Below are 57,671 nucleotides of genomic sequence, written 5' to 3'. Positions count from 1 at the left end.
TGCGGCTAATTGCGGGCTTATATCAACCGAGCGCTGGGCAACTGAAAGTGTTGGACATCGATGTGGCGCAAGATCCTCAATCCGTTCAGGACCGGATTAGCTATATGCCACAGCGCTTTGGCCTGTATGAAGATTTAAGCGTGCAAGAAAATCTGGATCTGTATGCAGACTTGCATGCTGTACCACAAGACATCCGGCAACAACGCTTTGAGCGGCTGCTGGCGATTACCGATCTGACGTATTTTACCCAGCGGCCGGCAGGTCAACTTTCGGGCGGAATGAAACAAAAGCTGGGCTTGGCATGTGCCTTGATGCGTACTCCGGACCTGCTGATACTGGATGAACCCAGTGTCGGGGTCGATCCCTTATCACGCCGTGATTTATGGGGCGTGATTGAACAGCTGGTTCATGAAGAGCATTTAACGGTCATGATCAGTACCGCTTATATGGATGAGGCTGAGCGTTGTGACCAGGTCTATATCATGTACGAAGGTAAAATTTTGAAACAGGGCAGTCCGCAGCAGCTCTGTGAAGATGTAAAGGGGCTGACCTGGGAGCTAAAACCTCCACAAGAGATGAAAGCCCGGGTTCTACAGGCACATTTACTCAGAAATACTGCGTATATTACCGACGCCGTGCCCAAAGGAAACACGGTGCGCTTTATGACCACGCCGCAGCAACCAGTTTTACCAGCGACTGAACTTCCTGAAGGTGTGAGCGCACAATCGCGTGAGGCCGAACTGGAAGATGCTTTTATGTTGATCTTGCATCAAATCCAAAACCAGCAGGATCAAACAGCTATCGATCATGATGCACATTTGCCCAGTGATAAGAATGCGTTAAAGAGTGAACCTGATCAGGCACCGGTAATTCTAGTCAAAGACGTGGTGCGCAAGTTCGGCGATTTTACCGCGGTGGCCAGTACTTCCTTTCAGGTACAGCGCGGGGAAATTTTTGGCTTACTGGGTCCCAATGGTGCAGGAAAGACCACAACTTTCCGGATGCTGTGCGGCTTATTGCCGGCCACCAGTGGAGCGCTTGAAGTTGCAGGCATGAATCTGCGTTATGCGCGCGCTCAGGCACGTGCCCGGATTGGTTATGTCTCACAAAAATTTGCCCTGTACAGTAATTTAACCGTACTGGATAACCTGCAGTTTTTTGGTGGTGCCTATGGTTTAAGCGGCAACAAGCTTAAAACCCGCATTGATCAAGCCCTGACACAATTTCATTTAGACCTGCATGCAAAAAGTGGTGACTTGCCCGAAGGCCACAAAAAGCATTTAGCGATGGCGGCCGCCTTGCTGCATGAACCGGAAATTATCTTTCTGGATGAGCCCACCAGTGGCATCGACCCAATTGCACGGCGAGCGTTCTGGTCGATTATTGGTGAACTGGCTGACCAAGGCATCACCGTGATTATTACTACCCACTTTATGGAAGAAGCCGAATATTGTGACCGCATTGCAATTCAAGATGCCGGAGAATTACTGGCTTTAGGTTCACCGCAACAGGTGCGCCAATTTGCAGGTAGCGATATTTTAGACATGAACAGTGCCTTTATTGCTATTGTAGAAAAAGCACGTGCAGCCCAGAAAACTTAAAGGAGAACAGGATATGAAGCCATCTTTGTTTTTTGTTCGTCTGCGGGCTTTGCTCAAAAAGGAAAGCAAACAGTTACTGCGTGACAAAAGCAGTCTGGCGATTGGCTTACTGTTGCCGATTATCTTGATTCTTTTATTTGGCTACGGCCTGTCCTTTGACTTGAGTCATGGTCGGGTGGGCGTTGTAATTGAGCAATCTTCTCCACAAAGCAATCAGCTGATTGCAGGCTTAAATGGCTCCAAATACCTCAGCACCCAGCAATATACAAATTATCCCGAAGCGGAAAATGCGATTCAAAATGCTGAAATAGATGCCATCTTGCGTGTACCTGCGACCTTTGCAGAAGATATTGCCCATGGCCAGGCGAAGTTGCAATTATTGCTGAATGGACGATCCACCAATATTGCTTCGTCCTTACAGGGCTATGTCAGCGGGGCAATCAATACTGCATTTGCCATTAATGCCGACCGGCAAAATATCGTTGGCTCATCTGCAATGGTCACGGTGGAACAACGGATGTGGTTTAACGAATCTGGCAATAGTAGCTGGTTTTTGGTTCCCGGGCTGATTGTGCTGATTCTGACGTTAATCGGGGCGTTTTTAACGGCCTTGCTGATTGCCCGTGAACGTGAGCGCGGGACTCTAGAAGCCTTATTTGTCACTCCTGTACGCCCTCTGGAAATGGTCATTGCCAAACTTATCCCTTATTTCGTTATTGGCATGGTCGATATAGTGGTGTGTCTGCTCGCTTCACACTACCTGTTTGAAGTTCCCATGCGTGGTTCATTGCTTGCCATTATGGGCGCATCATTGATGTACCTGCTGGTTTCACTGTTGCTGGGACTGGCTATTTCAGGTCTGGCGCAAAGCCAGTTTCAGGCCAGTCAAATTGCCTTATTGGCCAGTTTTATGCCAGCGCTGATGTTGTCCGGTTTTGTCTTTGATATCCAGAATTTACCGGTATTGGTACAGATCATCAGCCAGATTTTACCTGCGACACATTTTATGTCACTGATTAAAACTTTATTTTTGGCAGGAGATGACTGGATGCTGTGGTTAAAAGAATGCGGAATCTTAATGCTGTATGTGGTGGTCCTGACCATAGTGGCCTACAAATCACTTAAAAAACAGCTGAGATAAGATCATGCTCACTCATCTAGTCGCCTGGTTAAACCACTTAAGCTGTCTGGTGAAAAAGGAATTTCTCAGTATTTTTAGTGATCCAGCCAACCGCATTATTCTGTTTGCACCTGCACTCATGCAGGCGCTGATTTTTGGTTATGCTGCAAGTTATGATGTCAATCATGTTAATTATGCGGTGCTGGATCAAAGTAAAGGGCAGGTTGCTACGGCATTATTGTCTAAACTGGATGGTTCCGGCATTTTTATCCGTACAGCCACCTTGGAAAATAATCAGCAAATTGAGCAGGTGGTGAATGACCGGACGGCCTTGGCAGTGATTAGCATTCCACAAGATTTTGAAACTAAACTGAATCAGGGACAAAGCTCTGCCATTCAACTGATTCTGGATGGGCGAAATTCTTCCACCGCCGCAGCTGCGGGAGCTTATATCAATGCGGTCGTAAATCAATTTAATCAGCAACAACTGGGTTCTATCTCACCGGTTAATATTGAAACCAGAACCTGGTATAACCCGAATCAGCAGTCACGCTGGGGTCTGATGCCTTCACTGATTGCCGCTTTAAGCATGATTCAAACCTTGTTGCTTTCGGCCTTATCGGTTGCACGTGAACGTGAACAGGGCACCTTTGACCAGTTGCTTGTCACGCCATATACACCGTTACATATTATGATTGGCAAGGCTTTACCGCCAATTTTTGTTGGCATGATGCAATCCACCATTATTCTGCTGATTATATTGTTCTGGTTTCAGATTCCCATGAATGGTTCACTGGGATTATTGTATTTTGGCTTGGCGGTTTTTAATATTGCCGTGGTCGGAATTGGCTTATCTATATCGGCGCTTTCAATGAATATGCAACAAGCCATGCTGTTTACCTTCTTGTTGATTATGCCGCTGATGTTGCTATCAGGGCTGCTTACTCCCGTGCAAAACATGCCGCAATTTTTACAGATAGCAACCTATGTGAATCCTTTACGCTTCGGTATTGATCTGGTACAACGCGTATATTTGGAAGGAGCACAGTTTAGTCAGGTGAAAAGGGATTTTATTCCCATGCTGATGATGGCGATAGTGAGCTTGCCTTTAGCGGCATGGCTGTTTAGAAATCGTTTATAAAGGACAAATAAGCCGGATAGAGTCATTAACTAGATTGACTAAAATCCATAGTGAAGTTTTATATCAAGCCTGAATTGAGCAGCCATATATAGATACATTATGCGACCTTCTTCGAGGTGAGTGATAATTTATCTTCCGCAATCGCTTCACTGGACAGTATTGCTTTGTATAAAAATACGGGTATCCCATCTTCCGAGTCTTTGACTTTGAATTCTTTGCTTCCATTTTTTGCCCGCTGTCTTTCGTTATAGCTTAAATATACATTTCTGGTTTGGGATACTTTGGCTTTGGGTGTGTCTTTTTTATGTTGAGTATCTTTAAATAAGTAGCCCACAATAAAACCCAAAATCAGACAGAAAATAGCAATTCCCATGGGGCATCTTTTTCCAATATTTGTTTATCTATTATTGACTTATAACACATTGATTTATATTAAGTAAAATTAAAAATTCAAGTGGTTTTATTTAACTTATGTGTCTAGCGATAATTGAATCTGAAAATTAAATTTAAATAAATTTATATATTTTAATTATTTAATATAAATATGAGTAAGTATAACGAAAATCTCAAGTATCAAGGGATACAGCTACTGAAACATTCACAGTAGATAGAATGCTTTGAAATTCTTGATTTGATACAGTCTCAACCAAGTTCTCTTTGCATCAGCATTTCTCATAAATCGGTGAGAAACACAGACAAAAGTTATCAATCAGGCAAAATCACTCTATAATACCGTCCATCTTTCTAGGGTCAGTCGTTCGTAACGCTGCACGAATGGCACTAGTCACACTATTGCTTAAGTCAATTTCTCATCCCTGATTCGGCTTATATTTTATTTTTTTGATTTTTATGTGTTGCACTGACACATAAGAATATTTAGGTGCCAGCATGGAAATTAAGGTCAATTATCTTGACAACCTTCGACAAGAAGCCAAGTTCGATGATTTCACGGTAATCGCCGATCAACCCATTCGCTACAAAGGCGACGGTTCAGCGCCGGGTCCATTCGACTACTTTCTCGCGTCCTCTGCATTATGTGCTGCCTACTTTGTAAAGGTGTACTGTGCAGCGCGTGATATCCCGACCGATAACATCCGTTTGTCGCAAAACAATATTGTAGACCCTGAAAACCGTTACAAGCAGATTTTTAAAATTCAGGTTGAGCTACCAGCCGATATTTCCGAAAAAGACCGCCAGGGCATTTTGCGTTCAATTGATCGCTGTACGGTAAAAAAAGTGATCCAGACCGGTCCGGAATTTATAATCGAAGAAGTAGAAAGCATTGATGCCGATGCACAAGCCTTGCTAATGCCTAGTTTGGCGACAGAAAGCAGTACCTATATTCCGGGTAAAGACCTGCCATTAGAACAAACCATTGCCAATATGTCCGGCATTATGGCGAACTTGGGTATGAAGATTGAAATCGCTTCATGGCGCAACATCGTACCGAATGTATGGTCTTTGCATATTCGCGATGCGCAATCTCCAATGTGTTTTACCAATGGTAAAGGTGCGACTAAAGAAAGTGCTTTGGCTTCGGCCCTGGGTGAATTCATTGAACGCTTAAACTGTAACTTCTTCTATAACGACCAGTTCTGGGGTGAAGACATTGCCAATGCAGAATTTGTGCATTTCCCGGATGAAAAATGGTTCAAGCCAGGTCCGAACGGTGAACTGCCAAAAGAAATTCTGGATGAATACACCTTAGATATTTATAACCCTGAAGATGAACTGCTAGGCACACATTTGTATGATACCAACTCAGGCAATACTGAGCGCGGCATCTGTTCACTGCCATTTGTCCGTCAGTCCGATGGTGAGACGGTTTATTTCCCATCCAACCTGATTGAAAACCTGTATCTTTCGAATGGTATGAGTGCAGGGAATACCCTAGCTGAAGCACAAGTCCAGTGCTTATCTGAGATTTTTGAACGCGCGGTGAAACGCGAAATTCTGGAAGGTGAAATTGCACTGCCAGATGTGCCTGAAGAAGTGTTAGCCAAATATCCTGGCATTGTGGCAGGGATTCAAGGTCTGGAGGAGCAAGGTTTCCCGGTACTGGTTAAAGATGCTTCTTTAGGCGGCCAGTATCCGGTAATGTGTGTAACCTTGATGAACCCACGTACTGGCGGTGTATTTGCCTCTTTCGGCGCACACCCTAAACTTGAAGTGGCGTTAGAGCGTAGCCTGACTGAATTGCTGCAAGGTCGCAGCTTTGAAGGTTTGAACGATTTGCCTAAACCAACCTTTAGCAGCAATGCCGTAACTGAACCGAATAACTTTGTTGAACACTTTATCGATTCTAGCGGTGTCGTGTCATGGCGTTTCTTTAGCTCCAAGTCTGACTACGAGTTTGTGGAATGGGACTTTACCAGCGAAGGTCAAAACAGCAATGCTGAAGAAGCCGCTACCATGTTTGGCATTTTGGAAGACATGGGCAAAGAAGTATACATGGCGGTGTATGAGCATTTAGGTGCAACCGCTTGCCGTATTTTGGTGCCTGATTATTCGGAAATTTATCTGGTTGAAGATTTAATTTGGGATAATACCAACAAAGCCTTATTGTTCCGTGAAGATATCTTGAACTTGCACCGTTTGGATGATGAACAGCTGGTGGCTTTAGTTGAGCGTCTGGAAGAAGTAGAAGTGGATGATTATACCGACATCACCACTTTGATCGGGATTGAGTTTGACGACAACACCGTTTGGGGTCAGCTCACCATTCTCGAGTTAAAGCTGCTGATTTATATTGCTTTACAAGAATTTGAAGAAGCCAAAGAGCTAGTGGAAACCTTCCTTCAGTACAACACCAACACAGTTGAGCGCGGCTTGTTCTATCAATGCATGGATGTGGTTCTGGAAGTAGAACTTGATGATGACATGGACTTGAATGATTACGAAGCCAATTTCCGCCGTATGTTTGGTGATGAGCGTATGGATGCGGTGATCGGTTCTATGGAAGGCAGTATCCGTTTCTATGGTTTAACTGAAACCAGCATGCAACTGGAAGGCTTGGACCGGCATTTACGTCTGATTGACAGTTACAAGAAATTGCATATGGCACGTGGTAAAGTGCTATCAAAGTAAAATTATTGAGAATGACTCAGGTTTTCTTCTAATGTAGATCCAAGAAACGGTTTATTCGTGATGAATAAGCCGTTTTCTTTAAATGGTTCAATTTCAATTATTGCTGTAAAAACATTCAGTTAGCAAATTTGGCTTGGTCAGAAAATAATTAGACTTATTCAAGTAATCCTTAAATAGATCTTATTAAAAAATTGAACCGTGGTTTCAACCCAAGATTTATTGACCTTGATCCGACTTTTTATCAAATAAACCCAGTACAAAAACAAAAAATACCGGCACCAGGAAGATCGCAAGGATGGTTGCACTGATCATTCCACCAAATACGCCGGTACCAATGGCATGTCGCGTTTCCGAACTTGCACCGCTGGCCATGACCAAGGGAAGTACACCAAAGGTAAATGCGAAAGAGGTCATTAAAATGGGGCGTAAACGTAATTTCGCTGCGGCAACTGCTGCTTCAGCCAAGCTTAAGCCTTCTTTTTTCAATTCTTTGGCGAATTCCACAATCAAAATGGCATTTTTTGCAGATAGCCCAATAATGGTAATCAGGCCAACTTTAAAGAAAATATCGTTGGGAATGCCGCGTAATAATACGGCGACGATTGCACCAATGATCCCTAAAGGGACAACCAATAGTACCGCTAGGGGAATTGACCAACTTTCATACAGTGCTGCCAAGACCAAAAATACCACTAACAATGACAATCCCAGCAGGAAAATCGTCTGAGCTTCAGATTGCTTTTCTTGCAAAGATTGGCCGGTCCACTCATAGCCAATCCCTTTTGGCAGCTGAGTTATAAGCTGTTCCATTTCTGCCATGGCCTCGCCTGAAGAAACGCCCGGTGCGGCACTTCCCCCAATGCTCAGCGATGAACGTCCATTGTAACGATTATATTGTTGCGGTAATTTCTGCCACTTTGGTGTGACAATCTCGCTCAGCGTCACTAATTGACCGTTGGATCCCTGAACTTTTAAAGTCAGGATATCTGGCACGGTCATCCGGGAGTGTGCATCCACCTGTACAATGACTTGCTGCATACGGCCCTGGTTTGGAAAATCATTCACATAGGCTGAACCCATGGAGGTCGAGATAATGTCATTAACATCACTGAAATTTACGCCAAACGCTTCAGCTTTGGTACGGTCAATCTCCAGACTCACCGTGCTGCCAGGCGGCAAGCCTTCAGGATACACAGCTGCCAGTTTTTTGTTTCCAGCCGCCATACCCAAAAGCTGACCCTGTGCGGCTAAAAGCTTGCTGATGCCCAAATTAGCGCGGTCTTGCAGACGCAGACTAAACCCCGAAGATGTACCTAACTCATCAATTGCAGGAGGAAGTACCGACATAATCATGCCTTCATTACTGTTCCTCATGGCCATATTGACTGCATCAGCTTCAGCCTGCGCTGTTGCACCGGCACTGCGGTCTTTAAAATCTTTGAGCATGGTAAAGGCCAAAGCCATATTTTGACCGGAACCACTAAAGCTAAAGCCTAAAATCGACATATTGACTTTAATATCAGGACGCTGTTTTAAATGCTGTTCAAATTGACGAATAACATGTTGGGTGCGTTGTTGTGAGGCTTCTGACGGTAACTGGAAAGACGTCATAAACCAGCCCTGATCTTCCTCAGGCAAAAATGCGTTAGGTACAGCACGGAAAGCAAAAACCATGGCTGTGGTAATCGCTACAAATACCAGCATTGCTGGATAAACATGTTTGACGATCTTTAATAAAACGCTTTCATATTTATGTGTTACCCCCTCAAAAAAGTGGTCAAACCAAGCAGAGAAACCCCGCTTTTGATGATTTGCATCAATCGGTTTTAATAGGGTTGCACAGAGTGCAGGGGTTAAGGTCAGTGCAAGGAAGGCTGAAAACAGGATCGAAACGGACATGGTGACGGTAAACTGTCGGTAAATGATCCCGACCGATCCGCCTGCAAATGCCATTGGTAAAAATACTGCGGTCAGGACCAGGGTAATCCCAATGATGGGTCGGGTGATTTCCGTCATGGCTTTAGATGTGGCTTCTTTCGGCGCTAAACCTTCTTTGGCCATAATCCGTGCCACGTTTTCAATGACGACAATCGCATCATCGACAATAATCCCAATGGCCAGCACCATACCGAACATCGTCAGTACGTTAAGGGAGAATCCTGCGAGCAGCATCACTGCACAGGTACCTAACAAGGCTATCGGGGCAACAATGGCAGGGATGAGGGTATAGCGAATGTTATGCAGGAAAATAAACATCACGATAAACACCAGCAGCATGGCTTCGATTAAGGTATGAATCACTTTTTCAATCGAAGTTTTTACAAACGGTGCGGTGTCGTAGGGAACGGTAAATTCCATGCCACTAGGAAGTGTTTGCGACAGTTCGGCAATTTTGCTGTGAATACCCTCAGCAGTTTTAACGGCATTTGCACCTGGACTTAACTGAACGGCAACCGCTGTGGTGGCTTTGCCATTTTCGAAAATCGCAAAATTATGATTCTGTGCACCCAGTTCTACACGCGCCACATCCTCTAAACGTACACTGGCACCTGAAGTGCTACCGCGCAAACTGATCTGCTTGAATTGCTCAATGGTTTCCAGTTGACCTTTTGCCGTTAAAGGCACACTAATCATTTGGCCCTGTACAGCCGGTAAATCACCCACACGGCCGGGAGCAATCGGAATATTCTGGTTTTGAATGGCGGTCGTCACGTCTTTAATCGATAAGCCATAGGCCACCAATTGATCCGGTTTAACCCAGATACGCATGGACTTTTCAGCGCCGAAATTCTGTACTTTACCCACACCATCGACACGCTTGAGGTCTTCCACCACATTGCGCGCCATATAGTCACTGAGATCGACCTCAGAATATTGATCATTGGGCGATTTTAATCCCACGACCATCAGGAAGCCTGATGCTGCAGCTTCAATGGTTAAGCCTTGCTGGCGCACAGTCTGTGGCAGACGTGCTTCAACCGCCTTGATTTTGTTTTGTATATCTACCTGTGCCAGATCGACATCCGTACCGGGCTGAAAGGTGACTGTAATGGTGGCAATGCCTGAAGTATCGGCTGTGGCACTGTAATACAGCAGACTTTCGACACCCGAGATTTCTCTTTCAATTAAAGCAATCACACTGTCATTCAGCGTTTGCGGCGTCGCGCCTGGATAGATGGCTGTAATACTGACCTGAGGCGGTGCGACAGAGGGATAACGTGCAATTGGTAATTGAGGAATACTCAGCACCCCAAACAGAATGATAAAAATCGCAATCACCCAGGCAAAAATTGGGCGATGAATAAAAAACTGAGAGATCATGATGGGTCTCCTGTTTTATATTCATCTGATGCAGCAACAGGAGCTTTCCATTGCACCGGCTTTAATTTTTGTTCAGGCAAAACACGTTCTATTCCTTCCACGATAATAGTTTCACCTGCCTGTAAACCGCTGGTGACAAGGTAATAGCCTTTGTATTGCTGTCCTAAAGTCACCTTACGCAATTCGCCCGTGGATTTTGGGGTGAAGACCATCAGCTGGGCATGACCTGAATCATCGCGCTGAATCGCTTGTTCCGGTACCAGCAATGCATTCGGCACCGATGCCCGGCTCAGGTTGACTCGCACATACATGCCCGGTAACAGCTTACGTTCCGGATTATTGACTTCGATCCGTATAATGACATCGCCGGTTTCAGGGTCAACATTGGTATCGGAGAACAAGATGCGTCCGGTTACGCCGTAGGCCTGGCCTTGGCTGTTGAGAATTTGTATGGAATTATGCGCGCTTTTTGCCAATTCACCTTTTTCTAAATCCTCCTGTAATCGCTCATAGTCATGAATGGCCTGAGTCACATCGACATAGACTTTATCGATCTGCTGAACCACCGCCATCGCATTGGGATCACTCTGAGTGACCAAAGCACCTTCGGTGATGAGGACTTTACCGATACGGCCTGCAATAGGGGCACGAACCGTCGCATATTGTAAATTCAGATTTTGACGGGTCAGGAGTGCCCGCATTTGTGCCACCTCAGCGACAGCTTGGCGATACTCAGACTGAGCATTACTTAATTCTTGCTTACTGATCGCGTTGCTGCTGATGAGTTGCTGATAACGATCGAGCTGGACTTTTAAACGTACTACTTCAGATTGCGCTTTCTCTAAAGCGGCTTGATTACTGTTAACGTCTGCCTGAAAGGTGGCTGAATTGATTTTAAACAAAGCTTGGCCAGCTTTAACTTCAGAGCCTTGAGTAAATAATACTTTTTCAATAATACCGCCCACTTGAGGGCGAATTTCTGCAATTTTATAAGCCTGAACACGTGCCGGCAGGTTTTCACTGAAATTCACGCTTTGCGGCTGTACTTTGAAAATACTCACTTGTGCCGCAGTGCTATCCGGCGTTTGCTGCTGTTGGTCTTCTGACTTGTGGCAGGCCACTACACTCATGCAGGTACACAGTAGCAAGAGCAAAGTGGAGAACACTCGTTTATCCATGAGAAAAGCACCTACAATTATTATTCTGGTTTGTTTAAATGCGGCGTTTAAATTATATAAATGGTCTGGAGAAGCAGTAAAAAGTTAAAAATCTTATTATAGTGCGAGGTTTTGCACCGAAAAAAATTATTATGTATCCGTATTTTTCTCCCATTAAAAATAAAACCATCCTTGTGCTCGAAGATGACTGGAATATTCGTGGTATCTCTGAACATGAGTGAAAACGGGAAAAGCTACTCGTCTTGCAATAAGTACTTAAAATATTTAATGAGGAATATATTTTGTAGGAACTATGAGGATCTTCAATAATATAAAATTGGTTATGAGTAAAATTAGACTTCTTTCATAAATCATTTTAGAAACTAAAAATTGTTCTTAAAACCAAAATTGAAAATAGCTTTTTAGTCGGTATTGGATTCATGAGTGTGGCATGGATGCCACACGTTTCCCATCCCTTGCGCTGCATTTTAAAGCAGTGCTTAAAACTGGCTCAGGATGTCGTGTATGGGAAATAAAAGATTTTTCTTGCGGACTCCAAATATATTTTGAGATCCTCATTTTGGCCTTTCAAAAGTAGAGAGATTGCCTACAAAAAGGTAAAAAATTAAATCAATCAAATGAAGCCGTGCTGATTTAAAAAAATCAAATATTGAACATTTTTTGATTTATGAAAGAGATACCGTCTGAAACGTCAAGCAAATTATTGAGAATTCATGCTCAATAATCTACTTGATAAGGCCGTTGGTGTTTGAGTACACCATAACAAAGATGAACTAACTTCCTCATCGCAGCTCCAATCGCCATCATCTTGGTTTTACCATTGGCCAATAATCTTTCATTCATCTCTTTAATGTGGGGGTTATGCCGAGTTGCGACAATGGCTGCCATATATAAACCGGCACGTATTTTGGAAGAGCCAGCTTTGGATAAACGGCTCTTGCCATGAATGGAGCTACCTGATTGCCTTTGAATGGGGACCAAGCCAACAAAGGCGGCCGCTTGACTGGCCCTTTCAAAAGTATAGCTGCGCAAGAAACTGAGCATTAATAAACTGGTTCGATCTGCAATGGCTGGAATACTGCTGAGCAATTCTTTATCATTTTTTAAATCAGGATTTTGATCAATGTGATCATCAATTTGCTGATCAATATCCTGAATGTGTTTGTTTAACTGTTTAATACTCTTATGGATAGACTGAAGTACCGGTTCTATCGTGAAAGTAGACTCTGCTTTTTCCAAACGATTTTTTTCACGTTGTAAATCTTCACAAAGTACAGCTCTTCTATCCAGCAAAGCATTCAGCAATTGAATATGTGCGGGTAAAGGCTGCCAAAAATGTAGATCCGCAGTCATCGCAAATCGAGCTAAAACTTCACTATCCACCTTGTCTGTTTTATTCAGCTTAGACATACTCTGAGCAAAATATCGAGCTCTAGCAGGATTGGTTACACAGACTTGATAGCCTGCACCAAATAAAGATTTAGCTAAGCGTTCATGATAAATAGAAGTAGCTTCCATTAAAATAATGGTCTGTGTAGAGCTTGCAGCATGATGATTTAGCCAAGTTTGAAGTTGTTCAAAACCTTTTGGCATATTCGAAAAAGTTTTGGTTTTCTTTTTACTTGCGGAATTTTCCAAAATTAAACAGCAATCAATTTTAGCTTTAGCAACATCAATACCAAGATAAAACATAATCTTTACCTGCTTTATTTATTTAATTATTCTTACAGCATAACCACCGTCTTTTCTTGTGAATACAGCATCAAAGTGCTTAGTTACCGTCCAGAGTTGTGCAAGTGGTTAGGGCAAATAGCAGGTTTTATCTCTTTCACAGACTAGAAGTCTTAGGTCTATTACAAACTCTACTATTTGCATATAGTGGAAGCTAATCACTACATGCTCCAAGATACAAGATCTATTCTAATAGCCTAAATTAATGATAAAAATAAATATTTCAAAATTACTCTTATTTTTATTAAAATTGCATATTACGAAAAAACTAAATACTTCTACATCTTTTTAATTGAATATGCAGTTAAAAACCCGATCGGAGATGTCCATTTGCGTGCTGCCGGCTATAAAATTTTGATTGTTCTCTTGCTGATACTGGCAGTGGGGTTTGTGCTTTTCCGCTGGTGGAAAGGGCCGGAATTGCCGAGCTATACTTTAAGCGCTATGCCGTTGGTACAAAATGTAGTGGCAACAGGACGTGTCGCTACCGTTTCGCGTGCTGATGTAGGCAGTGAAATTACTGGTGTGGTGTTAGAGCGACGGGTACAGGAAGGTGATCAAGTCAAACCGGGTGACCTGCTGGTAGTACTGAAATCGGATGAGTTGGCTGCCCAAGTCCGTCAGGCGGAAGTTGCGCTGACCGAATTAGCCACAAGTCGACGTCCGCAGGCAGTAGCAGAATTATCCTCGGCCAAAGCCCAGCTTGAGCAGGCCAGCCGTGAAGCAACCCGTCGACGTAATGCAGAGGCAGGCATCCTGTCGGCTGAGGAAATTGAAAAGGCGGTAGAAGCTGAAAGGGTTGCGCGTAATAACTTTGAAACAGCACGTTTGAAAGCAGCCGCACTGGCACCGGGTCAGGTTGAAGAGGCTTCATTAGGCGAACAGCTCGCCGTGGCACGTGCCCAACTGGACAAGACAAAAATCCGTGCAACGGCGGCAGGCACTGTGCTGACCCGTAATGTTGAACCGGGCGATCTGGTGCAGCCGGGCCAGACCTTATTTACCATTGCACTCGATGGTAATACCGAAATCCGTGTACCCCTGGATGAGCGCAATTTATCACGGCTAGCTTTACAGCAAAAAGCCACCGTGATTGCAGATTCATATCCAGAGAAAACCTTTCCGGCATGGATTAATTTTATTGCTCCAAGTGTCGATCCTCAACGCGGTACAGTAGAACTTAAGCTCACAGTAAATCCAGTACCTGATTTTCTGCGTCAGGATATGACGGTATCGGTGAATATAGAAACGGGTAGACGCGAGCGTGCTTTAGCCATTCCAAATGATGCCTTAACTGGACTAAAAGGAGATAAAGCCACGGTATTCCTGGTACGCAATGGCAAAGTCCAACGCCAGCAGTTGACTTTGGGAATGCGCGGACTTGATCGTTCTGAAGTAATTTCAGGCTTGAATGAAGGTGATCAAGTGCTGGCCAATCCAGACGCTGCTTTAGAAGAGGGTGCCCGGGTACGTTTAAAGCCACAAAATAGCTTAACTGAAAATCCTGCGAACCAAAGCAATACCAAAAACGAAATACCGGTGAAATTCGATTGAAAAAATTTTTCGGACGGCTATGGACCGAATGGACAATTGCGGTCAGTTTCTTACGTGAAGGCCGGGCACAGTCCATCATGATCACTGTCGGAGTTGCAGTAGGCGTGGCTGTGATTGTATTTATTACGGCCTTGATTCAGGGTCTGCAATCTAATCTGGTCGAACGGACTTTAGGGACGCAGGCACATATCCGCTTATTGTCCCCGGATGAAGTCAATCAGGTGGCTCCGACGAAAGAAGGGGTGACCCAGCTTCTACTGGAAGATAAACGTGCCCAGCGACTCCGTTCGATCAATAACTGGCAGCAAATCATTAGCACACTGGATCAGCTGCCCATTTTGACCGCAGTATCTCCGACCGTTTCCGGACCAGCACTGGTACAGCGTGGTGAAGCCATAGAATCTGTCGCGCTGGTCGGTATTGATCCAGAACGTTATCAGCAGATTATTCCTTTAAAGAAATACTTACAAAGTGGTCAGCTGCGAGTAGGTGCAGATGATGTGATGATTGGTAGCGAACTGGCCAAGGATCTCGGTGTTGAGGTCGGTAGCAAGTTGCGGCTGGATACCGGACAGGAAAAGAGTACCTTGGTCAATACTGCCGGGATATTTGAACTTGGGGTGCGTGAACTGGATGCACGCTATGTATATCTGGATCTGAAACAGGCGCAGTCTTTGCTGAATCTGCCGGGTGGGGTGACGGTCATTGATCTGAGAGTGAATGACCTTTTTCAGGCCGATCAAATTGCAGATCAGGTGGGACGTTTAACCTCCTTACAGGCTGAAAGCTGGATTAAAAGCAATGCCCAGTTAATGAATGCGATTTCATCCCAAAGTCTTTCCACCAATATGATTATTATCTTTGTCGCCGTTTCTGTGGCTTTTGGTATTGCCAGTGTCATGTCGGTGAGCGTGGTGCAACGAACCCGGGAAATCGGAATTTTACGTGCCACTGGTGCTACCCAAGCACAAATTTTAAGCGTGTTTCTATTTCAGGGAGCGATTTTTGGACTCATCGGTTCGGCCATTGGCAGCGCAGTCAGTTATGGATTGGTCTGGATATTTAATAATTTTGGTCCCGGCCTGTTTTATATTCCCGTCCCGATTGAGCTGGTATTTTGGGCCCTGTTATTGGCAACATTGACTGGCGTATTGGCGGCGGCTGTACCAGCACGTCGGGCGGCAGCACTCGATCCGGTGGAGGCAATTCGTCATGTCTGAACAGTCACAGGAAGTTTTGCGTCTAGAGGCGCTACGCAAATCCTATAACATTGGTCAGCCCAATGAGGTGGAAGTCTTGCATGGCATTGATCTATGTATAGAACGGCAAGATTTTGCTGCGCTGATTGGTCCTTCAGGTTCCGGAAAAAGTACCTTATTAAATATTTTGGGACTCTTGGATCAGCCGAGTAGTGGGGAATTATATTTGCTGGGGCAACCGACCAGTAAAATGGATGATACTGAACGGACTGCACTACGTGGCAATAGCATTGGCTTTGTATTCCAGTTTCATCACCTGATTCAGGCCTTTACTGCACTGCATAATATCCTGATGCCTCTAATGCTGACCCACGGTCGGCCTGATAAACAGGCCATTGATAGGGCGCGTGAATTACTTTCGGCAGTCGGGCTGGAAAAATTTGCTGACCGAAAACCAAATGAGCTGTCTGGTGGACAGCAGCAGCGTGTAGCGATTGCCAGAGCTTTAATTACCCATCCGGCTCTATTACTGGCAGATGAACCGACTGGAAATCTGGACACGCAAACTGCAGAAGAAATGTTTGCCCTGTTTCGTAAGGTACATCAGGAACGGGATTGTGCTGTGCTGTTAGTGACACATGATCCGCGTCTTTCAGCGACCTGTGATCGAACCATTAACCTGGTCGATGGCCTGATTCAAAGTGATACCAGAGAGCAGAGGGTTGAGGAAGTATCCAAGGAATAAAGCGCTCACCCATTTTAAAAAATGTATGATGCTTCTGGCTTGATGATGTAAATTTTTCTGTGACATCATGCTGAAATAGAAAAATTTAAAAGCATAAAAGTTAAAAAATATAAGGAAAGAGCATGTATTTTGGGTGCAGGTTTCCTTGATGTCATGAATGGTATCTTGGTCGCGATTGGCATTGAGAAAGTAACACCCAATTTACTCGCGTTACCTTATTTATATTTTGATTTGACCTTTATTGATTAGGATCATTCCTTGCTGATGGCAATCGTTTGGGGTGCATTTTTTCTAAAAGATAAGCGAATTGCAGCAGTAGCGGCATTGTCTTGTTTGTTGCATTTTGTCGCAGATATTCCCATGCATAATGCCGATCTGGCCTTATACCCTTATGCCGAGCAATATTTAGGTTTTGGTGTGTGGGGAAAATGGGGCATCTGGTCCTGGATTTTTGAAATTATTTTTTCGGCGATATTACTGGCCTATGCCTATAGACAGCATCTACAAGCCCATGAAAATATTAAATGGCAGCTAGGCTTTATCGGCTTGCTTGCTTTGCAGATGTCACCGTGAACCTCGCCAATGAAACAGGTAGCGATGTTGTCTGAACCCTATGCTTCAATTTTTCATGGCATATTAGTGACAGTCGGTTTTATTGTTCCGACGATCATTTTGGCGTAGCTATATAAAAGAAGTGCTCGGTTGAGAAAATGCAATTAGGCCTTTATTGGATTAAAGGACATCAGCTATAGATTCTGATCCTCTTCATCCTCATGTCTCTGACGGATCTGGTCTCGTTTTATCTGGGGGTCTTTGTCTACGCCTAACTGACCACGCTGAATCTCCCGATCCTGCTTTTCTTGCGGGTCTAATTCCTCTTCTGGAAATTCTTCATTCACTTCTTCATCGGTTTCTTTATCTGGATTAATCATAAGCATTTACCTACTAAAATATGGATGCCGGGTACGCTTAGCTGCATCTCTGCCTGAATATTCTTGTTATTGTATTAGAGAGCTGTAATTACACTGTTGTGTTTATAAGCTGCTTGATTTTATAAATTGTGGCTTGTGTTAATGTTGGTATTCGTAGATGACTGGTCTACGCAGCTCAGCATAATTTGATTTTCATTTGATAGTTTTTTTAGATGAATGTTTTACCCAATGCAAGAAAATCAAGCTGATGAATGAGGTAGCAAAAAAGATCTGGGAATAACTACCACTTAATAAGTATCAATTCTGCCACCGCTATTTATTGGTAGTGGCAAGTGGTATTTCAATCTTTCTGGCCTATAATTCAGCTCAATCTTTTTCTGATCCTTTAGATCTACTTTGTATATGCCCCAATTATCCTCCTTTTTTCAGCAAAACCAGTTTTGTATTCTGGTGGAATATCTCACTTCATTAAATGAGATTTTTCCCGTGAAAACGGCATTTGCTGGCTATCCTGCTGTAATGACTTTGGCAGACCGTGTACATTCAGATCATGACATGGCGCCGCTTGAAGCGAGTAAGCGATATCCAGACTCAGTGGAAAAGGTTCTGCATTTTGCTGGCAAAGGACGGGATATTCAGGATTTTGAGTTATTCCTACAGCAAGCTAAGGCGGCTAATATCAACAATCTTTTATTGCTGACGGGCGACAAGCTAAAAGAACATCATGATGGAAAAGATGGAACAGAACGTAGCCGATATCTGGAGTCCGTCAATGCTGTCATGGCGGCCAAACAATCTGGCGGATTTTGCATTGGCGTTGCATTTAACCCGTTTAAATATGTTGAAGCAGAACGCGATGCCCAGTACTTAAAACTGCATAAGAAGATCAAAGCGGGTGCTGATTTTATTATCACCCAATTGGGTTATGACATTGATGCGCTCAAGCAGGCCAAGGCATTTTTAAAACGCCACCATTACCCACAGAAAATCCTCGCATGTGTGATGCCGCTCAGTTTAGCGCGCGCCAACTTTATGGTAAAAAATAAAGTTGCAGGGATTGTCATTACGCCGCATATGCTCAAAGTATTGGCAGATGAGAAACAGGCTGGACTGAGCGAGCGGGTTTATTTGCGCTGTGCTTTACAAATTTTGATGTGCAAACAGCTTGGATTTTCCGGTGTTGATTTATCTGCGTGTCATAAACCTGAAGAACAGATGCTGCTGGAAAGTTATATTGAGCAATATCGGCATCTGGGTTTAGATGCGCTTGAATCGCTGTGGATGTCCTTATGGCAAATTAAAACGGGGAAGGAGTTCATACCGGAACTATCTTCTTTTTCCCGCCAGCCATCATCTAGTCAGATGATTAAATATTATCAATTACATTTAATGCATGATGCTTTATTTGATTCAAAAATTGCCAAGGGTGTCGGCCGCTTTATTTTTAAATCGCCATTTTGGGAACGCAAGGCTGCTGCAAAAACCTTGCTGAAAACTGAATTCATCAGCAAGCATAGTATTGTCGGCTGTGAAAGTTGTGGGCAATGCCGTTTGGGCGATACCTTATATATCTGCCCGGAAACCTGTCCGAAGGGTTTAGCCAATGGACCGTGTGGCGGGACAAGCTTAGACCGCTGTGAATTTGGTGATCGAGAATGTATTCATTCAGTTAAAGCAAGACTCGCCAAGGCGGTAGAACAAACCCAAGTGTTAAAAGAAAAACTGATTCCAACTGTACCGATTGAAGTACGCGGAACCAGTTCTTGGAAGAATTGGTATGCAGCGACAGAGGTTTAAAGGACTGTTACTTCAAGGATCATTGTTAATCTTCATCATCCTTGGCATTAGAATAGAATTTCACCCCAAGTTTGATTCGATCTCGGCCTTGGCTCATACGCCAGCGGTTGGTATCTCGCAGTGAATACACGCAGCCACAGTATTCCTGTTGATAAAATTCCTCATTTTTACTGATTTCTAGCATACGTACAGCACCGCCATTTTTACGCCAGTTATAGTCCCAATAAGTAATGCTTGGGTAATGTGAAGCAGAACGATGACCACAATCATTAATCTGTTTCATATTTTTCCAGCGTGAAATACCCAATGAGCTACTGATCAGGCTAAAACCATTTTCTGCTGCATACAGGGCAGTGCGTTCAAAGCGCATATCGAAACACATGGTACAGCGGATGCCTTTTTCAGGTTCATTTTCCATGCCTTTGGCGCGTTGAAACCAGAGTTGTCTGTGTCGTAGTCACAGTCGATAAATGGAATATTGTGCTTTTCTGCAAAGCGGATATTCTCCTCTTTACGGATTTCATATTCTTTGACGGGGTGAATATTAGGGTTATAAAAGAAGATTGAAAAGTCGATGCCCGATTCAATCAATGTTTCCATCACTTCACCTGAGCATGGTGCACAGCAAGAGTGGAGCAGAAGTTTGTCATGACCTTCTGGCAAAGTCAGTTTTTGGCGTTCGAGTTTGTTCGACATAATCATTATAAGCTTTAAATCTAGACCTACTATTCTAGTGATTTGCTTGGTCTAAAAAGAATGAATAGGTTGATCTTTTCTCATCTTAAAATGAGCTAGATTCACTTTGAATGAAATTCAAGCTTTCCTCATTAGCGCTTAAATCTGAATAAATAGGTATTGGATTTAGTTTGTAGGCTTTAGATGCTGCTATTAAGTTTTATTGATAAATCACAATAAGTTATTGTTATTTAATTAATTATATTTTTTTTAGTAGTAATTATTACTCAGATAATCCTCTCTTAATTTCAGCTGTTTGAATGAATTTCATTGAATCACACTGCTAAAAATGAATTTTTCTCACTTTATGTTGAGGTTAAATCATTTTTATTCATCTTTGAATTCACGTATAAATTGCTCCATACAGAAATTTTGATTTATTTTTTAGAAATTAGGGCAGTGAATACCATGAGCAATAAATTTGCATGTTCAATTAAAAAAATCCGTTTTGATGAGAACTACGAGCCAGCAAACAATACACGTTTGACGACTAACTTTGCTAATTTGGCACGTGGTGAAAGCCGCCAAGAAAATCTTCGTCGTACACTTGCAATGATTAACAACCGCTTTAATAGCTTGGCAACGGTCGATAATCCAAAAGGTGATCGTTATTCACTTGAAATCGATATCATCTCTGCAGAAATTGATATCGAAGGCAATGGTCAAACTTTCCCATTCATTGAAACCTTAAAAAGTACCATTATCGATCATCATACCAATGAACGTATTGAAGGCATGATTGGCAACAGCTTTTCATCTTATGTGCGTGATTATGACTTTAGTGTGGTATTGCCAGCACTAGGCTGCAAGTTTAATGAAAAGCCTGAAGACTTTGGCGACCTGCACGGCAAGCTGTATCAACATCTCGTGAATTCAGAGGTCTTTAAAGCTGAATTTAACAAACAGCCTGTGATTTGTTTAAGTGTTTCAACGACTAAAACGTATTACCGCAGCGCGAATGTGCATCCGATTTTAGGTGTGGAATATACCAATGATGATTACTCACGTACCGATGAATACTTCGCAAAAATGGGCTTAAGCGTGCGTTACTTCAAGCCTGAAAATGGCAATGCGCCGTTGGCATTCTACTGTGCAGGTGACTTATTACGTGATTACACTGATTTCGAATTGATCAGCGCGATCAGCACTATGGAAAGCTTCCAAAGAATCTATCGTCCTGAAATTTATAATACCAATTCACCTGCAGGTGTGGTGTATCAGCCAAGCTTGAGCTATGGGGATTATTCATTAACCCGTATTGTCTATGACCGTGTTGAACGTGGTGAATTGGCTGTGAAACAAGGCAAATGGACAGAAGAAAACTTCATCAAGCCTTATAAAGACATCCTTGATGAATGGGCTGCCAATTTCAAAGTGGAAACTGCTCAGCAAGACACCGCTGCCTAATACATCACACATATAAATGAATTTAGAGAAAGAAGATTAGACATGGCCATTTTATTACCAACATCAACTGCTGGCAGCTTACCGAAACCGTCTTGGCTTGCAGAACCTGAAAAACTTTGGTCAGCTTGGAAACTTGAAGGCGAAGAGTTGCTTGAAGCGAAACGTGATGCCTTAAAATTGTCTCTACATGAGCAACGCCAAGCCGGGATTGATATCGTAAGTGATGGTGAACAAACCCGTCAGCACTTCGTGACTACATTCATCGAGCATCTTGAAGGTGTGGACTTTGAAAAACGTGAAACCATGCGTATCCGTAACCGTTATGATGCCAGCGTGCCATCAGTGGTGGGTGAAGTTTCGCGTAAAAAAGCAGTTTTTGTTGATGATGCGAAATTCTTGCGTAGCCAAACCAATCAACCGATCAAATGGGCGTTACCTGGTCCGATGACTATGATTGACACGCTTTATGATGGTCATTATAAGAGCCGTGAAAAACTGGCTTGGGAATTTGCCAAAATTCTGAACCAAGAGGCGCTTGAGTTAGAGGCAGCAGGAGTGGATATCATTCAGTTTGATGAACCTGCCTTTAACGTGTTCTTTGATGAAGTGAATGATTGGGGCGTGGCGACTTTAGAACGTGCGCTTGAAGGGCTGAAATGTGAAACTGCGGTACACATTTGCTACGGTTATGGCATTAAAGCCAATACCGATTGGAAAAAGACTTTAGGCAATGAATGGCGTCAATATGAGCAAGCATTCCCTAAGCTGCAACAATCTAAGTTAGATATCATCTCTCTTGAATGTCAAAATTCACGTGTACCGATGGATCTGATTGAACTGATTCGTGGCAAAAAAGTCATGGTTGGGGCGATTGATGTGGCGACCAACCAAATCGAAACCCCTGAGGAAGTGGCGAATACATTGCGTAAAGCACTGCAATTTGTCGATGCTGACAAGCTTTATCCATCGACCAACTGCGGCATGACACCTTTATCTCGTCAAGTCGCTCGCGGTAAACTCGAAGCATTAAGCGCAGGTGCTGCCATTGTTCGTCAAGAACTGACCGCTTAATTCTAAGCTGTCTCAATAAGTGCAGGGTGGATGATATATCAAATCATCCATTTCCCTGACTTGAGTAAGAGACAAGCCATAAATACATTTGGGATAGAAGAGATGATTGAAGCAACCGAGTTTAGAAATGCAATGTCCTTGTTAACGACTGCTGTGAATGTAATCACAACCCAAGGTACAGCAGGGATGCATGGTTTCACCGCATCCGCCGTATGTAGTGTGACCGATACACCGCCGACATTACTGGTTTGTATGAATCAATCATCTCGCTCACATGCACATTTTATTGAAAATAAAGTCCTATCAGTAAATGTACTCAGCACACAGCATGAACAGATCTCAAATGCATTTGCATCGAGCAAATTCAGTTCTGAACAGCGATTTCAATTGGGTGCTTGGACAACACTAAAAACAGGTGCTCCGATTCTCGAAGATGCTATGGTGAGTTTTGATTGCCAAATTGAAGAGATTCAAAACGTCGGCACACACAGCATTTTCTTATGTCGTGTCTTAGCGATTAAACAAAGTCAGCAAGAAGAAAGCCTAGTCTATTTTAACCGTGCTTATCATCAAGTCGGTCAACTCGAACTTGCTTAATTAATCATTGCTTCAATATTCTATTCTTTAAAAGTCAGTATATCGTGGAACTTATTATTTTTTTAGCCATCGGGGCACTTGCTGGATTTGCAGCAGGTCTGTTCGGTGTCGGTGGTGGCACGATTATCGTCCCACTCTTGTTTATTGTCTTTACCCAAATGGATTACAGTCCTGATGTCATTATGCATTTGGCGTTAGGGACTTCACTCGCGACAATCGTCGTTACATCGATTAGCTCATTGATGGCACACCATAAAAATGGCGCGGTGATGTGGCCGGTATTTAAAAACCTGGCGCCACCGATGGCGATCGGCTGTTTTGCCGGAGCAGCCATTGCTGGATGGCTTTCAGGAATACATCTTCAACTCATTGTTGGTTTATTCTTGATTTGGGTAGCATATACCATGTTTACTGGTGCTAAAAAGGCAGTCGATCCAACAAAATCTTTGCCTTCAACAGGTAAACAAATTGCTGCAGGTTCTGTGATTGGTGTGGCTTCAGCCATTTTTGGGATTGGCGGTGGTAGTGTTACTGTGCCATATCTCACCCGTTATGGTGTGGTGATGCAAAAGGCGGTCGGAACATCTGCTGCATGTGGTCTACCGATTGCCATTGCAGGTGCTCTGGGCTTTATGATTTTTGGGATGAAAGCGCATGCAGCTGTTCCCAATAGTATTGGCTATGTACATACTTATGCATTCTTAGGCATCAGTCTCATGAGCTTCTTTACCGCAAAGTTGGGTGCAAAAGCAGCGCATGCATTATCACCACAAGTGCTTAAAAAATGTTTTGCCTTATTGTTGGTGATTGTAGGATGTTTTTTCCTGTTTAAGGGCTTCAATTAAATCATAATCAGCAAATAAAGCTCACTATATGTGCAATGCTGTTCACTTAAGCATTTGAGGCGTTGCTAAATTTATTAGAAAATCCGATGTCAGATTTGGCATCGGATTTTTTATGATTTTTTAAAAATAGGATATTCTAGACTTTTATAATCAGCCCATAAAATATTGACACAAAACATAGACTCAAAGTATTGATTTAAAATAGCATTTTTGAATGATTTGCTTAATTCATTATCTACAGAAAGGTGTTTGAGGCCTAAAATGCCTCGAACAGTAAAGATATCAAAAAAACCGTTATCAGGTAGACCACAATGCTGAACCTCTTAAGTGAACAGCATTGCACTATATGTGGGCTTTATTATTTTATAGCAATTAAATTTATATTCGGCTTTTTGCATAAGTCGAGTTTTGAATAATATTTGATTCACAATGAGAATTCCCTCATCCTTTGAAAAGGATGGGCGTTAATACGCGCAAGAGGGAAAGGATTTGTATGAAAAATTCCCTTCATCCTATTGCACAGCGTTGCTGCTCATCTAAATCATTAACAAATCAACAGCAGACGATATACATTATTTTCCACAGGCGCTCTATGTACACAAGGCAAAACTTGCTGTGTTGGATGATCAACTGCCAAGCGCCAAAGATGTCCTAGGCCTAAATTCACAGGTTTTGCATCAGCTTTAGGTTGGTAATGCAGATCAAAATAATATTCTTCAAGGAAGCATTCAAACTCAGCTTCCGTACCATCATGTAATGCTTGAAGTTTTTCTCTAATTTCAGGAATCAAAATCTTTTGCTCAACCTGATCATTCGGCAAGATATCGCTTGCCGCACCGTAATAGGTACATAAAAAGGTATCTGTACCAATCGGTGAGCGATCGACATGAAAGGAATAGACATCTGTCGAAATAAAATCCAGTTCATCATCCCGTTCATAACTTTTAAGCAAGTTCAGAGAAGGGGATGCTCCGAAATCGGTTAAAAGCTGCATATCCTTTAAAATATTTTCTCTAGCCAGATGACCATTTTCTGAAAGCTGAAGCGCCAAAAGATCTTCAATAGAAACTTCCGTAATGTTCTCTTTTAAATGAAGTTTAGCGACAATCTCTTTAAAATCACCCGTCAAATTTCTAGACCAGCAAATGGCATTCATATCGTCTTGAAAATTTGAATGAACAAGTTCAGAAAAAGTTGAAACCACACTAATTTGATTGTTGCCAGAAAATGTATTCGTCATACCCGAATGAAATTACTCATTAATCATGTCTAATTATATACACTCAGCGCTATAGAGATGGAGAATGATTAAGGACATAAGACAATTTTATAGACGACACCATTTTCGATATAAGTCATACAATCTCAATTGTCGTATTCAAGATCATGAGTGAAATCTTTTAATATGACTCTTTTGAGTTTTAATAACAGAAAGTGCAATAATGACTCCTTAAATATGAGAATGAAAAATTTCATAAATAAAATCATAATTAACTTTATTGCACACGAGTCAGGCAGGACATCATAAGAGCTAAGCGTTCTACATATATCTTATTTAACATAATATACATTATACGAAATGTTATCTATATCCCTTATATAAAGCATGTTCGCTATACATCGTTCATTTAATTAAACTTGTTACTCTATTGATTCAAAACTGATCGTTCGGCAATAATTATTCAATCTTAGTAAATTTAAATCAAAACAATTAAGTGTCATTAGGTATCTCATCTTTTCATAGTCTGCAAGTTATCTAAATATTAAAATTAGAGTTGTTACTTACCCAACAGTATTATTCTCCCTTAAAGTGACTTATTAGAAATGTTCTATTGAGTTGCTTCTTATTCCATTAATTTTTTCGGATTCCAGTGAGAACTTTGCGCAATAAAAATTTGCTTAGTTGAATCGCTACAAAATGTGTATTTATTTTAATCACTCTTACATATCATAGATATCAAATTAATTAATTTATATTTATAAATCAATAATATATATATTTATAAGCATAGATATTCTGTTTAAAATGATTGATTTAAGTACCTTCTTCTTACTTGCAATTATATATATTCAGCCACATCATTAACGCATAAGGCTTTATATCAAGTGAGTAGAATCATGACGCCTGAACAACGCTTCCAAGCCGTATTAGCCCAATCCAAACAGCATGATGATGAGGAATCCCAACGGTCAAAGTTGGAAAATAATTTAATCGTGATCAGTCATGAACTTAAGGAACTTGCAGATACGCTTGAAGAACAAGTCACCGATCTGATCTTCATTGAAATGGATAAATTTTTAGAGTCTCAAGGATGGACTTCAGAATTTAATAATGCCAAAAATAAAAGATATAGCCTAAATCATAAAAATATTTATATCACCGCCCTAAAACCTGTCAGTGGAAAATTTCTATTTGTAATCAAGCATGATCTATTTAACAGTACCGAACATCGGGTTGAAGTCTGCTTTAAAGACAGTACAACCTTAAGCCATTTTAAAACAGCGATGCAAGGTGGAGATATTAAAAATGATATACCAATCAAAGCACTTGAAGATTGGTTAAAGGGCTTACAGTCAACCCAACAACTGTTAAAAATAGAAAGTGAGAAGCTCCAACCGGATGGTTTGACTTATGAAATCATTAAAGTGGGACAAATTCACCATAAAAGACTACCTAACTTTATCGAAGCATTTTTATCCATTCTGGAAAATAGATAAACCAGTTTAAAGCCAGGTCTAAATTTTTTGCATTGGATTTATAATAGCTATTCATAGCACGCTTTCAATATGCTCCTGCAAATTTAAAACTATAACTGTTATATAAATATTTCACTTTTTTGTATCTATAGATGTTCATTTACATCGTCAATAATCAAGCTAACAGATAGACAAATTGAGATAGCCTGATGAACGATCAAGAGCAAAAAAGACAGCAAAAATACGCTGACAGTGGCATTTCAGATAAAGCTTTCAAACGCGCCATCATTTGGTTCGGGATTTATGCTTTATTGTTCTGTATTGGTGTCGCATTCGTGGTTAATGCAGATAATTCATATCTTCCATAATTTCAATATAACCAAATCTATGATCAAGCAGCATGTTTTCGTCAAGCATGCTGCTTTTTTTTAGTTTAATGATATTGAATTTTAGTCTGCATATATTCACCGTAGACTGAAAGTTTTTCAAAAATATGCTCTGAATAAAACATATCGTCTACCAGCAATTGCGCTTGATAAAATCCATATAAATCTAATATTTTCAATAACTTGGCATTAATTTGAGAAAATTTTGTACAAAGTTGTATGTATTCATCACTTTTATTCTTAAATAATAGTTGTAACATATTGATTTTATTTATATCTAAGTATTCAGATTGCTGTTCTAGAGCAATGACTTGAATCTGCACATGCAAAAAATCAGCGATTAGATTAATCAATTCCAGATTGACATTCAGACGCGTAACACAAACTATTCTAGATACTTTTGAATTACATAAACCATTGATTAAATTTAGATAAAATAAGTCTTCCCGCGTCATTCCTTCATCATTTAATTGTAGAGATAAGCCTAGGCTGTCCAATAGTTCATCAAAATTAAAGCTGAGATTGTTATAACTAGCCTGATAATACCGCGACAAAATGCTTAAAATTTGTTCATTTTTGGCTGTGTAATAAATGACCTTTCGATTCAGATTCGCCAATATAAAAGGTGAGAAAAAATAAGCTACATCTTCAATATGCGCTGTAATGGGGTCTTGCAGAATCACAATGTGCCCTGCCTTCTCTATTTCTCTGAGCTTTTTTGCTCTTAATAATGTGGCTTCGACATTTAAATATTTTTGCTTGAGTAACCCTTCAATCTGCGAAGAAACTTTATGTCCTGTAAGCAACTGCTGGATAAAATTTAGTTGCGATATTTCAAACATGTGTTACTCCATTTCAACATTTTATGCACATTCATCATGTGTCTGCATTCAGTGTGCGCTAGTATTGCAAATATTTTTGAATATGATAGATACAGCATCAGTCATAAAATTTATAACAGATCTGCATTTTTAGATAAATCTGTTATAAAAATACTTTAATATTTACCAAATACATTTATATTTATAGACAGTTACTTTTCATAAATCATACTTCCACATGTATAAGTCAGAACAGCTTGCTCATCAATTAAGACAACTGATTGAAAGTGGTATCCTGAAAGCCCATGAAAAACTCCCTTCCTTACGTGAACAAGTGCAGCTTTCCGGTTTTAGCCTGATTACCGTGATGAATGCTTATCAAGAGCTTGAATCTAGAGGGTTAATTTATGCGAAAGAAAAATCTGGCTACTACATTGCCAATACATATGCTGACCATGAACACAACACACCTTTAATTGTTTCTCTCAATTCTAATATTGAGATCAATTCATTAATTTTTAAGTATCTGAAATCCATTCAGGGTGAACATATTGTTCCGTTTGGTTCGGCATTTCCGGCCAGTGATTTGGTCTATTCCAAAAAACTGACCCAGATTATGGGACAAATTGCACGTAATAAAAAAAGTTATGATGCTATCGATAACTTGCCACCCGGAAATTTTGCCTTACGCAAACTGATCGCCCAACGCTATTGTATGCAAGGTATCGCAACTGACCCTGATGACATTGTCATTACATCGGGTGCTATGGATGCGCTGAATCTGGCGTTACAAGCAATTGCTCAACCAGGTGACTATATTGTTTTGCAGCAAAATATTTTTTATGGTGCCTGGCAAGCGGCTGAACGTTTAGGCCTAAAAGTGGTCACGATTCCAGAGCATCCAAAACATGGATTTGACCTGGACGCTTTTGAACATATCTTAAAAACCTATCCGGTAAAACTCTGCTGGTTCATGTTGAATAGCCATAATCCTATAGGTTTTACCATTTCAGAAGATATAAAATTCCAAATTTCAAAATTATTACATCAATATCAAGTTCATATGATTGAAGATGACGTATATGAAGAAATGTATTTTGGACATAACAAGCCTTTGCCCATGACCTATTATGATCAAAATAATTTGATCCTCCACTGCTCTTCTTTTTCTAAAACTTTGGGTGCAACGTTTCGTGTGGGTTGGGTGCATGCTGGGAAATACTCGCAGCATATTCAGCATTTGCAGTTAATGAGCACTATTTCGGTCAATTCTTTACTGCAAACCGCTTTAGTGGAATTTTTGTCTAATTTTCATTATGAAAAGCATCTTCGTAATTTACGAAAAAATTTACAGCATAATAAATTATTATTTTATAAATATTTAGAGTTAAATTTACCCCCTGAATGTAAAATTGAATATTATCCGAGTGGCTATTTTTTATGGCTGAAACTGCCTAAAAATGTAGACAGCATGCAAGTTTATGAAGTCCTTATCCAGCAGCACATAGGTATTGCACCAGGTCAACTTTTCAATATCACCGCACAAAAACAACATTATTTAAGGATGAACTGTTCATTTGAATGGTCAGATTCAGTTCAGCATTCACTCGATCAGGTTATTGCTACGCTGCAAGGTTTTATAATGGATGAATAGTTTAAATTGACAGTGAATATTGTCATGACTATGTTGTAAAATGATTTTGATCAGCCTTGTCTTCTTATGCTGATCTCTATAAGACAAAATGAAAAACAAAAATATACGGAAATACAGGGCTAAAATTATATGGAATCGCAAAATTCTAAACGAATTCATGCATTTGATAATGATGTAATGTCAGATCTAGATGCTGTGGGTATCGCACAATTAATTCGCAGTAAACAGGCTTCCGTACAGGAAGTAACAGCAGCCGCGATTGCCCGTGCACAACGCGTCAATCCACATCTCAATGCGATTCAGCTTGAATGTTTTGAGCGTGCTTTGTCAAAGCCACATTTCAAACCAACAGGAATTTTTGCCGGTGTTCCCTTCTTTTTTAAAGACAATACCGATTACCAAGGCCTGACAACCACACATGGCTCTAAAGCGGTACATGGTAAAACTGTATTAATTAATCCCAAAATCAGTCAACAAATTTTAGATCAGGGCTTTGTGGTTTTAGGTAAAACCACCCTGCCAGAATTTGGTTTAAATGCCACCACTGAGTTTAAAGATGGCAGTGCGACTGTTAATCCCTGGCATACAGACTATTCTTGCGGTGCATCTTCGGGTGGTTCTGCTGCAATGGTTGCCTCGGGTGTAGTGCCTATTGCCCATGCCAATGATGGAGGCGGTTCAATTCGAATCCCCGCTGCTTGCTGTGGTTTGATTGGACTTAAACCCAGTCGCGGTCGTACTTTTGATAGTGATGCAGCACGTTCTTTGCCCATTAATATCATTAGTGAAGGTGTAGTTACACGCAGTGTTCGTGATACAGCTTACTTTTATGCCGGTATGGAACAAAGATTTTATAATAAAAAACTGCCTAAAATTGGTTTAATCGAACAGCCTAACCAGCGCCGTTTACGAATCGGTTTAGTTACCCAATCCATCACTGGTCAAATTGATCAGGAAACATCATTCACCCTCAACCAGTCTGCGAAATTACTGGCAGACTTGGGTCATCATGTTGAAGAGTTTAAGTTGCCTATCTCCATTAACTTTGTTGATGATTTTAGTGAATATTGGGGTTTTTTATCCTTTATGATGCAAACCTTTGGCAAACAGGCTTTTGGGGCCGGATTTAATGCTAAAAAGCTGGATAATTTAACCGTTGGACTTGCTGGACTTTATAAAAAGAACTTTTATAAAACGCCGTTATTTTTGTACCGTTTAAAAAAAATGCAGCAACAGTATCAGGACATTTTTAACCAATATGATGTACTTCTTTCACCGGTATTAGCACATACAACCCCACAAATTGGTTATCTATCGCCTAGGCTTCCATTTGATCAATTATTTGATCGGATTCAAAATTACGTTACCTTTACTCCCATTCAGAATGTCGTTGGCGCCCCAGGAATGTCGATCCCGATGGGACAAACGCAAGTGGATGGCTTGCCAATTAGCATGCAGCTTTCTGCCAATATTGGTGATGAAAAGACTTTAATTGAATTGGCCTATGAAATTGAACAGGCAAAACCCTGGCGTAGAATTCAGGATGCTTGATCATAAAATGAATAAGGAAGCATCAAGCTTCCTTATTTAATATCGTTTTTAAAGGCAATTACTTATTGCACGTGAAACTCAATACGACGGTTTTTTCTACGACCCTCCGCAGTGGTATTATCAGCAACAGGTTGATTCGAACCGAAACCTTCTGCAGTTAACTTTGTAGCTGCAATATTTTTCCCAATTAAATAATTTTTCACTGTAGTTGCACGCTGCTGGCTTAAAGTCAGGTTTTTATTTGCATCACCAGAGCTATCCGTGTGGCCAATCACCTTCACTTTTTTACCGCTGACTTTATTCAATGCTACCGCCATTTCATCTAAAATTTGTGTGCCTGATGCAGTTAACACAGCACTTCCAGATTCAAATTCAATAATACGATGCTTTAATGTGGCATCAATCATTTGTTGCTCAGCTTGGTTTACGGATAATTGTGCATTTAAACGATAAGGCGCTGCTACAAGGCTGTGAAATTTTGTAGTTGTCGGCTGGAGGTCATGTTCATCGCTCATTTTTCCGGATAGATCCACCTGCGTACCACGTACGGTTAGTTTACCTTGTTTTACTTTTTTTAGGTCATCGGTAATGACATTACTCACAGCACCGCTCCAACCATTAGGAGCAGTAACAGCACGGACTTGAAGTCTATCGATGACATTCTCTTGCCCATAAGTCGTGTACATTTTATTTAAAATTTCTTGTTTACTGGCTTCATTGGGCACAGCCCCCTCAATGACAATCGATTCGGCATGGGTCACTATAGATAAGCTAAAAATTAAAAAAATGATCTGCAAAATAATTTTACTATATTGTTTTTTCATAATATTTTATTCATTAATAAATGTTTGTTTAAACAGTTTCATACTTTGGGTAAGACTTAGTTGGCGCTCACTTAAAACTTGTTCTAAAGCAGCAAGTCCTGCATTTTGTTCTAAATAAGGATCAATCCAGTTGGCTTGAAGCAGTGAAACCCAATGCCCGGAATCCATTTTTTGATTGAATATCTCGCTTAATGCAATAATATCGGCACCTTGGAAACCAAACAGCAACACGGGTTGCTTCAGATGCAAAATTCCAGTCCATAATTCTACATTTTGTTTTGAAACAAAATAACTGATCAAATTGACCCAAAAAGCGGCTATTTCATGGCTATAATTGGAGTTATTAACAGGTAAAATCAGGACTTTTTTGATCTGCTCCGTTCCTTGTTGAATCACGGGCTGCAACAATAATCCCAGACCGACCATACTTTGAGCCAGCTCATTGGCACTTAAGCTCATTAATTGTGAAAATGAATGAATAGTATGATCTTGATAAAATTCAGCACTTTCATTACGCGTAAGCACTTCAATTTCATTGCTTAATTTTCCCAGTTTATCCGGTAGAAGATCAGGCTCACTGAGCGACTGTATTTCCCTATTCTTTTGCAATAAATCAATTAAAGTCTGCTTATAACGCAAGGGTGCATAAAAAATATTATCACTGGGCGAATCAACTTCTAATAAATGACTCAGCAGCATTGGAAATTGACGACCTGAACTATCTTCACTGCTGATTAAATTGGCGACCAGAAAACTACTGTCCTGTGGATTTGCAATAAAAAAATCCAGCGCAGGGAGTTGTTTATAGTTTGTAGCAAAATCAGCTGATTGCATGGCATATTCCAATGCCTCAGTAATCCATTGATCTAGCAATTGAATTAAAGCAGACTGCCCTCGCGTTTTCAAAAAATCACCATGTGCGGGACATTTACCATAATAAATCGGGAAAGTTTTCATGGTAAGCATGAATATGCTCCCACTTTTTTTGTTGTGCGTATGATGTGCTTTATATTCATCATGGGGTAACTCCAGCACCATTATTCATACTTGCTAATGCAGGAGTGGCATTGGTTTTAACCATTGCCAGGGAGGTTGGGACTGCCTGTGCTGCAACCACACGAACCGATTTATCATTCACCACCTGATCAACCAGTTGCATGCCAGCATAACCACGACTCGAACCAATATGTCCCGAATTACCACTAATCAAACGGAAATTAACTTTTACGGCTAACTCAGGATTTTGTTGATCTTTCCAGATCATCTCAAAACTATCACCACGTTGTGTACGCTGTGCATGATCAATGAGACGGTTAATGCCATATTCTCCCGGCTCATCCAAGATGGTATGCATTTGTCCTTGCAAATCTACCGCGCTAATACGTGCACCAGGAATAGAACCTTGATTTGGCCAGACAAAATTCACCCATTGTTGAATGCCATTTTCATAAACCATTCTTTGGCCATCAATATCAATGGTATAAGACAGAAGTTGTGGATTTTCTAAAGGATAAAACTGGAAATTCGATTGATTGCTTACTGCGGTTGCCGTTGTTTGGTTCAGCTCCCCTGTTGCCATGCCATTATTGGGTGCCACATAACTTTGGAAATTCATTACAAATTGTGGATTCAAACTAACCCCCAAATCTTTCCAGGTTTTGGAGGTTAATAGATAGCCACGACGAATAACCAGCGGATCGAGATAGTCTTTGACAAAACGTGCAATACTGCCATTTTCACCCAAAATTTGACTGATTTCTTGGCGAGTGGCCTGCAATGTTGCAGAAGAGTTAAATGGATATTTTTGACTTAAATTAGCGCTAAATGGCTGATTCGCCTGGATCATCCATAATTTATTCATTTCATGCTGTGCTGGAATCAATAAGCAGGCAAAGGATTGAGTTAAGGGACTCATTAATAATTTTTGCAGAACTTGCTGATCTGGGTCATTCAGTCCAACAGTCATTTTTTCATCAATGATTTTTTGGCTATTATTAAAAACAGAGTTTTGATCATTAATCGTTTGCTTAACCAAAATAAAGGCTGCAGGACCAATATCTCCGGTACTTTTCAGATCATTAAATTTGCTCCTGACCTGTGCAAGTGACTGCATATATTCATCTAATAAAGATTTGTTTTGTTGATCATCGCGTTTACGAATTAATTGATAGAACATCTGGAATTCTTTTGAAATGACTCCTTGTGCCTGATTTGGCACATGGTTCATCACTTTAGGCTCATCCTGGGTTAAAATTTTAGATTTAAGCCATGCCATGAAACCGGTTTTTGGTGCAGCCAGTTCTGCCTGAAGCACAGGGTTATCCCAACTGGTTTCTTGAGCAATATGCTGAATAATGGCACGAATGGGGGAATTTTCTGGCTCGCCCAAAATATCAATATTTTTTGTTTGCTGGTTAAAATCGCTGGCTTTGGCATAGTAAATGCCATTTGAAAATTTACGCCACTCAGCTATATATTGCTGCTTATATAGTGCTGTTAATTGCTTACGGATCTGGTCTGAACTGCCACTAAAAGTGAGATCATCCGATTGAGTGCTATTTAACACCCAGTCTTTGCTATCTATTGGGCGGTTTGCGGCATCATCAATCGCTTTCTCTACATATTCATGCCATGCTTTATAGGTAAACATGCCAGGTAAGGCATAACTTCCCAGTACTGTATTTTGGCCATTTTCTCCCACTAACTGCTTTACGGTTACAGCAGGATAGCGCACTGCGGCACGCATTTTGATTTCGTTATACACACGGTCCCGTGCAGGCATCCCCCGAATGACAGCCAATAAAACCTGACGGGTCTGATCAACCAGCAAAGAGTCTGCTTCAAGGATTGGAAAATTTTGAGTATGTGCCAGTGTGATGCTATAGGATAATATTTGCTCCGCTTTCTGGATCATTTCACCGCGTGGCATCAGGCCACGATTTGCATCCAGCCAAGGACGCCAGAAACGTGTCAGCTGATCACCTAAATGACTTGGATCCATATATTGAGGATTACTCAGCATCAAGTAAGCCTTTAAAGCATTGTAAGCATCTTGGGGATTGCTTTCAGATGGTTCTAAATATTGCTGATTTTTATCGACTGTTTTTATTTCAACATTAATATGATTGGCCTTTAAAGTGGCTTCGTTGCTTTTTATACGCTGTAAATACTGTGCAATATTCTGTTGGGTCGGCTGCAAAAGCAGTTGTCTAATGCCTTTTAAATATTCAGCTTTTAATTTTTCTCGCAACGCATGACCCTGATACAGACCAAAGCTAAACTGTATAGGCTGATTTTCCTCGAATTGATCAAGCTGCTGCATACGCTCCTGTAAAATCAGCAAGGCATTCAGTTGCGTAGAGAGTTCTTGCCCGGATTGCTTTTCCAGTTGTACAACTTTGTCTAGATCGGCTTGCACATCGGCAATCAGTTGCTGATTATTCCGATATGACCAGACCCATAAACTTAAAATAATGGATATACCAAATAAGGCAATGATAAAGGCTAAGTAACGTTGTTTCTTGCGTACAGGATTAATATGCTGTTTAACCAAATTCTGGTCTTTCAAAATCACATTTGAAAATAAACCTTTTAGAAAGTAACCATGGTTTTGTGAAATCGAATTACTCAGTCCAGTATTTTCACTATTTAAGCTTTGTGATAAATGAAAATCCTGCGCAATCTGCTGGGTCATTGGACTTTCAATTACACCTTGTTGTAAGGCACTGGTAAAATAGAAACCACGGAATACAGGTTTAAACTGATAGGGATTTTCTTCAAATAAAGTCCCAATAAAAGTTTTCAGTGCTGGTTTTAAACTTTTGAACTCTAGAGGAAATGTCATCACACTGGGTGAAATATTCTGGCTATGACGTCGACTAAGATGCGTGGTACTTAGCCCTTTTAAACCATCATATAAAACAGCATAATGCTGTTCAAAAAGCGTCATTACATTCTGGACGGAATTTGGTTCGTACTTTAAAGTCGCTCCCCATACCTGATCAAACTCGTCGATCTCATAGCATTCAAAAAATTCAGTAAATCCTGCGATTAAATCCATTTTGGAAAATACTAAATAAACGGGTGCAAATATCTCTAAACGTTCGGTAATATCTTGAATGCGAGCTCTTAAATTTTTAGCCAGCTGGATTGATTTCTCGGGGCTTTGGCTGATCAGTTCGGCAATGCTGACCACTGCAATTAAACCGTTAACTGGCGCTCGGGTACGACTTTTCTTTAATAAATTCAAAAAGCCCAACCATTCAGGATGATCCTCGGCATAAACTGAATAGCGCCCGGCAGTATCCAGTAACACCCCTTCGGTAGAAAAAAACCAATCACAGTTTCGTGTCCCGCTTAGACCAGTAGAAATCATTTTTTGATGAGAGTCTTCAAAGGGAAATTTCAGCCCTGAATGATAAATTGCCGAACTTTTACCTGCAGCTGGATTGCCAATGACCATATACCAAGGTAATTCATATAGAGCTGCATTGCCTTTTTTATCTCCCAACTTTGATTTACGAATCAGTTGGATCGATTGTTTCATTTGCTGACTCATCAGCTGTAATTCTTGCGTATCTTTATGCTTGCCATATTCAGCTTGAGTATCATTTTCAATAGCTTTAGCAAGCACTGCACCCTGTTGCGTATGACGGTATTTTTGAATTAGCCGATATACGCCATAGCCGATGAGTGCGAAAACATAGGCTGCAACCAGCACCCAAAAAATATTTCGCGGAATGACATTATAGGAAGAAACCAATGCCACTAAAAAAGAGAGTGCAATTATGGCTTTGGGATGGGTTACATATTGCCAGATATAAGCTAAAACGGTATAAAACATGTGATTCTCGTTATTCTATTCATTTTTATTCATTTTTAAATGCTGAGTACTGAGTACTTCAAGTTAATTTTCTGCAATGTTAGTTTGAAAAAAAGCATAGCTTGAAACTTGATCGCTACTGTAAATCATTGCAGTCATTTCATCTGGCAAGTGCATACCCAACATAAAGCCAAAAATTTTTGCCAGATGTTGTGTATGACCCAGCATTAGTTTGGTATATAAAAAATGATAGGGTTCAATTAAAGCGGGGGCAAATTTCTGATTATTTTTTTTAATGCTTTTTATATCCGTTACATCATCTAAAACTAATACAAATGGCTGTTCTTGTTGAATTTGTTTTGTAAGACGAGGTATCGCCTGATTGAGGCAAATAGCTAAATCATCTACATTACTCGCAACTTTAACTATCTTGATGGCCTCTATATTATTGATCTTCACATCTGCCGCCGCCACACACCAGCTAGATGAAAATTCTGCTGCCAAATAATCATCCTTCAGCCACATTTTTTCATCCAGCAATGTTTGGTCAATTTCCGAATCAACATTGATGAGCAATGAAAATTGATCACTTTGTGCTGAAATTTTCTCTAATAATTTAAGCCAGTATGTATAAGCGTTTTGCTGGGCAATATAATGCGGCTGCAGATGTATTTGCTGCGAAAGAATTCCCAATGATTCTATAAAATGAAGCACTATTTCCTGAGTTAAATGTTCATCCCAAACCTGTAATAAGTTGTCTGATAACAAGAAATGAATATTAAGTCGATTTAGACGTGGTACTTGCTCAATTGAAATGTCCTGATCATCTTGATCATTGGTTGGAGCATCGAGGGTGCTCCATGCAGAATGCATCCGATATTGATAAGCCAGTTCACTATCATAAAATAATGCAGATTGTTTTAAATGTTCAGCCACTTGGGATAAGATTTCAGTTTGTTGTTCTAATTGTTGTTGAATTAAAGCTTTTATACGTACTACGCGACCTGCTTCATCTTCTTCATTCTGCTCATCATCTGCTAACTCTAAAATATGATCAAGCTTTTGAATCCTGTAGGATAAAACAGGTAAACCATAACTATTTTCCAAGTGATAATCCAATCCCGGTGTTTTAAAATTTTCTAGCCCCTCTATAATTGTTTCATTTTCACCAAATGCATGGCATGCAAATGCCGAAAAGACATTTAAATTAAACCATTTAATTTCTTCGACTTTGGGCTCCTTGTCTGTGTATGCTTTATTTAATTGCTGCTGTTCTAATAAGGCTCGATTTCGCTGTTCTCTACGTCGTATGTATGCCGGATAAGCCTGATAAATGAAATATGGCGCAAGCAAAATTAAAGATACAAGGACAGGTAAAATAAAAAAGTATGAGACCAAATCTAGAGCTGAGGGATCATATTGAATATCACGCCAGTAATAAATAATGACCATACCCAGCAATAGAAAGATACCGCTAAAAGTTCCCAGCATCAGCTTATTCATTGTATGTCTCCCAATAATGCATAACAGGTCTCTGAATTAGCTTCGTTACGTTTAGGCATTAAAAACGCACCTTGGGCCAAGCCCTGTTCTGATCTTGAATCCAGGCAAAGGGGCTGAATATCTTCTTTTTTTAAAATTAAACGCAAATCAACCATCATCGTTGGGCTACACCAAGTCGAAAGTATTTTCTTTAATTTTTCACTCATCTTTTGCTGAGGTAAAAAGCTGAGATAATCAGCTCTAGATAATGGGCCAATCTGAATTTCTATTTTCCCACCCATTTGACGGATACTTTCGCCACAAAAGGTATTCATTCCGAGTAAACCGGCATTTAAACCGCCTAAATTTGTTTTTTGTGCATCCTCTAATTTAAATTTTTCTTCCACCCACTCTTTTATGACAAATTCAGTTTTGAAAATACAAGCCAGCATAGTTTTTAAAGCATAGGCTGTATTATTTTGGCCCTGCATTAAACCCGAAAATTCAGCAAAATAATCTTCCAATTCAGGCTGATTCTGTTGTGTTTTGACATAACCATTTAAGGCATGCAAAATATCCAGATAATCATTTTCCCTTTCAATTTCATAACGTATAGGCAAATAATAGGCCAGACTCGCATCGACATATTGTGCTGTCAGCTTATGATTAAATAAGCCTAAAAAGTGAAGCGTTTCCTGTTTTTGCTGACGACGGCTTTGTTTAATTTTATGGGTATAACTATAAGGTAAAGCGCCTTGTATACCGGTTAAACCCATCATTAGATTAGTGATCTGAATATATTTATTATCCAAGCTTAAGCTTTCAATCTCAGTCACGGGAAAATTAAGATTTAAAGAACTATAAAATTTAAAATCATTCGCCCAGTACTGGGTTGTAGATGGATATGGGGCATGACGCAACAAACGCGTTGCCTGAATAAACTCATAAGCTGTCGGGGTTGTAATCAGATCATCAATTACAGAAGCTTCTTGCCACCAACGTTCTGCACGCATTGGTATAACTCCTGTTGGGTATTTGAATCACAGATCACAAGATCAACATAACTATTCATTTGTACTTTTAAATTAAAAATATGACTTAAAAGTTGAGTGAAAATATACAAACTATGTCCTTTAAAAATTTGTGAATCTATGAGCAAATTCACTTTGATGCCCCGGACAAATAAGGGAAAAGGTTGGGCTTCAACCAATTTTTGGGTCAAAGAAAAATCTATCTTTTTAATGGCATCGATAATTTGTTGGTTTTCTTTTAATTTAGGCAAATTATAAAGTGCTAACAGTTCCTTAATATGACTAATGGCATCCCCTTTCATCAGCGACAAAGTATTTAAAGATAAATGAGAAATTATGCGCCATTGTTCTTTTTTATTTTGCTCAAAGTAATAAGGCTTGGTCGGTCGCTTAAGAATCAGTGCTCGCCGAGCAAGATGACTATTATTTAAATTCAGAACATTTTTGGCCTGACTTAAGACTTCATACGGCAAGTCTTTATTGCAGCAAAGCAATTGCGCACTAATAAAATCAGCCCTGGTACTATGTGGCGACAAAGATTTGGAAATAATGGAATAATAGGTTCCAACTGAATTATTCTGTAGTTGTGTAGGGTGTAAACTATAAAAATATTGCTCACTATGCTGGTGATAATGACTCATGGCAAAAAAGGGTAAAATTGGAACAACTATCTGATCCTGATTACTTTTTTCCCGAATCATGTTCATCTTCCCTATTGAATATAACTGATAAAATTCAGGATGATGTGCATCGGTGAGCAATGGATATTCTAATTGTTTATGGTTTATTTTTTGCGGTTCTGCCTGTTTATAAAACAAGTTCACCACTGGGGTTGCAAACAGTTTAAAGTTTGCGACATTCAGCTCGCTATAATTTCGAATACAGGCCTGATCATTTAAATTCAATTTAAAATGAATCAAGATCTCAAATTCGGTATCTTTCGCTGCTAAATGTTCCAAGAAACTCAAATCAAGATTGAGATAATTAAATTTTTCAGCAAAACAAAAGTATTCCATCAATAAACGATAAGCATGATGCGTATGCTGATCAATCGGCAATAAACTTTCAGATTCAGCAAATCCCATGACTGTAAATGGATTAGCAATGTCAATAATACGGTTGCCAATTTTTAATGAAAATCCTGTACTGGCATGAAATATACTATCCAAGACCTGCAAAGGAAAATTTGCAATAGCATCAAGGTAAATCGGTAAATTTTCATTGATCAACAGCTTTAGACTAGGTTGATACATTTCAAAACTTAAACTGAGTGTCGCATTCTGATTTAAATGCATATGTGCATCAGAATGGGTTTTAAAATCCAAATAATTTAAAGCGATTGGTAATAATCGAACAGGCTGTGTCGTGGTAAATTCACACTGTACACCTTTAAAACTGCGTGACTTTAACGAAGTCGCTTTAGGAATTTCATGTACTTCAGTCAGCTGTTTTAACTTGTTTGTATCTTCAAAACTGACCACTGAACATGCAGGAAATGGCTTAAGATACTGAGGAAACATCACTTCAAATAATGAGCGGGTAAACACCTCATAGCTGTCGGCTAATTTTTTATCAATACGCGCAGCTATTAAGGAAAAAGCCTGAATCAAACGCTCAATATGCGGATCATCAACTTGCTCTTGATTGAGGGATAAGCGTTGAGCAATTTTTGGATATTTTTGTGCAAATTCACGCGATTGCTGCCCAAATTCTTGTAATTGCTTTTCATAATACGGTAACAGTTCTTCAATCACAGCAAACCCACTTAAGATCTGGAGGAAATAACATATTGTTGTGTGGTTGGTTTCAGTAAAACATCTAAAATAACCGGCTCAAATAAAGGCTGAATGTCTAAGTAAGCTTGAATACTTAAAGACAATGCCCCCATATTATGACCATCAAATAACATGGTGACCTTAACCTGTTTTAATCTCGGTTCATGCGCAGCAATTGATTGTTCGATAGATTGACAAATTTTATCCCGATCGATGGGATTGGCCGTAGATAATCCAACAAAATCAATAATCCCAAATTGCAAAACAGACTGTTTTGCTAAAGAAAAATCATCAATTACACCATCCAACAGCGCCATACGACTATTCAGCAAATCCTCTAAATCCGAGGCTACAGACTCTCGTAATTGCTGAAGTGAAATCCCCCGGGCATGCTGTTCGGATTCAGCGGATAAGAGGTCGAATAAAGTCTTTTTAAAGCCATAGGGATATAATTGATCTAAATTCATGTTCTTTTTATTATTTAATAATGAAAATTAAAAATGATTCATAGTAGCCAACGGCAGTTGGCCACTATTGGGTTCAGTCCATTATGCAGCGTATGAAGCTGTATTATTAGAAAGTGACCATTTCTTGGTGACAGCACCTTTTTGTGTGCCATTAATATCTTGCTGGTTATAGGTCCATTCTACGGCAGCATATTTCAAACCAAACGATTCAGTGGGCACACCTTCTTCATTCACGTTTGGGGTAACGCTTGAGACAAGTACATGCTTTAATTTAATTTGAAGATATTTAATACGCTTATCGCCATTGGCTCGGTAAAAATCGATTTGAACTTCGTCAAAGGTATAACCGGCAGAACATGCTTCCCAAAGTTTTGGACTTGTAGCATCTAAATCTTTGACAAAAAGCATGTCTGAGTGCTCAACACGCTCGGCAGTATGGCCACCTACACTTGAAGATGTCGCAGATTTGGGTTGGCGGATATTGTGTGCCCAAGAATTTACTTCCAACCAGTCTTTGTGCTCGGCGTCACGTGATTCGCCATCAACTTTATATTTGCCTCGAAATTGTACGTATATATCTTTCATTTTTTTATATTTTCCTGGTTTATTTTTAAATTATTATAAAATTGCATTCTAATTAAACATGTTATTTAGTTAGAAGACTGAGGTAACTCAGTAACAAGTCGCAATGAAACCGACAACTCATCCAATTGAAAATGTGGTCGCAAAAAGACCACAGACTTGTAGTGCCCAGGTTGGGCCAGGTTTTCTACAACTTTTACTGAAGCTTCACGAAGCGGATATTGTGCTTTAGCTTCTTGTGATGCGCCATCATCTAACAAAACGTATTTTGATAGCCATTCATTTAAGAATGCTTCCACATTGCCCGCAGATGCAAAACTTCCCACTTTGTCACGCATCATGGCTTTTAAATAATGCGCTATACGTGAAACGGCCATAATATATTGAATTTGACTGGATAATACTGAATTGGCATTTGCGCTATCGCTGTCATATTTTTTAGGTTTTTGAGCCGATTGAGCACCGAAGAAAACGGCATAATCGGTATTTTTACAATGCACTAAAGGGATAAATCCTAAATCACTGAGTTCTTTTTCACGACGGTCGGTAATGGCAATTTCAGTTGGGCACTTGAATACCACTTCACCATCGTTGGTCTTGAAGGTATGTACTGGCAAACCTTCAACCAGGCCACCACCCTCAACGCCACGAATGGCTGCGCACCACCCATGCATATCAAAAGCATTGGTTAAACGTGTCGCAAAGGCATATGCTGCGTTCATCCATAAATATTCAGCATGGTTTTGACCAGTAACTTCTTCTATAAAGTTAAACCCTTCAGTCGCAGTGCCATCCTTAGGATGATAAGGCAGACGCCCCAATACGCGTGGCATAGTCAATGCCACATAACGGGCATCATCGCTTTCGCGAAATGAACGCCACTGAACATATTCAGCAGTTTCAAAAATTTTAGAAACATCACGTGGGCGATCAATATCAGTAAATGACTCTAGGCCCAGCATGCTAGAACTGGCTGCAGAAATAAAAGGTGCATGCGCTGCTGCAGCAACATGGGAAATCTGCTCCAGCAAATACATATCGGATGGCGTACGGTCAAATTCAAAATCACCAACTAATGTGGCATAAGGTGCACCACCAAATGAGCCATATTCTTCTTCATATATTTTTTTAAACAGCGTACTCTGATCAAAATCTGTCGCCCCCTGAAAATCTTTAATCAGTTCTTTTTTGCTGGTATTGAGCATGCGAATTTTAATTAAAGAATGAGAAGGTGTTTCCTGACAAAAATAATATAAGCCACGCCAGGTTGATTCAATTTTTTGAAACTGTTCATGATGAATAATTTTGCTTAACTGCTTGGAAATTAGGGCATCAATTTCTGCAATTCGTTTATCAATCGACAAGGTCATATTTTCGGAAACAGTTATTGTTCCAGCCATGACTTCTTTGGCCAATTCACCAATCAGGCTTTTTGCACGATCATGTTCTTCCTCATTACGTGCGATACGGCTTTGCTCAATAATTGAATCCAGCAAAGTAAATTCTTTAACATCAGTTTGTGTGGCAGTGGCAGCTAGTAAATTACTCATGTTCTGCCTCCACACTTAGCTTCCGAACTTGATCTGTATTTTTTAAAATTTCATCCAGCAAGTCTTCAAGACGTTCATTATTTGAAATCTTGTTACGCAAATCGGTTAAACGCTCTCGTGCTTCAACCAGCTTCCGTAAGGGATCTACCTGCTGTACGACATTTTCGGGACGAAAATCTTGCATTGCATTAAAAGTTAAATCCACGGACATGCATCCACCTTCTTCGGTCAAGGTATTTTCAACCTGAAAAGCAGCACGTGGTGCCAGCGATTGCATCACCTCATCAATGTTATCCAAATCAACATTGATAAATTTTTTATCTTTTAATTTGGTCTTTTCTAATTCTGAAGCAGCTGAAAAGTCACCTAATACCCCAACCACAAAAGGCAACTCTTTTATTTCTTTGCCATCGCCAACTTCTACATCATAAGTTAGTTGTACACGGGGTGGACGAATGCGTTGTAATTTCTTTTGTACACTTTCACGTTTAGCCATGACGACTATCCTATTTTAGTTCTTATTAAATGAAGCAAATGGGCTTGTACCCAAAGTTATAGAATTGTTACCTTGCGGTTTTGTTGCAGCAATAGTATTCCGTGCAGAGGTTTTAATTATTTTGCTCTGTAAATTGACACTTTTGGGACGGCTTAATGATGGGGCTTTATCTGCGGTACGATTTGTATTCAATGTGGTTTTCACGCGTGATTTTAGTCTGATGCTGTTTGCAGTGACAGCTTTAGCATTAGATGTATCAGGTTCTGGTAGTGCATTATGAATATGATCGGACAATTCTTTTGCTGCAGGATAAGTACTTTCTGCATTCAGATAACGCATTTCATGATTACGCATATGCTGTAAATTATTCTCGGCAATTCCTACCCCAGCCAGAAAAGCCAAATCAGTCAATTCTCTACGCTGAATATTCTGTTTACGCAAGTCATCTACTAATTGCAAAACTTTTAGATTTTTACCCAAGGCCTGAAATCTTTGAGCAGCTTGAATAGATAATTCATTTTTCAATTCAATATTTTTTTTATTTTTTCTATCACATATCTGACGATAAATATTTAATAAGTCTGGATCGGTTTCATCGCCCATTAATGGATAATCCTTAATGCAAGCTTTTTTGAGTTCGATATTATTTTCGCTCGCAAATGTGAATAGACTGATCGATAGCATGACCAGCAAAGGTAAAAAAAGCTTATATTTATTCAAAAGATGCCTCTAATTTTTCTAGTTATAAATTTAATTATTAGTATATGTTTAAGCACATTAAATGATTTTATCGTCTTTAATTTATTATTTTGACTTTTCATCCATGTGCAGATTTAACAAAAAATAACGTCCCTAAGTCAACAGGGAGTGAATGTGAAATCATACTTTTTATTGTTTTTTTATGTAAAAAACACCAGATATTTTTTTTAATTTTATAAAAATTATGTGTATTATGTGCACATATTTTTTATAAAAAATTAATAACACATTGTTTTAAATAAATAAAATTTAAAAATAATAAAATCAGGATATTTCAGTATATAAACATAATAAAAACTGAAGTTCTTTACAGATGTTGAGTGTGATATGAATAATTTAAAAATTTTAATTACAAAATTATCTTCTTGTGCTCGTATAGCACTGGAAAAATCGGCAAATAGCTGCATGGCTCAACAGAATTATGAAATAGAAATTGAACACTTTTTTTTAGAAATTCTACATAATCATTCAATTCATGATATCCAACTGCTATTGGAAAACTACAAAATATCACGCCATGGATTAATGGATGATTTAAAGAAAAGTATTACACAATTGCCTAAGGGCAATACGCGTACTCCTATTTTCGCAAAATCAATCGAGCGTTTATTGGAACAAGCCTGGTTATTAGCCTCGGCAGAACAAAAACCTTTGATTCGAACTGGTCATCTTCTGGTGGCATTATTAACAGCATCAGATCTTAATCAAATCGCTATCCGTGCTTCTTGCTTATTTGAATTATTCCCAATAGATCAAATGAAACATACTTTTTTAGATGTCTGTACACAAAGTATCGAACAAGCATCGGAACTGAATGCAACTCATTCCGAGACCATAAAAAACACGCAGTTATCCGAACAGATATTAAAAAACCCTGCTTTAGATCAGTACACCATTGATTTAACCGAAAAAGCAAAAAAAGGTGAAATTGATCCAGTGATTGGCCGTGAGTTTGAAATTCGCCTGATGCTGGATATTCTCATGCGCCGTCGTCAAAATAATCCAATTTTAACGGGTGATCCTGGAGTCGGTAAAACCGCAGTAGTGGAAGGCTTGGCTGTGAAAATTGCGAATAACCAAGTTCCAGATGCTTTAAAAAATGTTCATTTACATATCCTGGATATGGGGCTTTTACAGGCAGGTGCCAGTGTTAAAGGTGAATTTGAAAATCGTCTAAAGCAGGTCATTCAGGAAGTTCAGAGTTCTAGCCATCCCATTATTTTATTTATTGATGAAGCCCATAGCTTGATTGGTGCGGGTAGTCAGGCTGGACAAAACGATGCGGCCAATCTGCTTAAACCAGCGCTTGCACGTGGTGAATTACGCACCATTGCAGCAACGACTTGGGCTGAATATAAGCAGTTTTTTGAAAAAGATGCCGCTCTCAGTCGTCGCTTTCAGGTGGTTAAGGTGGAAGAACCAACTGAAACTGTTGCTATTGATATGTTACGCGCCATGATTCCTGTCATGACCCAACACTTCAATGTTCAAATTGATGATGACGCAATTATTGCGGCAGTGCATAGCTCTCATCGATATATCAGTGGTCGTCAACTTCCAGACAAAGCCATCAGTGTACTAGATACCGCAGCTGCCCGAGTTGGATTAACCCAAACTGCTCAACCGGTTAAGTTAGATCAATTACAGGCACAGTGGCATAACCTGAATCTAGAACAGGATATTTTAGAAAAAGAACAGCAGAATATGCCGATTCACCATGAACGCATCATTGAGCTAAAGGCTAAAATTTCTGCATTAGCTCAGGAAATCAGTGATACACAAGTTCAATGGCAAAAAGAACTACAGCTGATAAACAAGATTAAAGAAATTGAACATCAAGATACTTCAAGTCAGTCAAATCCAGATATTGCTCAATTTCGTCATGCACTGGCTCATCTGCAAGGTACAACTCCGCTGGTTTTTGAACGCGTGAATATGCAGATTATTCATGAAATTATTTCTGATTGGACCGGAATTCCTGTGGGAAAAATGGCCAATGATGAAATTACACAAATTCTGACTTTAAAAGATAAGCTTTCAGCACGAGTTATGGGACAGGATGATGCCTTACATCAACTGGTTCAAGGTATACAAACCGCTAAAGCCAAACTTGAAGATCCCAATAAGCCACAAGGGGTATTCTTATTGGTGGGTCCAAGTGGTGTAGGTAAAACAGAAACCGCTTTAGCACTGGCTCATGAATTATACGGTGGTGAATCTCACCTGATTACCATCAACATGTCTGAATATCAGGAATCTCATACTATTTCATCGCTTAAAGGCGCCCCTCCTGGCTATGTCGGTTATGGTCAAGGCGGTATTTTAACTGAAGCGGTACGTCGTAATCCCTATAGTGTGGTCTTATTGGATGAAATTGAAAAAGCCCATAGTGATGTTCAGGAATTATTTTATCAAGTTTTTGACAAAGGCATGCTTGAAGATGGTGAAGGTCGTCTCATTGATTTTAAAAATACCATCATCCTGTTAACCTCTAATGTGGGTTCAAGTAGCATTATGCAAGCCTGCTTAAACTCAGCAGTTAAGCAATGGCCAACAACAGAGAAATTAATTGATCTTCTAAAGCCAAGTTTGTACAAACAATTTAAACCGGCATTTTTAGGTCGTATGCGAATCGTGCCATTCTTCCCTTTGCATGATGAATTACTGCTTCGTATTATCAAGCATAAATTAAATAAAATTACTGCACGCTTAGAACAACAATACACGACTCAAGTTACTTATAACGAAGATCTGATTAAATTACTGCTCAGCCGTTGTACTGAAGTTGATAGTGGCGCTCGCAATGTCGATAACATCCTTAATTCATCAGTATTACCTGCTTTAGCCACACAAATTTTAGTGTGTCTAGCGGAACAAAAAATGCCAAAACACATCTTTATTGATGTTCAAAACGATGAAGTTTTCTATCAGCTCGATCCTGTAATAAAAACAACAAAAAAACGTACTCAAAAAACCAGAGTCACTGAAACATAATTTATAAAAACTTTTAAAAAATCAGAAAGGCAGAACATGAGTTTAGAACTCGAATTATTATTAAAGGCAATTTCAGATGAAGCCCCTTGTGGAATGGACTGTTCTCTCTCCAATGAATTTCATGCAATTAAAAAAGCAAGAATTCAGGATGATCCACGATTAGATCAAGGTGACTGGATTGCACAACCCAAACAGGCCGATTGGGGTTTTGTACATACCCAATCTACTGAATTATTAACTGAAAAAACCAAAGATATTCGATTATATAGCTGGCTGGTTGAAGCATGGTCCAAGCTGTATGGTTTTGATGGTGTAGCCAAAGGTTTGGAATTAACCCAACGTAGCTTAAGTCATTTCTGGGTGTGGTTATACCCTGAAATTGAAGATGGCGATTTAGATCAGCGTCTAGGCTTATTGCAAGGACTGGTTAATCAGCTGCCCGTGTTGATTAAGAATATCTCACTTGTAGAAGATACTTCGCCTTTTTATTGTTTAATGGACTATGACGGTATATTGCATCATCAAAATTTACGCCGTAAGCAGGGCGAAGAAAACAGCAACCTTTATGCTGATACCTCGATAGAGCAGTTTGAACAGGCATTATTGAGTAGTTCAAAATCTTTTCAATATCAAAATTACCAAGCCTTTTTAGAAATTTTAAGGCAGTGGAATATTTTAAAAGATGTGCTTGATGGTTTAATGGGCCTAGATGCTCCAAGTTTTGCAGCTATTGATGCTCAGCTGGAATCCATTCATGGCAGTCTGAAAAAAATCTATAAAACTGATGCCTTTAATCCAGTAGCAGCAATGACAACTCCCTCAAATCCCCTCACTGGTATATCCATTTCACCTGAAACGATACACTCAGCTATTGACCGAACAGGCAGCACAGCCATAACCAGTGCACAAAAATTTCAGCCACAAGCGCAAAATCATTTGGCTAATCGTGAACAAGCCATGCAGCTTTTACAAGAGATTGCCGATTATTTTCAACTTAATGAGCCACATAGTCCGGTCAGTTATCTGCTACAAAAAACCATTAAGTGGAGTCAGATGCCTTTACATGAATGGCTAAGCCAGGTGATTAAAAACGAAAATCCTTTAGAGACAGTACATGAAATTTTGGGTGTACAAAACAATATTCATAACACAAATAACGATTGGTAAATTTAATGTTTAAAGCAGAAAAAATTCTTTGGGGCGAAGGCTTATTTTTACGTCCGCAGCATTTTCAATTACAAGATGCCTATCATGAACAGCGCTTAAATCACACTATACGCTCCACCATTCCTTTCGCTTATGGTGTCCAATCCATTCAATTTGATGAAGTGCAATTAAGTACCCATGTGCTGGCTTTAGAAAAAGTGGAAATGCTCTGGCAAGATGGCGAGATTTACCAAGCGCCAGCTCGTGATTTATTACCCGAACCGATTCAGCTGGATGATTTAACCTTACGTGGAGAAATGACGGTTTATTTGGCTTTATCGATGATACAACCGAATAAACCGAATGTATCTTGTCACAATAGTCACCAACCTGGCCGCTATCACTCACATTTAAATGAAACACATGATTTATTTACCGATGCGACAGCGGCAGATATCACTTTATTAAGACGCCGTGCAGAGTTTAAACTACTTGAATCTGGGATTGAACCCAATCATGAGCTAGATGGCTTCTTATATTTAGCGGTGGCAAAAGTTAAACGTCAAAGTTCGGGAAATTTTGAATTCGATGCTAAGTTTATTCCACCCATCTTGCATATTGATGCCTCTGCAAGCCTGATGTCAGTTTTAAAACGTAGCTTGAATGTAATTCAGGCGAAAATTAAAACCATTCAAAGCAACAATCGTGAAAATGAGCAAAAACTCATTGAATTTCGTTCAGGAGATATCGTTTCTTTCTGGTTAGTCAATGCCTTAAATACCGCATATGCCACCCTGAATCATCTTTTACAATATCCACATATTCATCCGGAACGATTATTCTTTGAATTACTCCGTTTAACAGGATCACTGCTCACCTTTTCTACGGCATATGAAGTGGATCAATTGCCTCATTATCAGCATCATCATTTACAGGAAAGCTTTTCACAGCTCGATGCCATTTTACGTGATTTACTCGATACCATTATTTCTAATCGCTATATCAGCATTGCCTTAAAAGAAGCGCGTCCATCCTACTGGATTGGAAGTCTGGAGTCCGACAAAATTACCCGTGACACGCGACTTTATATTGCGGTTTCGAGTGGCATGATGCAAAGCCATGAACTGGTTCAATTGGTACCACTGCGCTTTAAAGTTGGTAATTCCGTGGATGTTGAACAACGTGTTGTTGCTGCTCTGCCAGTTATTCCTTTACATCACTTAATGCAAATTCCAACCGCAATTCCGGTACGCTCTGGTGTCAGTTATTTTGAAATTGAGCCAAACAATGAATTGTATCAGCGAATGCTGGATGCTGAATCGATTTGTATTTATATCCCGGCCGGGTTTCAGGATATTTCGGTTGATGTCATTGCCGTGATCAATAGCTAAGGAGCCAATATATGAATGTCAATAACCCTGCGCCTTCACTATTTGATGATGGCCAAATAGGCCTCGGGTTAAACCCAACCGCAACTCAAACTAAAGTGACGAATGCAACTAATCTTGTTGATTTATTGCATGATGGTTTCTATGTGGTTTTTTTACTGAAGAATCAATATATTCCGGCCCATCCAGATGATTTTCGGGACAAAATTTTAAATCTGTTAAATTGTTTTGAAAATCAGGCGAGAAAACTGCAATTTTCAGCAGAAGATATTCATGACGCACAATATGCATATTGCGCATTACTGGATGAAACTATTGTAACGCAACAGGATGCGCAATTTTTTGAGTTACAAAATAACTGGATGATCAGTCCCTTACAATTAAGCCTTTTTGGTTCTCAACTGGCGGGTTATCGTTTTTTTGAAATTTTGGAATCACTTCGCCGTCAGGGTAAAGATCGCCTCGCCGCATTAGAAGTCTTTCATTATTGTATGCTACTGGGCTTTCACGGCAAATTTCGAATTGAATCTATACAAAGTTTAAATCATCTGGTGGCACGAGTTGGCGATGAAATTGACTTTTTAAAAGGCAAAAAAGCCTCTTTTTCACCCTTTGCTGCTTTGCCTGATCAAATTAAACATATCATTCATCGTGAATTGCCCTTTTTCTGGATTTTAATATTTTTGGTATTTTTTGCTTTACTGTCATTTATATCTTTGAATTTTATGCTTTCAAATCAGAATGATAAATCATTAGCGCTTTACCAGAACATTATTAGCCAGCCTGCTGAACAAGCCTATATCACGATTCATTTACCCTAAAATTCAAAAAAGAAAATTAGCAAATGGCAAATCCAAAACCTACTTTTTTAAGAATATTTCAGCCTGAAAAAAAGAAATCTAATTCAGCAGTGTGTTATGGAATTTTAGGCTTTTGTGCCGGCATTATTTTTAGTGCTATTTTGGGTTATAGCTATTTAAACAGTTTAGATCATCAAGAAATTCAGAGTCACTCTGTATCTAGCAACGCCTATCTTTCCCAGCAAGATGTCTTGGGAAAGAAAGAAAATGAGGATGATCATCCTCTTGAATTTCCTCAACCACAAGAGAGTGATTTAAGCCAAATTTTTACCCATCAAACTCAATTAAAGTCAGTAGCAAAACATCAGAATACTATGCACAGCCAAGTTCGGTCACAGCAGCATTCATCCCACAACAAGGCGGTAGATAAAACAATAAAAAAAACCGAAGTACCCGTTTCTACCCCGAAGCCTACACTTGTAAATCTGCCTGAAATTTCGATAAAACATGCAGTAAAAGAAGTTGAAGCAAATGAATTACCGCAAGCTTCTATAACAATCTCTGAGACTAAAACACCAGTCATCCCCCCAGAAAACGCCGTATCTCCATGACTCTTGTTATTTTTACTGGTTTTATCTTGTTAGCTTGTAGTCTGGCATGGTTATTTTCTTATGATTTACGCATTAAAGTACAAAACTTCTTTTTCATCCTTATTTCACAAAGTAAGGAAAAATTCTATTCGGCCAAACAATTTACTCAACAGTTAAATGATGCTGCTGCACCTGAACAACTGCAGTCGCAGTGGCATTTACAGCAATGGTGGATTCTTGTTGCAGGTTTTTTACTATTTTCCAGCATCTTGATTTTTGCTTTTACCCGTCCCATAAACCCGACCAAAATTGAAGCCAATTATTTAAGAGAAGTTGATCCGCAAATTTATGCCCTACTCGATGGGCAAATTCTTTCACCACCCGCCGAAGTGGAACAATCATTAATTGAAGAAGCGGTAAATTCTATAAGAGATATTGAATCTAGTGTTCAGGCTGAGGCTTTTAATCCCGGTATCGAAGGTGTGCACAGGCAACATTCCTATACCGACCTGCTATCCGCCGATCGTAAATGGCACAAAATGAATCCACGTTATAAACAACGTTTATTAATGGTATTTAAAATCATGCAAGAACGTTATGGTTATGAGATGGTTTTATTAGAGGGTTATCGTAGTCCAGAGCGCCAGAATTCCCTGGCTGGAAATAGTCATATTACCCGTGCCAAAGCTTTTCAAAGTTATCATCAATTTGGCTTAGCTGCCGATATTGCATTTAAGCGTAACGGTAAAGTGATTATTTCGGAACGGGATCCTTGGGCAATGCAAGGTTATCAACTCTATGGAACAGTTGCTGAATCGGTCGGTTTAACTTGGGGTGGCCGCTGGACCTCCATTCAAGATTATGGACATAGTGAATATCGCATGCCCGGACTTAGAAAAACAGCTGTAATGGCTGAACAGTTAACTGCTGAAGGTCAACTGTTAGCCGAGCATGGCAATGAAGCTTTTGAGTAACAGTAAGATTAAAATCTGACAGCTACTCTGCGCATAAGAACTTAGTTTAGATATTGGTTCATTTCATCCAGAACCTGTTGCGTTTTTTCAGCATGCAGCCAATGGCCTGCATCCTCAATCACCTGAATTTTGGCATGCGGAAATTGCTGCTTGATCGCACTAAAATGTTCATCTTTACTGATATAAGCCGACTTACCGCCACGAATAAACAGTGCCTCTTTTTGCCATGGCTGGATTGCCTTCCAATCCAAGATCTCTGAATAATGATGAAATAATGCATCGACATTAAATAACCATTGCCCTTTATTAAAGGACTTCATTAAAAACTGGATCACCATTTCTTCATGTAAATATTCACGCATAATTTGGGTCGCCTGTTGGCGACTTTCAATCTGGGCATTTTTGACGGCAAATAAAGCTTTGAAAATTTGCTCGTGATGACTTTCTTGATACGCAAATGGTGCCATATCTAGAACCACCAGCTGCTCTAATCGCTCAGCGGCACTTTTGGCCAGTTGCATGGCAATTTTCCCCCCCATTGAATGGCCAATCAGGGAAAATTTCTGAATATTCAAGGCATCTAAGGTTTCTAAAATATCTTGTGCCATCACGGCATAATTCATGGTTGCTGAATGTGCTGAATGACCATGATTACGTACATCCAGCTGAATGACCGGATGTGATGGGTAAAATGCACGTGCCAGCATGCCTAAATTGCTTAAACTACCAAAAAGACCATGAATAAAAACGAGTGGTGTTTTTTCTGTTGTGCCTTCATTGTGATGAGTTTGGTGATTTAAAATCATGGCTTTGGGAATGACCTTGGTAACCTTTTAGATAGGTTATCTTTGACGATAATAGGCATTTAATCAATTGCCATTTTAAGCATATATTTTTTGCTTAGGCTATTTTGAGTGATAGATAAGTTCAGATCTTGTATTTTATTAAGATGTATCGAATAAAAGAGATTAGAATGCCAATCCTGACCAGAATAAAATAAATCAAAAACTTAAATCTTGAATATTGTCTTAGACATGCGGAATGACACTAGATTATTAAACGTCTACTCTATGCTTGATCTTATTTAAAATAATTGAGTGGCAATTTTAAATAGCGGATGCCGTTTGCTTCAGGATCAGGAAACCGCCCTCCATCCATATTCACCTGAATGGCAGGTAAAATCAGTTTAGGCATAGACAAGGTCGCATCACGGCGGTTACGCATTTCCACAAAATCTGCTTTGCTTGTATGTTCATTCAGGTGAATATTACTGTTCTTCTGCTCTTGAATACTGCTTTCACAGCGATATTCCTGCCGACCTTGGGGTAAATAATCATGACAGAGGAACACCCGGATTTGATTATCCAGCTGGTAAAGCGCTTGAACGGAATCAAATAAAGTAGCTGCACTGCCCTTGGGGAAATCACAGCGTGCTGTGCCGTAATCCGGCATAAATAAGGTGTCGCCTACAAATACAGCATCACCAATGACATAGCTTAAGCATGCAGGTGTGTGCCCGGGTGTAGGAATGTTATAGGCTGTCAGCTCCCCTATTTTAAATGCTTCCCCATCTTCAAACAGATGATCAAAGCTTTGACTGGCATTAAAGTGTTTGATGTCCAGATTATAAATCGCGCTAAAGGTTTCCTGCACAATGGCTATTTTTTTGCTCATCGCAATTTTCCCGCCTAATTGCGCTTTTAAATATTGCGATGCTGTTAGGTGATCTGCATGAACATGGGTTTCCAAAATCCACTCTACGCTTAGGCTATTTTGATGCACGTAGTCGATGATTAAATCGGCCTGTGTAGTCTTGGTAGTTGCTGACGGCGCATCGTAATCCAGCACACTATCGATGATGGCGCAGCGCTGGCTGACAGGATCTGTCACCACATAGCTAAAGGTATTGGTCTGCTGATCAAAAAAGTGCTGAACTTGTGGTTGCTGCATCATACTTATTTTCCCATCAATTGGCGCTGAATCAGCATGCCCGCAAACATGGCGGCTATAAAGTAAAGGGCTTGATAATATCCCAAACCAATTAAAGTCAGACTGGGTGCAGGACAGATTCCAGCAATCCCCCAACCAATTCCAAAAATCAAGCTGCCTATCAATAATTTAGAATCTATCTTATTGTTTTTAGGTAAATCAATGGCATCTCCATACACTGTTTTAGGTGCCTGTTGATGTACCGCTTTTTGGAATGGAATAAATGCCACAGCAATGGCACCCAGCATGACAAAGGCCAGACTTGCATCCCATTGACCAAACAAATCTAAAAAATCTAATACTTTTTTAGGATTAGACATACCAGACAACATGAGTCCGACTGAAAATAAACCACCGAAGAGAAAAGCCCAGATGTTTTTCATATCAGAATGCTCCTGTTACATGGCGAATGATATACACCGTCACAAATCCGGCAAACATAAATGCCAGGGTTGCTATTATTGAACGTTTAGACAGTCGGCTGATGCCACAAATCCCGTGTCCACTGGTACATCCTGAACCCATACGTGTACCAAACCCTACCAACAATCCGGCAATAATCAGCATAAGAGGACTGGCCTTTATTTCAATATCGGGTGCATGCAGCATGCCATAGAAAAATGGCACTACCAATAACCCGAATAGAAACCAGAATGCTGGCGTTTTAAACAGGGCTTGCGGGTTAAGGACTTGAGCGATTAAACCACTTACCCCGGCAATACGACCATTCACATACAGATATCCCACTACGGATATTCCAAGAAGAATGCCACCTAGAAATGCGAGCAGGAAATCATGCATAAATGAAAGCTCCATAAACAATATATATTTTGATATTATATATTAAAATATATTAAAAATGTTGAATTTTGCAGCTTAAATATGGAGTTGCTTGTTTAATAAAACACTATACGCTTTACACGGCGTAGCTAATATCGGATCTGGTTAAATCTTGTTTGATTTTTTTCAGCTTGTTGAATCATGATACTCTTTATATGCAGTGATTTTGATATAAAGCATTATTCTTCTATAAATTATTCCATAAAATCTTGCAGTACTTTTTCTGCAAACCACCACGGTAATTGCTCAAGCGCCGGATTCATTTTCAATGTTTCAGCAGCTTCAATCTCGGCAATAAAGGCCGCTTTTTCGCCATTAGAAGAGTTATCAAACAGATAGGTACGATCACTGGCATCGATCGCCTGCATGAGCAAATCCATGCTGCGGTAATAACGTTCCACAATCTTTTGCTCGGGAACAGGATGTCCACCTACACTTACCCGATATTTAACCCGGGCAATATTAATTCGCGGGTCTACCGTAGAAACATAATATAAATAGGTTTTAAACCCCTGCCGCTGTGCTTGTTGTAAAAACTCAACCTTAGAGATATGCGACATTACCGTTTCAAAGGTAAAACTGATTTTTAAGCGCAAAAATTCCAGCCGGATATAGTCAATAATCCGTGCGCAAAGATAAGAATCTATTTCTGATGCATGAAACTGGATAATGCTGTCATCGACTACGCTAGGCTCTTGTTGCAGTAAAGCAACCAGCTGCCCGGATTGAGGACGTTTTTTCTGTTGAAGAAAAGCCACTAGAGCTTGGGCTTTTAATGCAGGATGATAGGCCATTAAATCCAGTCGCTGACTCGAGCGCAGATTATGTTCCAAGTCATCGGCATTTAAATAAGCCCCAATATGATGGGGCAATAAATATTCTTTGACGGTACTTTTTCCAGATCCATTCGGACCGGCAAACATCCTTATTCTTGGTTGAGGCATTCAGTTATACAGCTGCCTCTTGTTTTCTCTTGCGTTTTAAAACTTTAGGAAGATGGTTAACACTCACATAAGCTTGATGTAAGTCAGCTATCACGGTTTCTTGTCCATTGACTTCATGCTGTACCAGTTGCTGTTCTTTTGCATAAACAACCGTTGCTGCCGCACATGCTTTGTTAAAGGCATGACGGAAAGCATGTATGGCAAGTTTAGGAATCATGTCATCCTCATATTTGCCTGCTTTCATGATGGTATAAGCTGTCATGGAACAACTCCCGTTACACAAGGTGTATTTGCCTATTATATTAACATAGCCGCAATAATTGTCTATAAATACACCAGCATAGAAATGTAACGCTTTGCAGTCAGCTTATTTGGGGAATAATACATCTATTCAGAAAGCTGAGTTTTACATTCTACGTGTCAAAAAAAGCCACTGATAAAGTGGCTCATGCATTATTGGTCTTCTTTCCAGACATCTTCATAATCTTCACGATCAATCATAAAACGGAAACCTTCAGCCAAAGCCAGGTATGGTAGCGCTTCAGGTAAAATATCCTGTAATTCGCGAACCGTCATGGTCTGGAAAAAGTCTTCCCCCGCTTCCAACTCGCCACCGTAAATAAACCAGCCAATATTTTCATCAGTTTCTGGCTTTTTACGAATCCCGACAATCGGTTCTTTATTTAAAGTTTGCACCGCAATGGCTACCACATCATCACCACTTACCTGGATATAGGCGGAATCAAACTCCTCACACAATAACTTTTGTTCTGCAATAAGTTCTTCTAGGGGTGAAAGTTGGGAATTTTTTGACATTGCACTTCTCTGGCATATAAAACCGAATAGCGACAGTTTAACTTAGAACGATTTAGCATAGCTAAACTTTTTATTTTAAGTATTTTTTGCTAATCTTGAAAAGGTTACAAAATCAAAAAGATTAAAATGAAACTTCACCATACCAAAGAATCCACAATAAGCACTGAGCATGGTCACGGCGGCAAACGCAAAAATGCCGGCCGTAAAACCCAATATCAAGAAAAAACTGTGG

General features: G+C 40.0%; 49 protein-coding genes and 1 pseudogene (2 of these 50 running past the window's edge). 24 read left to right on the top strand and 26 right to left on the bottom strand.

Features of this window, described 5'->3' with window-relative positions:
• The 3 genes in view from B9T26_RS01940 to B9T26_RS01930 are tightly spaced (at most 13 nt apart) and all read left to right on the top strand, a layout consistent with a single transcriptional unit that may run on beyond the window.
• Positions 1-1,601: the 3' portion of an ATP-binding cassette domain-containing protein gene (locus tag B9T26_RS01940; RefSeq protein ID WP_086198129.1), read on the top strand. Its footprint begins 163 nt before the window's first position; the window shows 1,601 of its 1,764 coding nt (coding positions 164-1,764); the start codon falls outside the window, past its left edge; its stop codon occupies positions 1,599-1,601.
• Positions 1,602-1,614: 13 nt separating this feature from the next.
• Entirely contained in the window at positions 1,615-2,742 is a 1,128-nt protein-coding gene (locus B9T26_RS01935) for an ABC transporter permease (protein WP_086198128.1), read from the top strand.
• A 4-nt stretch (positions 2,743-2,746) separates the two neighbouring features.
• Positions 2,747-3,862 carry an ABC transporter permease gene (locus B9T26_RS01930; RefSeq protein ID WP_086198127.1) on the top strand — a complete coding sequence of 372 codons (1,116 nt, stop codon included), beginning with the start codon at positions 2,747-2,749 and terminating at the stop codon, positions 3,860-3,862.
• 97 nt (positions 3,863-3,959) lie between these two features.
• Here the strand turns inward: B9T26_RS01930 and B9T26_RS01925 are convergent, their stop codons facing one another.
• Positions 3,960-4,235, bottom strand: a complete 276-nt coding sequence (locus B9T26_RS01925) for a hypothetical protein (protein WP_086198126.1) — start codon at positions 4,233-4,235, stop codon at positions 3,960-3,962.
• 515 nt (positions 4,236-4,750) lie between these two features.
• On the opposite strand from B9T26_RS01925, the gene B9T26_RS01920 reads away from it, so the two are divergent.
• Positions 4,751-6,949 carry an OsmC domain/YcaO domain-containing protein gene (locus B9T26_RS01920; RefSeq protein ID WP_086198125.1) on the top strand — a complete coding sequence of 733 codons (2,199 nt, stop codon included), beginning with the start codon at positions 4,751-4,753 and terminating at the stop codon, positions 6,947-6,949.
• Between the two features lie 216 nt (positions 6,950-7,165).
• Here B9T26_RS01920 and B9T26_RS01915 read toward each other — a convergent pair whose 3' ends face one another.
• The 3 genes from B9T26_RS01915 to B9T26_RS01905 all read right to left on the bottom strand — a co-directional run bounded on the left by B9T26_RS01915 (position 7,166) and on the right by B9T26_RS01905 (position 13,140).
• A complete protein-coding gene (locus B9T26_RS01915) occupies positions 7,166-10,270 on the bottom strand; it encodes a multidrug efflux RND transporter permease subunit (RefSeq protein ID WP_086198124.1) in 3,105 nt (1,034 codons plus the stop codon).
• The gene (locus tag B9T26_RS01910) at positions 10,267-11,448 is read right to left on the bottom strand and encodes an efflux RND transporter periplasmic adaptor subunit (protein WP_086198123.1); all 1,182 of its coding nucleotides are present in this window, start codon (positions 11,446-11,448) and stop codon (positions 10,267-10,269) included. Before B9T26_RS01910 ends, B9T26_RS01915 begins: the two co-directional genes overlap by 4 nt.
• A gap of 717 nt (positions 11,449-12,165) precedes the next feature.
• Positions 12,166-13,140, bottom strand: coding sequence for an IS110 family transposase (locus B9T26_RS01905; protein WP_086198122.1), 975 nt, complete (start codon positions 13,138-13,140; stop codon positions 12,166-12,168).
• A 369-nt stretch (positions 13,141-13,509) separates the two neighbouring features.
• On the opposite strand from B9T26_RS01905, the gene B9T26_RS01900 reads away from it, so the two are divergent.
• The 4 genes from B9T26_RS01900 (at position 13,510) to B9T26_RS01885 (ending at position 17,250) form a co-directional block, all read left to right on the top strand.
• Positions 13,510-14,733 carry an efflux RND transporter periplasmic adaptor subunit gene (locus B9T26_RS01900; protein ID WP_086198121.1) on the top strand — a complete coding sequence of 408 codons (1,224 nt, stop codon included), beginning with the start codon at positions 13,510-13,512 and terminating at the stop codon, positions 14,731-14,733.
• Complete coding sequence (locus B9T26_RS01895) at positions 14,730-15,953, top strand: ABC transporter permease (protein WP_086198120.1); 1,224 nt, start codon at positions 14,730-14,732, stop codon at positions 15,951-15,953. Before B9T26_RS01900 ends, B9T26_RS01895 begins: the two co-directional genes overlap by 4 nt.
• Entirely contained in the window at positions 15,946-16,677 is a 732-nt protein-coding gene (locus tag B9T26_RS01890) for an ABC transporter ATP-binding protein (RefSeq protein WP_086198119.1), read from the top strand. The genes B9T26_RS01895 and B9T26_RS01890 overlap by 8 nt, the downstream gene beginning before the upstream one ends.
• Before the next feature lie 258 nt (positions 16,678-16,935).
• Positions 16,936-17,250, top strand: coding sequence for a hypothetical protein (locus tag B9T26_RS01885; protein ID WP_171262916.1), 315 nt, complete (start codon positions 16,936-16,938; stop codon positions 17,248-17,250).
• A gap of 173 nt (positions 17,251-17,423) precedes the next feature.
• On the opposite strand, the gene B9T26_RS01880 is transcribed toward B9T26_RS01885, so the two are convergent.
• Positions 17,424-17,609, bottom strand: a complete 186-nt coding sequence (locus B9T26_RS01880; protein WP_086198117.1) for a hypothetical protein — start codon at positions 17,607-17,609, stop codon at positions 17,424-17,426.
• 402 nt (positions 17,610-18,011) lie between these two features.
• On the opposite strand from B9T26_RS01880, the gene B9T26_RS01875 reads away from it, so the two are divergent.
• Positions 18,012-19,406: a methylenetetrahydrofolate reductase C-terminal domain-containing protein gene (locus B9T26_RS01875; RefSeq protein WP_086198116.1), complete on the top strand. Its 1,395-nt coding sequence runs from the start codon at positions 18,012-18,014 to the stop codon at positions 19,404-19,406.
• Between the two features lie 25 nt (positions 19,407-19,431).
• On the opposite strand, the pseudogene B9T26_RS01870 reads toward B9T26_RS01875, so the two are convergent.
• A pseudogene (locus B9T26_RS01870) lies at positions 19,432-20,102 on the bottom strand (epoxyqueuosine reductase QueH).
• Positions 20,103-20,549: 447 nt separating this feature from the next.
• On the opposite strand from B9T26_RS01870, the gene B9T26_RS01865 reads away from it, so the two are divergent.
• From B9T26_RS01865 to B9T26_RS01850, 4 genes are all read left to right on the top strand, one after another.
• On the top strand, positions 20,550-21,548 hold the full coding sequence (locus tag B9T26_RS01865; protein WP_086198269.1) for a putative oxygenase MesX: 999 nt from the start codon (positions 20,550-20,552) through the stop codon (positions 21,546-21,548).
• A 42-nt stretch (positions 21,549-21,590) separates the two neighbouring features.
• Positions 21,591-22,619 (top strand): methionine synthase, encoded by a 1,029-nt coding sequence (locus B9T26_RS01860; RefSeq protein ID WP_086198115.1) that lies wholly within the window; start codon positions 21,591-21,593, stop codon positions 22,617-22,619.
• 102 nt (positions 22,620-22,721) lie between these two features.
• The gene (locus B9T26_RS01855; RefSeq protein ID WP_086198114.1) at positions 22,722-23,216 is read left to right on the top strand and encodes a flavin reductase; all 495 of its coding nucleotides are present in this window, start codon (positions 22,722-22,724) and stop codon (positions 23,214-23,216) included.
• Between the two features lie 44 nt (positions 23,217-23,260).
• Positions 23,261-24,061, top strand: a complete 801-nt coding sequence (locus B9T26_RS01850) for a sulfite exporter TauE/SafE family protein (protein WP_086198113.1) — start codon at positions 23,261-23,263, stop codon at positions 24,059-24,061.
• Positions 24,062-24,605: 544 nt separating this feature from the next.
• Here the strand turns inward: B9T26_RS01850 and B9T26_RS01845 are convergent.
• Complete coding sequence (locus tag B9T26_RS01845; RefSeq protein ID WP_086198112.1) at positions 24,606-25,301, bottom strand: DUF1826 domain-containing protein; 696 nt, start codon at positions 25,299-25,301, stop codon at positions 24,606-24,608.
• Positions 25,302-26,167: 866 nt separating this feature from the next.
• Between B9T26_RS01845 and B9T26_RS01840 the strand changes: the two genes are divergently transcribed.
• On the top strand, positions 26,168-26,779 hold the full coding sequence (locus B9T26_RS01840) for a hypothetical protein (protein WP_143222984.1): 612 nt from the start codon (positions 26,168-26,170) through the stop codon (positions 26,777-26,779).
• Positions 26,780-26,967: 188 nt separating this feature from the next.
• A complete protein-coding gene (locus B9T26_RS15625; RefSeq protein ID WP_171262915.1) occupies positions 26,968-27,126 on the top strand; it encodes a hypothetical protein in 159 nt (52 codons plus the stop codon).
• Positions 27,127-27,191: 65 nt separating this feature from the next.
• Here the strand turns inward: B9T26_RS15625 and B9T26_RS01835 are convergent, their stop codons facing one another.
• Entirely contained in the window at positions 27,192-27,986 is a 795-nt protein-coding gene (locus tag B9T26_RS01835; RefSeq protein WP_086198111.1) for a hypothetical protein, read from the bottom strand.
• A gap of 217 nt (positions 27,987-28,203) precedes the next feature.
• Here B9T26_RS01835 and B9T26_RS01830 point away from each other — a divergent pair, with 217 nt between their 5' ends.
• Positions 28,204-29,619 carry a PLP-dependent aminotransferase family protein gene (locus B9T26_RS01830; protein WP_086198110.1) on the top strand — a complete coding sequence of 472 codons (1,416 nt, stop codon included), beginning with the start codon at positions 28,204-28,206 and terminating at the stop codon, positions 29,617-29,619.
• A gap of 129 nt (positions 29,620-29,748) precedes the next feature.
• Complete coding sequence (locus B9T26_RS01825; protein ID WP_086198109.1) at positions 29,749-31,170, top strand: amidase; 1,422 nt, start codon at positions 29,749-29,751, stop codon at positions 31,168-31,170.
• Positions 31,171-31,232: 62 nt separating this feature from the next.
• Here B9T26_RS01825 and B9T26_RS01820 read toward each other — a convergent pair whose 3' ends face one another.
• The 11 genes from B9T26_RS01820 to B9T26_RS01770 all read right to left on the bottom strand — a co-directional run bounded on the left by B9T26_RS01820 (position 31,233) and on the right by B9T26_RS01770 (position 44,919).
• Positions 31,233-31,994, bottom strand: a complete 762-nt coding sequence (locus B9T26_RS01820) for an OmpA family protein (RefSeq protein WP_086198108.1) — start codon at positions 31,992-31,994, stop codon at positions 31,233-31,235.
• Positions 31,995-32,000: 6 nt separating this feature from the next.
• Positions 32,001-32,960 (bottom strand): type VI secretion system-associated protein TagF, encoded by a 960-nt coding sequence (tagF, locus tag B9T26_RS01815; RefSeq protein WP_086198268.1) that lies wholly within the window; start codon positions 32,958-32,960, stop codon positions 32,001-32,003.
• Between the two features lie 49 nt (positions 32,961-33,009).
• Positions 33,010-36,837, bottom strand: coding sequence for a type VI secretion system membrane subunit TssM (gene tssM, locus B9T26_RS01810; protein WP_086198107.1), 3,828 nt, complete (start codon positions 36,835-36,837; stop codon positions 33,010-33,012).
• A gap of 63 nt (positions 36,838-36,900) precedes the next feature.
• The gene (locus B9T26_RS01805) at positions 36,901-38,319 is read right to left on the bottom strand and encodes a hypothetical protein (RefSeq protein ID WP_086198106.1); all 1,419 of its coding nucleotides are present in this window, start codon (positions 38,317-38,319) and stop codon (positions 36,901-36,903) included.
• Positions 38,316-39,311 (bottom strand): type VI secretion system baseplate subunit TssG, encoded by a 996-nt coding sequence (gene tssG / locus B9T26_RS01800; RefSeq protein WP_086198105.1) that lies wholly within the window; start codon positions 39,309-39,311, stop codon positions 38,316-38,318. The genes B9T26_RS01805 and tssG overlap by 4 nt, the downstream gene beginning before the upstream one ends.
• A complete protein-coding gene (tssF, locus tag B9T26_RS01795; RefSeq protein ID WP_086198104.1) occupies positions 39,275-41,083 on the bottom strand; it encodes a type VI secretion system baseplate subunit TssF in 1,809 nt (602 codons plus the stop codon). Before tssF ends, tssG begins: the two co-directional genes overlap by 37 nt.
• An 11-nt stretch (positions 41,084-41,094) precedes the next feature.
• Complete coding sequence (gene tssE, locus B9T26_RS01790; RefSeq protein WP_086198103.1) at positions 41,095-41,571, bottom strand: type VI secretion system baseplate subunit TssE; 477 nt, start codon at positions 41,569-41,571, stop codon at positions 41,095-41,097.
• An 81-nt stretch (positions 41,572-41,652) separates the two neighbouring features.
• Entirely contained in the window at positions 41,653-42,156 is a 504-nt protein-coding gene (locus B9T26_RS01785; protein ID WP_086198102.1) for an Hcp family type VI secretion system effector, read from the bottom strand.
• Positions 42,157-42,221: 65 nt separating this feature from the next.
• On the bottom strand, positions 42,222-43,703 hold the full coding sequence (gene tssC / locus B9T26_RS01780; RefSeq protein ID WP_086198101.1) for a type VI secretion system contractile sheath large subunit: 1,482 nt from the start codon (positions 43,701-43,703) through the stop codon (positions 42,222-42,224).
• Entirely contained in the window at positions 43,696-44,199 is a 504-nt protein-coding gene (gene tssB, locus B9T26_RS01775) for a type VI secretion system contractile sheath small subunit (RefSeq protein WP_086198100.1), read from the bottom strand. The genes tssC and tssB overlap by 8 nt, the downstream gene beginning before the upstream one ends.
• 15 nt (positions 44,200-44,214) lie before the next feature.
• Positions 44,215-44,919, bottom strand: a complete 705-nt coding sequence (locus B9T26_RS01770) for a hypothetical protein (protein ID WP_086198099.1) — start codon at positions 44,917-44,919, stop codon at positions 44,215-44,217.
• 366 nt (positions 44,920-45,285) lie between these two features.
• Between B9T26_RS01770 and tssH the strand changes: the two genes are divergently transcribed.
• From tssH to B9T26_RS01740, 6 genes are read left to right on the top strand one after another with little or no spacing between them, the layout of a single operon-like run.
• Positions 45,286-47,952, top strand: a complete 2,667-nt coding sequence (gene tssH, locus B9T26_RS01765; RefSeq protein ID WP_086198098.1) for a type VI secretion system ATPase TssH — start codon at positions 45,286-45,288, stop codon at positions 47,950-47,952.
• 36 nt (positions 47,953-47,988) lie between these two features.
• Positions 47,989-49,119: a type VI secretion system protein TssA gene (gene tssA / locus B9T26_RS01760; RefSeq protein ID WP_086198097.1), complete on the top strand. Its 1,131-nt coding sequence runs from the start codon at positions 47,989-47,991 to the stop codon at positions 49,117-49,119.
• A gap of 5 nt (positions 49,120-49,124) precedes the next feature.
• Positions 49,125-50,489 (top strand): type VI secretion system baseplate subunit TssK, encoded by a 1,365-nt coding sequence (gene tssK / locus B9T26_RS01755; RefSeq protein ID WP_086198096.1) that lies wholly within the window; start codon positions 49,125-49,127, stop codon positions 50,487-50,489.
• Between the two features lie 11 nt (positions 50,490-50,500).
• Entirely contained in the window at positions 50,501-51,307 is an 807-nt protein-coding gene (gene icmH, locus B9T26_RS01750; protein ID WP_086198095.1) for a type IVB secretion system protein IcmH/DotU, read from the top strand.
• 23 nt (positions 51,308-51,330) lie between these two features.
• Entirely contained in the window at positions 51,331-51,897 is a 567-nt protein-coding gene (locus B9T26_RS01745; protein ID WP_086198094.1) for a hypothetical protein, read from the top strand.
• On the top strand, positions 51,894-52,850 hold the full coding sequence (locus B9T26_RS01740) for a M15 family metallopeptidase (protein WP_086198093.1): 957 nt from the start codon (positions 51,894-51,896) through the stop codon (positions 52,848-52,850). Before B9T26_RS01745 ends, B9T26_RS01740 begins: the two co-directional genes overlap by 4 nt.
• Before the next feature lie 41 nt (positions 52,851-52,891).
• Here B9T26_RS01740 and B9T26_RS01735 read toward each other — a convergent pair whose 3' ends face one another.
• The 7 genes from B9T26_RS01735 to B9T26_RS01705 all read right to left on the bottom strand — a co-directional run bounded on the left by B9T26_RS01735 (position 52,892) and on the right by B9T26_RS01705 (position 57,439).
• On the bottom strand, positions 52,892-53,656 hold the full coding sequence (locus B9T26_RS01735) for an alpha/beta fold hydrolase (RefSeq protein WP_086198092.1): 765 nt from the start codon (positions 53,654-53,656) through the stop codon (positions 52,892-52,894).
• A gap of 274 nt (positions 53,657-53,930) precedes the next feature.
• The gene (locus B9T26_RS01730; RefSeq protein WP_086198267.1) at positions 53,931-54,800 is read right to left on the bottom strand and encodes an MBL fold metallo-hydrolase; all 870 of its coding nucleotides are present in this window, start codon (positions 54,798-54,800) and stop codon (positions 53,931-53,933) included.
• Between the two features lie 5 nt (positions 54,801-54,805).
• The gene (locus tag B9T26_RS01725; protein WP_086198091.1) at positions 54,806-55,222 is read right to left on the bottom strand and encodes a DUF6691 family protein; all 417 of its coding nucleotides are present in this window, start codon (positions 55,220-55,222) and stop codon (positions 54,806-54,808) included.
• Between the two features lies 1 nt (position 55,223).
• Positions 55,224-55,640 carry a YeeE/YedE family protein gene (locus tag B9T26_RS01720; protein WP_086198090.1) on the bottom strand — a complete coding sequence of 139 codons (417 nt, stop codon included), beginning with the start codon at positions 55,638-55,640 and terminating at the stop codon, positions 55,224-55,226.
• Between the two features lie 233 nt (positions 55,641-55,873).
• Positions 55,874-56,623, bottom strand: coding sequence for a zeta toxin (locus B9T26_RS01715; RefSeq protein ID WP_086198089.1), 750 nt, complete (start codon positions 56,621-56,623; stop codon positions 55,874-55,876).
• A gap of 4 nt (positions 56,624-56,627) precedes the next feature.
• On the bottom strand, positions 56,628-56,885 hold the full coding sequence (locus B9T26_RS01710) for a hypothetical protein (RefSeq protein ID WP_086198088.1): 258 nt from the start codon (positions 56,883-56,885) through the stop codon (positions 56,628-56,630).
• Between the two features lie 191 nt (positions 56,886-57,076).
• Positions 57,077-57,439, bottom strand: coding sequence for a hypothetical protein (locus tag B9T26_RS01705; RefSeq protein WP_086198087.1), 363 nt, complete (start codon positions 57,437-57,439; stop codon positions 57,077-57,079).
• A gap of 126 nt (positions 57,440-57,565) precedes the next feature.
• On the opposite strand from B9T26_RS01705, the gene B9T26_RS01700 reads away from it, so the two are divergent.
• Positions 57,566-57,671, top strand: partial view of a LexA family protein gene (locus tag B9T26_RS01700; protein ID WP_086198086.1) — the 5' end (the start) only. It continues 515 nt past the right edge of the window; the window shows 106 of its 621 coding nt (coding positions 1-106); the start codon lies at positions 57,566-57,568; its stop codon lies beyond the right edge, outside the window.

Source organism: Acinetobacter sp. ANC 4169 (assembly GCF_002135355.1).
Lineage (GTDB): Bacteria > Pseudomonadota > Gammaproteobacteria > Pseudomonadales > Moraxellaceae > Acinetobacter.
The sequence above is the reverse complement of the archived record's forward strand: the minus strand, read 5'-3'. Positions and strand labels throughout refer to the sequence as shown.

What these genes read in the sequence shown, in the direction of transcription:
- B9T26_RS01935 (WP_086198128.1), top strand. Translation starts at nt 1,615, where the DNA reads ATGAAGCCATCTTTGTTTTTTGTTCGTCTGCGGGCTTTGCTCAAAAAG.
- B9T26_RS01930 (WP_086198127.1), top strand. Translation starts at nt 2,747, where the DNA reads ATGCTCACTCATCTAGTCGCCTGGTTAAACCACTTAAGCTGTCTGGTG.
- B9T26_RS01925 (WP_086198126.1), bottom strand. Translation starts at nt 4,235, where the DNA reads ATGGGAATTGCTATTTTCTGTCTGATTTTGGGTTTTATTGTGGGCTAC.
- B9T26_RS01920 (WP_086198125.1), top strand. Translation starts at nt 4,751, where the DNA reads ATGGAAATTAAGGTCAATTATCTTGACAACCTTCGACAAGAAGCCAAG.
- B9T26_RS01915 (WP_086198124.1), bottom strand. Translation starts at nt 10,270, where the DNA reads ATGATCTCTCAGTTTTTTATTCATCGCCCAATTTTTGCCTGGGTGATT.
- B9T26_RS01910 (WP_086198123.1), bottom strand. Translation starts at nt 11,448, where the DNA reads ATGGATAAACGAGTGTTCTCCACTTTGCTCTTGCTACTGTGTACCTGC.
- B9T26_RS01905 (WP_086198122.1), bottom strand. Translation starts at nt 13,140, where the DNA reads ATGTTTTATCTTGGTATTGATGTTGCTAAAGCTAAAATTGATTGCTGT.
- B9T26_RS01890 (WP_086198119.1), top strand. Translation starts at nt 15,946, where the DNA reads ATGTCTGAACAGTCACAGGAAGTTTTGCGTCTAGAGGCGCTACGCAAA.
- B9T26_RS01880 (WP_086198117.1), bottom strand. Translation starts at nt 17,609, where the DNA reads ATGATTAATCCAGATAAAGAAACCGATGAAGAAGTGAATGAAGAATTT.
- B9T26_RS01875 (WP_086198116.1), top strand. Translation starts at nt 18,012, where the DNA reads ATGCCCCAATTATCCTCCTTTTTTCAGCAAAACCAGTTTTGTATTCTG.
- B9T26_RS01865 (WP_086198269.1), top strand. Translation starts at nt 20,550, where the DNA reads ATGAGCAATAAATTTGCATGTTCAATTAAAAAAATCCGTTTTGATGAG.
- B9T26_RS01860 (WP_086198115.1), top strand. Translation starts at nt 21,591, where the DNA reads ATGGCCATTTTATTACCAACATCAACTGCTGGCAGCTTACCGAAACCG.
- B9T26_RS01855 (WP_086198114.1), top strand. Translation starts at nt 22,722, where the DNA reads ATGATTGAAGCAACCGAGTTTAGAAATGCAATGTCCTTGTTAACGACT.
- B9T26_RS01845 (WP_086198112.1), bottom strand. Translation starts at nt 25,301, where the DNA reads ATGACGAATACATTTTCTGGCAACAATCAAATTAGTGTGGTTTCAACT.
- B9T26_RS15625 (WP_171262915.1), top strand. Translation starts at nt 26,968, where the DNA reads ATGAACGATCAAGAGCAAAAAAGACAGCAAAAATACGCTGACAGTGGC.
- B9T26_RS01835 (WP_086198111.1), bottom strand. Translation starts at nt 27,986, where the DNA reads ATGTTTGAAATATCGCAACTAAATTTTATCCAGCAGTTGCTTACAGGA.
- B9T26_RS01830 (WP_086198110.1), top strand. Translation starts at nt 28,204, where the DNA reads ATGTATAAGTCAGAACAGCTTGCTCATCAATTAAGACAACTGATTGAA.
- B9T26_RS01825 (WP_086198109.1), top strand. Translation starts at nt 29,749, where the DNA reads ATGGAATCGCAAAATTCTAAACGAATTCATGCATTTGATAATGATGTA.
- B9T26_RS01820 (WP_086198108.1), bottom strand. Translation starts at nt 31,994, where the DNA reads ATGAAAAAACAATATAGTAAAATTATTTTGCAGATCATTTTTTTAATT.
- tagF (WP_086198268.1), bottom strand. Translation starts at nt 32,960, where the DNA reads ATGCTTACCATGAAAACTTTCCCGATTTATTATGGTAAATGTCCCGCA.
- tssM (WP_086198107.1), bottom strand. Translation starts at nt 36,837, where the DNA reads ATGTTTTATACCGTTTTAGCTTATATCTGGCAATATGTAACCCATCCC.
- B9T26_RS01805 (WP_086198106.1), bottom strand. Translation starts at nt 38,319, where the DNA reads ATGAATAAGCTGATGCTGGGAACTTTTAGCGGTATCTTTCTATTGCTG.
- tssG (WP_086198105.1), bottom strand. Translation starts at nt 39,311, where the DNA reads ATGCGTGCAGAACGTTGGTGGCAAGAAGCTTCTGTAATTGATGATCTG.
- tssE (WP_086198103.1), bottom strand. Translation starts at nt 41,571, where the DNA reads ATGAATTTAGATCAATTATATCCCTATGGCTTTAAAAAGACTTTATTC.
- B9T26_RS01785 (WP_086198102.1), bottom strand. Translation starts at nt 42,156, where the DNA reads ATGAAAGATATATACGTACAATTTCGAGGCAAATATAAAGTTGATGGC.
- tssC (WP_086198101.1), bottom strand. Translation starts at nt 43,703, where the DNA reads ATGAGTAATTTACTAGCTGCCACTGCCACACAAACTGATGTTAAAGAA.
- tssB (WP_086198100.1), bottom strand. Translation starts at nt 44,199, where the DNA reads ATGGCTAAACGTGAAAGTGTACAAAAGAAATTACAACGCATTCGTCCA.
- tssH (WP_086198098.1), top strand. Translation starts at nt 45,286, where the DNA reads ATGAATAATTTAAAAATTTTAATTACAAAATTATCTTCTTGTGCTCGT.
- tssA (WP_086198097.1), top strand. Translation starts at nt 47,989, where the DNA reads ATGAGTTTAGAACTCGAATTATTATTAAAGGCAATTTCAGATGAAGCC.
- tssK (WP_086198096.1), top strand. Translation starts at nt 49,125, where the DNA reads ATGTTTAAAGCAGAAAAAATTCTTTGGGGCGAAGGCTTATTTTTACGT.
- icmH (WP_086198095.1), top strand. Translation starts at nt 50,501, where the DNA reads ATGAATGTCAATAACCCTGCGCCTTCACTATTTGATGATGGCCAAATA.
- B9T26_RS01745 (WP_086198094.1), top strand. Translation starts at nt 51,331, where the DNA reads ATGGCAAATCCAAAACCTACTTTTTTAAGAATATTTCAGCCTGAAAAA.
- B9T26_RS01740 (WP_086198093.1), top strand. Translation starts at nt 51,894, where the DNA reads ATGACTCTTGTTATTTTTACTGGTTTTATCTTGTTAGCTTGTAGTCTG.
- B9T26_RS01735 (WP_086198092.1), bottom strand. Translation starts at nt 53,656, where the DNA reads ATGATTTTAAATCACCAAACTCATCACAATGAAGGCACAACAGAAAAA.
- B9T26_RS01730 (WP_086198267.1), bottom strand. Translation starts at nt 54,800, where the DNA reads ATGCAGCAACCACAAGTTCAGCACTTTTTTGATCAGCAGACCAATACC.
- B9T26_RS01725 (WP_086198091.1), bottom strand. Translation starts at nt 55,222, where the DNA reads ATGAAAAACATCTGGGCTTTTCTCTTCGGTGGTTTATTTTCAGTCGGA.
- B9T26_RS01720 (WP_086198090.1), bottom strand. Translation starts at nt 55,640, where the DNA reads ATGCATGATTTCCTGCTCGCATTTCTAGGTGGCATTCTTCTTGGAATA.
- B9T26_RS01715 (WP_086198089.1), bottom strand. Translation starts at nt 56,623, where the DNA reads ATGCCTCAACCAAGAATAAGGATGTTTGCCGGTCCGAATGGATCTGGA.
- B9T26_RS01710 (WP_086198088.1), bottom strand. Translation starts at nt 56,885, where the DNA reads ATGACAGCTTATACCATCATGAAAGCAGGCAAATATGAGGATGACATG.
- B9T26_RS01705 (WP_086198087.1), bottom strand. Translation starts at nt 57,439, where the DNA reads ATGTCAAAAAATTCCCAACTTTCACCCCTAGAAGAACTTATTGCAGAA.